The 54,858-nt window shown below is 68.1% G+C and carries 58 protein-coding genes and 1 pseudogene (1 of these 59 running past the window's edge); 28 read left to right on the top strand and 31 right to left on the bottom strand.

From position 1 onward, the window contains the following. Both ACYQOP_RS19370 and ACYQOP_RS19365 read left to right on the top strand, forming a co-directional pair. Positions 1-111, top strand: partial view of a hypothetical protein gene (locus ACYQOP_RS19370; RefSeq protein ID WP_461223510.1) — the 3' end only. 906 nt of this gene lie to the left of the window's left edge; only the last 111 of its 1,017 coding nucleotides appear in the window; the start codon falls outside the window, past its left edge; the stop codon is at positions 109-111. Between the two features lies 1 nt (position 112). After that, the gene (locus ACYQOP_RS19365; RefSeq protein WP_461223509.1) at positions 113-382 is read left to right on the top strand and encodes a hypothetical protein; all 270 of its coding nucleotides are present in this window, start codon (positions 113-115) and stop codon (positions 380-382) included. Between the two features lie 546 nt (positions 383-928). Here the strand turns inward: ACYQOP_RS19365 and ACYQOP_RS19360 are convergent. From ACYQOP_RS19360 to ACYQOP_RS19310, 11 genes and pseudogenes are all read right to left on the bottom strand, one after another. Next, entirely contained in the window at positions 929-1,210 is a 282-nt protein-coding gene (locus ACYQOP_RS19360; RefSeq protein WP_461223508.1) for a tyrosine-type recombinase/integrase, read from the bottom strand. Then, positions 1,155-1,339 (bottom strand): annotated as a pseudogene (locus ACYQOP_RS19355) (IS3 family transposase); the annotation flags it as partial. The gene ACYQOP_RS19360 and the pseudogene ACYQOP_RS19355, both read right to left, overlap by 56 nt. Before the next feature lie 77 nt (positions 1,340-1,416). Further along, positions 1,417-2,823, bottom strand: a complete 1,407-nt coding sequence (locus tag ACYQOP_RS19350; RefSeq protein ID WP_461223507.1) for an amidase — start codon at positions 2,821-2,823, stop codon at positions 1,417-1,419. A 114-nt stretch (positions 2,824-2,937) separates the two neighbouring features. Further along, positions 2,938-3,621: a type 1 glutamine amidotransferase domain-containing protein gene (locus ACYQOP_RS19345; protein ID WP_056425876.1), complete on the bottom strand. Its 684-nt coding sequence runs from the start codon at positions 3,619-3,621 to the stop codon at positions 2,938-2,940. A 102-nt stretch (positions 3,622-3,723) separates the two neighbouring features. Then, positions 3,724-3,954, bottom strand: coding sequence for a hypothetical protein (locus tag ACYQOP_RS19340; protein ID WP_461223506.1), 231 nt, complete (start codon positions 3,952-3,954; stop codon positions 3,724-3,726). Between the two features lie 132 nt (positions 3,955-4,086). Then, positions 4,087-4,689, bottom strand: a complete 603-nt coding sequence (locus ACYQOP_RS19335) for a TetR/AcrR family transcriptional regulator (RefSeq protein ID WP_461223505.1) — start codon at positions 4,687-4,689, stop codon at positions 4,087-4,089. A 307-nt stretch (positions 4,690-4,996) separates the two neighbouring features. Further along, a complete protein-coding gene (locus ACYQOP_RS19330; RefSeq protein WP_461223504.1) occupies positions 4,997-5,203 on the bottom strand; it encodes a hypothetical protein in 207 nt (68 codons plus the stop codon). Between the two features lie 29 nt (positions 5,204-5,232). After that, positions 5,233-5,781, bottom strand: coding sequence for a cytochrome b (locus ACYQOP_RS19325; RefSeq protein WP_461223503.1), 549 nt, complete (start codon positions 5,779-5,781; stop codon positions 5,233-5,235). Further along, positions 5,778-6,890 (bottom strand): catalase family peroxidase, encoded by a 1,113-nt coding sequence (locus tag ACYQOP_RS19320; RefSeq protein WP_461223502.1) that lies wholly within the window; start codon positions 6,888-6,890, stop codon positions 5,778-5,780. The genes ACYQOP_RS19325 and ACYQOP_RS19320 overlap by 4 nt, the downstream gene beginning before the upstream one ends. Positions 6,891-6,899: 9 nt before the next feature. Then, positions 6,900-7,691 (bottom strand): anti-sigma factor family protein, encoded by a 792-nt coding sequence (locus ACYQOP_RS19315; RefSeq protein ID WP_461223501.1) that lies wholly within the window; start codon positions 7,689-7,691, stop codon positions 6,900-6,902. Next, a complete protein-coding gene (locus ACYQOP_RS19310) occupies positions 7,688-8,218 on the bottom strand; it encodes a sigma-70 family RNA polymerase sigma factor (RefSeq protein ID WP_056425944.1) in 531 nt (176 codons plus the stop codon). The genes ACYQOP_RS19315 and ACYQOP_RS19310 overlap by 4 nt, the downstream gene beginning before the upstream one ends. Before the next feature lie 281 nt (positions 8,219-8,499). Here ACYQOP_RS19310 and ACYQOP_RS19305 point away from each other — a divergent pair, with 281 nt between their 5' ends. Continuing rightward, positions 8,500-8,769, top strand: coding sequence for a hypothetical protein (locus ACYQOP_RS19305; RefSeq protein WP_461223500.1), 270 nt, complete (start codon positions 8,500-8,502; stop codon positions 8,767-8,769). 139 nt (positions 8,770-8,908) lie between these two features. Here ACYQOP_RS19305 and ACYQOP_RS19300 read toward each other — a convergent pair whose 3' ends face one another. After that, the gene (locus ACYQOP_RS19300; RefSeq protein WP_461223499.1) at positions 8,909-9,838 is read right to left on the bottom strand and encodes a LysR substrate-binding domain-containing protein; all 930 of its coding nucleotides are present in this window, start codon (positions 9,836-9,838) and stop codon (positions 8,909-8,911) included. 107 nt (positions 9,839-9,945) lie between these two features. On the opposite strand from ACYQOP_RS19300, the gene ACYQOP_RS19295 reads away from it, so the two are divergent. The 4 genes from ACYQOP_RS19295 (at position 9,946) to ACYQOP_RS19280 (ending at position 12,829) form a co-directional block, all read left to right on the top strand. Then, on the top strand, positions 9,946-10,704 hold the full coding sequence (locus ACYQOP_RS19295; RefSeq protein ID WP_461223498.1) for an SDR family oxidoreductase: 759 nt from the start codon (positions 9,946-9,948) through the stop codon (positions 10,702-10,704). A gap of 37 nt (positions 10,705-10,741) precedes the next feature. Continuing rightward, on the top strand, positions 10,742-11,344 hold the full coding sequence (locus ACYQOP_RS19290) for an NADPH-dependent F420 reductase (RefSeq protein WP_461223497.1): 603 nt from the start codon (positions 10,742-10,744) through the stop codon (positions 11,342-11,344). A gap of 103 nt (positions 11,345-11,447) precedes the next feature. Next, positions 11,448-12,284: an alpha/beta fold hydrolase gene (locus ACYQOP_RS19285; RefSeq protein ID WP_461223496.1), complete on the top strand. Its 837-nt coding sequence runs from the start codon at positions 11,448-11,450 to the stop codon at positions 12,282-12,284. Positions 12,285-12,433: 149 nt separating this feature from the next. Next, positions 12,434-12,829 (top strand): limonene-1,2-epoxide hydrolase family protein, encoded by a 396-nt coding sequence (locus tag ACYQOP_RS19280; protein WP_461223495.1) that lies wholly within the window; start codon positions 12,434-12,436, stop codon positions 12,827-12,829. Positions 12,830-12,882: 53 nt separating this feature from the next. Here ACYQOP_RS19280 and ACYQOP_RS19275 read toward each other — a convergent pair whose 3' ends face one another. Further along, the gene (locus ACYQOP_RS19275; RefSeq protein WP_056452601.1) at positions 12,883-13,260 is read right to left on the bottom strand and encodes a DUF4440 domain-containing protein; all 378 of its coding nucleotides are present in this window, start codon (positions 13,258-13,260) and stop codon (positions 12,883-12,885) included. Positions 13,261-13,581: 321 nt separating this feature from the next. On the opposite strand from ACYQOP_RS19275, the gene ACYQOP_RS19270 reads away from it, so the two are divergent. After that, on the top strand, positions 13,582-13,902 hold the full coding sequence (locus ACYQOP_RS19270) for a DMT family transporter (protein ID WP_207411260.1): 321 nt from the start codon (positions 13,582-13,584) through the stop codon (positions 13,900-13,902). Between the two features lie 158 nt (positions 13,903-14,060). Here ACYQOP_RS19270 and ACYQOP_RS19265 read toward each other — a convergent pair whose 3' ends face one another. The 4 genes from ACYQOP_RS19265 to ACYQOP_RS19250 all read right to left on the bottom strand — a co-directional run bounded on the left by ACYQOP_RS19265 (position 14,061) and on the right by ACYQOP_RS19250 (position 15,713). Next, complete coding sequence (locus ACYQOP_RS19265) at positions 14,061-14,270, bottom strand: hypothetical protein (protein WP_461223494.1); 210 nt, start codon at positions 14,268-14,270, stop codon at positions 14,061-14,063. 88 nt (positions 14,271-14,358) lie between these two features. Beyond that, positions 14,359-15,135: a hypothetical protein gene (locus ACYQOP_RS19260; RefSeq protein ID WP_461223493.1), complete on the bottom strand. Its 777-nt coding sequence runs from the start codon at positions 15,133-15,135 to the stop codon at positions 14,359-14,361. Further along, the gene (locus tag ACYQOP_RS19255) at positions 15,132-15,356 is read right to left on the bottom strand and encodes a hypothetical protein (RefSeq protein ID WP_461223492.1); all 225 of its coding nucleotides are present in this window, start codon (positions 15,354-15,356) and stop codon (positions 15,132-15,134) included. The genes ACYQOP_RS19260 and ACYQOP_RS19255 overlap by 4 nt, the downstream gene beginning before the upstream one ends. A 114-nt stretch (positions 15,357-15,470) precedes the next feature. Then, complete coding sequence (locus tag ACYQOP_RS19250) at positions 15,471-15,713, bottom strand: hypothetical protein (RefSeq protein WP_461223491.1); 243 nt, start codon at positions 15,711-15,713, stop codon at positions 15,471-15,473. Between the two features lie 367 nt (positions 15,714-16,080). Here ACYQOP_RS19250 and ACYQOP_RS19245 point away from each other — a divergent pair, with 367 nt between their 5' ends. Further along, the gene (locus ACYQOP_RS19245) at positions 16,081-16,476 is read left to right on the top strand and encodes an MliC family protein (protein WP_461223490.1); all 396 of its coding nucleotides are present in this window, start codon (positions 16,081-16,083) and stop codon (positions 16,474-16,476) included. Between the two features lie 487 nt (positions 16,477-16,963). On the opposite strand, the gene ACYQOP_RS19240 is transcribed toward ACYQOP_RS19245, so the two are convergent. Then, positions 16,964-18,661 (bottom strand): flagellin N-terminal helical domain-containing protein, encoded by a 1,698-nt coding sequence (locus ACYQOP_RS19240; RefSeq protein WP_207411257.1) that lies wholly within the window; start codon positions 18,659-18,661, stop codon positions 16,964-16,966. Between the two features lie 242 nt (positions 18,662-18,903). On the opposite strand from ACYQOP_RS19240, the gene ACYQOP_RS19235 reads away from it, so the two are divergent. Next, complete coding sequence (locus ACYQOP_RS19235) at positions 18,904-19,317, top strand: flagellar biosynthesis repressor FlbT (RefSeq protein ID WP_207411256.1); 414 nt, start codon at positions 18,904-18,906, stop codon at positions 19,315-19,317. 167 nt (positions 19,318-19,484) lie between these two features. Here ACYQOP_RS19235 and ACYQOP_RS19230 read toward each other — a convergent pair whose 3' ends face one another. The 3 genes from ACYQOP_RS19230 to ACYQOP_RS19220 form a co-directional block, all read right to left on the bottom strand. Then, the gene (locus tag ACYQOP_RS19230) at positions 19,485-20,843 is read right to left on the bottom strand and encodes an IS4 family transposase (RefSeq protein ID WP_461222530.1); all 1,359 of its coding nucleotides are present in this window, start codon (positions 20,841-20,843) and stop codon (positions 19,485-19,487) included. A gap of 220 nt (positions 20,844-21,063) precedes the next feature. Then, entirely contained in the window at positions 21,064-23,214 is a 2,151-nt protein-coding gene (mdoH, locus tag ACYQOP_RS19225) for a glucans biosynthesis glucosyltransferase MdoH (protein WP_461223489.1), read from the bottom strand. After that, a complete protein-coding gene (locus ACYQOP_RS19220) occupies positions 23,202-24,812 on the bottom strand; it encodes an OpgD/OpgG family glucan biosynthesis protein (protein ID WP_461223488.1) in 1,611 nt (536 codons plus the stop codon). Before ACYQOP_RS19220 ends, mdoH begins: the two co-directional genes overlap by 13 nt. Before the next feature lie 256 nt (positions 24,813-25,068). Between ACYQOP_RS19220 and ACYQOP_RS19215 the strand changes: the two genes are divergently transcribed. The 9 genes from ACYQOP_RS19215 (at position 25,069) to ACYQOP_RS19175 (ending at position 33,152) form a co-directional block, all read left to right on the top strand. After that, complete coding sequence (locus ACYQOP_RS19215; RefSeq protein WP_207411253.1) at positions 25,069-25,305, top strand: hypothetical protein; 237 nt, start codon at positions 25,069-25,071, stop codon at positions 25,303-25,305. A gap of 151 nt (positions 25,306-25,456) precedes the next feature. Further along, positions 25,457-26,860 (top strand): bifunctional UDP-N-acetylglucosamine diphosphorylase/glucosamine-1-phosphate N-acetyltransferase GlmU, encoded by a 1,404-nt coding sequence (gene glmU / locus ACYQOP_RS19210; RefSeq protein WP_461223487.1) that lies wholly within the window; start codon positions 25,457-25,459, stop codon positions 26,858-26,860. 235 nt (positions 26,861-27,095) lie between these two features. Then, on the top strand, positions 27,096-28,922 hold the full coding sequence (gene glmS, locus ACYQOP_RS19205) for a glutamine--fructose-6-phosphate transaminase (isomerizing) (protein WP_461223486.1): 1,827 nt from the start codon (positions 27,096-27,098) through the stop codon (positions 28,920-28,922). 189 nt (positions 28,923-29,111) lie between these two features. Then, a complete protein-coding gene (locus ACYQOP_RS19200; RefSeq protein ID WP_461223485.1) occupies positions 29,112-30,158 on the top strand; it encodes an endonuclease/exonuclease/phosphatase family protein in 1,047 nt (348 codons plus the stop codon). A gap of 139 nt (positions 30,159-30,297) precedes the next feature. Next, positions 30,298-30,939, top strand: a complete 642-nt coding sequence (nthA, locus tag ACYQOP_RS19195) for a nitrile hydratase subunit alpha (RefSeq protein ID WP_461223484.1) — start codon at positions 30,298-30,300, stop codon at positions 30,937-30,939. Further along, positions 30,936-31,604, top strand: coding sequence for a nitrile hydratase subunit beta (gene nthB / locus ACYQOP_RS19190; protein ID WP_461223483.1), 669 nt, complete (start codon positions 30,936-30,938; stop codon positions 31,602-31,604). Before nthA ends, nthB begins: the two co-directional genes overlap by 4 nt. Further along, a complete protein-coding gene (locus tag ACYQOP_RS19185; RefSeq protein WP_461223482.1) occupies positions 31,601-31,936 on the top strand; it encodes a nitrile hydratase accessory protein in 336 nt (111 codons plus the stop codon). Before nthB ends, ACYQOP_RS19185 begins: the two co-directional genes overlap by 4 nt. A 96-nt stretch (positions 31,937-32,032) precedes the next feature. Continuing rightward, positions 32,033-32,230, top strand: coding sequence for a hypothetical protein (locus tag ACYQOP_RS19180; RefSeq protein ID WP_207411246.1), 198 nt, complete (start codon positions 32,033-32,035; stop codon positions 32,228-32,230). A 118-nt stretch (positions 32,231-32,348) separates the two neighbouring features. Continuing rightward, a complete protein-coding gene (locus ACYQOP_RS19175; protein WP_156467721.1) occupies positions 32,349-33,152 on the top strand; it encodes a DUF502 domain-containing protein in 804 nt (267 codons plus the stop codon). A 109-nt stretch (positions 33,153-33,261) separates the two neighbouring features. Here ACYQOP_RS19175 and ACYQOP_RS19170 read toward each other — a convergent pair whose 3' ends face one another. Together ACYQOP_RS19170 and recG are read right to left on the bottom strand one after the other, a co-directional pair. Then, positions 33,262-33,594: a hypothetical protein gene (locus ACYQOP_RS19170; protein ID WP_461223481.1), complete on the bottom strand. Its 333-nt coding sequence runs from the start codon at positions 33,592-33,594 to the stop codon at positions 33,262-33,264. A 300-nt stretch (positions 33,595-33,894) separates the two neighbouring features. Then, complete coding sequence (gene recG, locus ACYQOP_RS19165; protein ID WP_461223480.1) at positions 33,895-36,036, bottom strand: ATP-dependent DNA helicase RecG; 2,142 nt, start codon at positions 36,034-36,036, stop codon at positions 33,895-33,897. A 163-nt stretch (positions 36,037-36,199) separates the two neighbouring features. On the opposite strand from recG, the gene ACYQOP_RS19160 reads away from it, so the two are divergent. Continuing rightward, positions 36,200-36,493, top strand: a complete 294-nt coding sequence (locus ACYQOP_RS19160; protein ID WP_461223479.1) for an FAD assembly factor SdhE — start codon at positions 36,200-36,202, stop codon at positions 36,491-36,493. A gap of 177 nt (positions 36,494-36,670) precedes the next feature. Next, positions 36,671-40,258, top strand: coding sequence for a transcription-repair coupling factor (mfd, locus tag ACYQOP_RS19155; protein WP_461223478.1), 3,588 nt, complete (start codon positions 36,671-36,673; stop codon positions 40,256-40,258). 133 nt (positions 40,259-40,391) lie between these two features. Here mfd and ACYQOP_RS19150 read toward each other — a convergent pair whose 3' ends face one another. From ACYQOP_RS19150 to ACYQOP_RS19140, 3 genes are all read right to left on the bottom strand, one after another. Continuing rightward, positions 40,392-40,736: a hypothetical protein gene (locus tag ACYQOP_RS19150; protein WP_056453741.1), complete on the bottom strand. Its 345-nt coding sequence runs from the start codon at positions 40,734-40,736 to the stop codon at positions 40,392-40,394. A 303-nt stretch (positions 40,737-41,039) separates the two neighbouring features. Beyond that, positions 41,040-42,275: an AMP-binding protein gene (locus ACYQOP_RS19145; protein WP_348646088.1), complete on the bottom strand. Its 1,236-nt coding sequence runs from the start codon at positions 42,273-42,275 to the stop codon at positions 41,040-41,042. A gap of 321 nt (positions 42,276-42,596) precedes the next feature. After that, the gene (locus tag ACYQOP_RS19140) at positions 42,597-42,761 is read right to left on the bottom strand and encodes a hypothetical protein (protein WP_461223477.1); all 165 of its coding nucleotides are present in this window, start codon (positions 42,759-42,761) and stop codon (positions 42,597-42,599) included. Between the two features lie 13 nt (positions 42,762-42,774). Between ACYQOP_RS19140 and ACYQOP_RS19135 the strand changes: the two genes are divergently transcribed. Continuing rightward, entirely contained in the window at positions 42,775-43,548 is a 774-nt protein-coding gene (locus tag ACYQOP_RS19135) for an invasion associated locus B family protein (RefSeq protein WP_056425765.1), read from the top strand. Between the two features lie 114 nt (positions 43,549-43,662). Here the strand turns inward: ACYQOP_RS19135 and hspQ are convergent, their stop codons facing one another. Together hspQ and ACYQOP_RS19125 are read right to left on the bottom strand one after the other, a co-directional pair. Beyond that, on the bottom strand, positions 43,663-44,016 hold the full coding sequence (gene hspQ / locus ACYQOP_RS19130) for a heat shock protein HspQ (RefSeq protein WP_056453784.1): 354 nt from the start codon (positions 44,014-44,016) through the stop codon (positions 43,663-43,665). 298 nt (positions 44,017-44,314) lie between these two features. Continuing rightward, positions 44,315-45,367 (bottom strand): HpcH/HpaI aldolase/citrate lyase family protein, encoded by a 1,053-nt coding sequence (locus ACYQOP_RS19125; RefSeq protein WP_056425762.1) that lies wholly within the window; start codon positions 45,365-45,367, stop codon positions 44,315-44,317. A 326-nt stretch (positions 45,368-45,693) separates the two neighbouring features. On the opposite strand from ACYQOP_RS19125, the gene ACYQOP_RS19120 reads away from it, so the two are divergent. Beyond that, entirely contained in the window at positions 45,694-46,974 is a 1,281-nt protein-coding gene (locus ACYQOP_RS19120) for a patatin-like phospholipase family protein (protein WP_461223476.1), read from the top strand. A gap of 3 nt (positions 46,975-46,977) precedes the next feature. Here the strand turns inward: ACYQOP_RS19120 and ACYQOP_RS19115 are convergent, their stop codons facing one another. Continuing rightward, a complete protein-coding gene (locus ACYQOP_RS19115) occupies positions 46,978-48,180 on the bottom strand; it encodes an FAD-dependent monooxygenase (protein ID WP_461223475.1) in 1,203 nt (400 codons plus the stop codon). A 196-nt stretch (positions 48,181-48,376) separates the two neighbouring features. Here ACYQOP_RS19115 and ACYQOP_RS19110 point away from each other — a divergent pair, with 196 nt between their 5' ends. After that, positions 48,377-49,768, top strand: coding sequence for a GntP family permease (locus tag ACYQOP_RS19110; RefSeq protein ID WP_461223474.1), 1,392 nt, complete (start codon positions 48,377-48,379; stop codon positions 49,766-49,768). Between the two features lie 109 nt (positions 49,769-49,877). Then, entirely contained in the window at positions 49,878-50,642 is a 765-nt protein-coding gene (locus ACYQOP_RS19105; protein WP_461223473.1) for an alpha/beta fold hydrolase, read from the top strand. A 222-nt stretch (positions 50,643-50,864) separates the two neighbouring features. Here the strand turns inward: ACYQOP_RS19105 and ACYQOP_RS19100 are convergent, their stop codons facing one another. Next, positions 50,865-51,158, bottom strand: coding sequence for a hypothetical protein (locus tag ACYQOP_RS19100; protein ID WP_461223472.1), 294 nt, complete (start codon positions 51,156-51,158; stop codon positions 50,865-50,867). A 104-nt stretch (positions 51,159-51,262) separates the two neighbouring features. Between ACYQOP_RS19100 and ACYQOP_RS19095 the strand changes: the two genes are divergently transcribed. The 3 genes from ACYQOP_RS19095 to ACYQOP_RS19085 all read left to right on the top strand — a co-directional run bounded on the left by ACYQOP_RS19095 (position 51,263) and on the right by ACYQOP_RS19085 (position 53,278). After that, the gene (locus ACYQOP_RS19095; protein ID WP_461223471.1) at positions 51,263-52,237 is read left to right on the top strand and encodes a quinone oxidoreductase family protein; all 975 of its coding nucleotides are present in this window, start codon (positions 51,263-51,265) and stop codon (positions 52,235-52,237) included. 128 nt (positions 52,238-52,365) lie between these two features. Next, complete coding sequence (pncA, locus tag ACYQOP_RS19090) at positions 52,366-52,998, top strand: bifunctional nicotinamidase/pyrazinamidase (protein WP_461223470.1); 633 nt, start codon at positions 52,366-52,368, stop codon at positions 52,996-52,998. A 73-nt stretch (positions 52,999-53,071) separates the two neighbouring features. Then, positions 53,072-53,278, top strand: coding sequence for a hypothetical protein (locus ACYQOP_RS19085; protein WP_056425741.1), 207 nt, complete (start codon positions 53,072-53,074; stop codon positions 53,276-53,278). A gap of 90 nt (positions 53,279-53,368) precedes the next feature. On the opposite strand, the gene rimO is transcribed toward ACYQOP_RS19085, so the two are convergent. Beyond that, a complete protein-coding gene (rimO, locus tag ACYQOP_RS19080) occupies positions 53,369-54,712 on the bottom strand; it encodes a 30S ribosomal protein S12 methylthiotransferase RimO (protein ID WP_461223469.1) in 1,344 nt (447 codons plus the stop codon). Between the last annotated feature and the right edge of the window lie 146 nt (positions 54,713-54,858).

The following is a 54,858-nucleotide window of genomic DNA, read 5'->3' as shown; positions in this document are numbered from 1 at the left end:
AAAGACAAGCAGCGGCAGGACTACGCCACCAATGGCCGATTGGCGCTCGATATTCACGCCGCAGCGCAGAGATCGACCCAAGCGGGTAGCCTTCAAGAGTCGGTGGCCTGACATGTCCAACGTCGTTCGCTTCCCAGCCTCCCGCCGGATCCAGGCCACCACCATCCCACGAGAGGAGTTCGAGCGCTTGGCCGAGCTCGCCCTCGATATCGTCGACCGCATCGTGGCGCTCCTCGATGAAGCTGACGGCGATCCCGATCGGGAGACCGATGCTGACCCTGAGCCGGATGCAGATGGAGAGCCGTCGCTGGCGGCCCCTATCGGCGGAGCGTGCCAGGTCGTTTGGGCCAGGGGTGGCGATCGCGACCTCGAGCTACCGTGACGAGGCCTTTCGCTTCAATCGTCTCGCGACCGCAGGCCGAGAAGTAGCACCGTCATCGCGACCGATCCGGCAATGATCAGAGACAACACAATCTGATCCGTCGGATCGCTAGCGAAGGCGCGTGCAACCGCCGGTCCGACCAGGGCGCATCCAGCGCCGGCAAGGACCGCAACCGTTCGTGACGTCATCAGGTCACCTCGTTTGAGCCAATCGAGGCTCATGAAAGGCAACGGGTGGATGGATCACTGGTGCGCCCGAGGTGACTTCGTGCCTCACGCCAGGGCAGGGCGGTTGCTACCGCATTTGCTACCCAACTCATTGATACGGGCAGGGATAGAGAACGATGGGTGAACGCCGCAAACTCGAAATACCGAGCCCAGACAACACTTTAGCTAATTGCAGGGGATTGAACGGGATGGCCAGGAGCGAATTTCAAGACCGCTGCCTTAAACCACTCGGCCACCCTTCCAAGCCGTTGCGCAGGCTAGATCATTTGCCTTCGCCGACGCTTGATTCTTCGTCCGTCGCTGCCGGATTTATACCCAATCATCCGGCCGCCTTGTCTATGGCGGCGCGCATGGCAGCGTCAACCTTCGCGGCGGCATCCTCCTGCATTCCGGGCATCACGCGGGAGTACAGATCGAGGGTGATGCCGATGCTGGAATGGCCGAGGCGCTCCTGCGCGATCTTGGGGTGGATGCCGCTCGTCGACATCTGCGTCGCGTGGCTGTGCCGCAGGTCGTGGAAGCAGATGTGAGGGCAGGGCGGTTGGCAGGGTTTCGGGGCCGCCGCTCCGGTGGGCCGCGTACCGGCGGTAGAAGGTGGCACGCGAGATACCAGGTTTCTCCAGGGTGGCCCGTACCGGCAGGTGAAACGGCTCGACCAGCCGGATGATCTCAGCTTCTCGGGGACCGGATACCTCGTGCCCCGTCGCCCCCAGCCCCGCCCATGCCCTTTTCGAGCAGGCATTTCCGCCGTTCGACCTCCGGTCATGGGCGGGGACCCCGAAGCGCTCTCCGGCAGGTTCCCGCCCGTCAAAGGCTCGGGTGCAGGCCGCGGACTGTGCTGACGCTCTCCAGTACCGCGGCGGCGTGCAGGATCGTGGTCTCTGCCTGCCAGCGCCCCACCAACTGCACGTTGATGGGCAGACCCTCCCGGCTGGTCCCGAAGCGCATCGACAGCCCGGGCAAGCCCGTCACGTTCAGGGGCACCGTCGCGCCCTGCAGGTAGGTCAGGTCGACCGTCTCGCCGTTCACGACGAGTTCGGTGATGCCGTGTTCGTGCGCCGGCACCGGCAGCACCGGGGTGAGAAGGACGTCGTAATCTCGGAAGTAGGTCGCATAGCCGTCCCGGAGACGCTCCGCCGCCTGCTCGGCCGCGATGTAATCCTCCATCGAGGTGTCGGGCAGCGACAGCATGGTCTTGGCCATCGTGTACATCTGGTCCTCGTGCCCGGCGGTCGCCTCCCGGAAGGCCGGCTTCATCTCCATGACGTGGAGCTTGTTGAACACGTCGAGGGCGAAGTCGCGCTCCAGTGCCGGGATGTGGACCTCCTCGACGGGGTGCCCCTCGCCCTCGAGCGCCTCGGCCGCCGCCTTGACGGTCGCCACCACCTCCGTGTCGATGGGACCGAAGCCCGGCCCGACCATCCAGCCGACGCGAAGCTTGCGGTCCGGCGCGGCGCCGATACCGGCGTCGAACGGGACGGCGCCGGTCGCGAAGGCGTCCAGTCCATCGGGGCCGGCCAGTTGCGAGAAGGCGAGCGCGAGGTCGCGGATGCTGCGCGCCATCGGGCCGACATGCCAGAAGCGGCGGGGCGCCCGTGGCCAGATGCCGGTCATCGGCACACGCCCATGGGTCCCCTTCAGCGAGACGATGCCGGTCTGCGCCGCCGGTCCGCGTACCGAGATGGCGAGGTCGGTGCCGAGGCCCAGCGGCGACATGCCCGCCGCGATGGCCGCCGACTCGCCGCCGCTCGATCCGCCCGGTGTACGGGTGAGATCCCAAGGGTTGTTCGAGCGGCCGGAGAGCAGGTTGTCGCTCTCGATCCAGTAGGAGAACTCCGGCAGGTTGGTCTTGGCGAGCAGGATGCCGCCGGCCTTCTTCATGCGGGCGACGCTGGTCGCGTCGGTGTCGGGAGTGCGGCCCTTGAAGATGGGTGAGCCGCGCTGGGTCATCACGCCGGCGGTGTCGATGGAATCCTTGACGGTGAACGGCACGCCGTGCAGGGGGCCGAGCTCCCTGCCCGCCATGACCGCTGCCTCGGCCTCCTTCGCGACGGAAAGTGCATTCTCCGCGACGGTGACGATCGCGTTGACCTTGGAATCGACCGCCGCGATGCGGTCGAGATGGGCCTGCACCACCTCGACAGGCGAGACCTGCCGGGTGCGGATCAGCTCTGCGAGACGGGTCGCGTCCGAGAAGAGGATGTCGGTGGCCATGGGATGAGATCCTTCGAGACCGCCGGTGCGGCCGGATCGCGCTGGCTCGGCCAAGCGACGATCATGGTTCGAGCGGGTGGTCGGGTGCGGGCGCCACCTCGGGCGCCCGCATCCTCAGCGGTTCGCGAGGTGGGCGACGAGGCGCTCGGCGGCGGGGCCGGAGGAGGCCGGGTTCTGGCCGGTGACGAGCAGGCCGTCCGTGACGACGAAGGGTCCCCAATCGGCTCCCTTGGCGTAGAGACCTCCGTTCCGCTTGAGCTCGTCCTCGACCAGGAATGGAACCACCTGGGTGAGACCGACGGCCTCCTCCTCGGTGTTCGTGAAGCCGGTGACGTTCCGGCCTTCGACGAGGGGCTTCCCGCCTTCCGCCTTGGCATGGCGCAGGACGCCGGGGGCGTGACAGACCAGGGCTACGGGCTTGCCCGCGCCGAGCGTCGTTTCGATGAGCCTGATCGAGGCCGGGTCCTCTGCGAGGTCCCAGAGGGGCCCGTGACCGCCGGGATAGAAGACGGCGTCGAAGCCCTCGTGGCCGACGGCGTCGAGCCTGCCCGTTTCGGCGAGCACCGCCATGGCCGCCGCGTCGGCTTCGAAGCGGCGCGTCGTGTCGGTCTGGAAGCTCGGCTCGGCGCTCTTCGGATCGAGCGGTGGGCGGCCGCCCTCGGGCGACACCAGGACCACCTCCGCGCCCGCATCCTTGAACACGTAGTAGGGGGCCGCGAGTTCCTCCAGCCAGAAGCCGGTCTTCCGGCCGGTATCGCCGAGGCGGTCGTGCGAGGTCAGCACCATGAGGATCTTCATCGTTGTTCTCCGGATCTTTCGCTTGGGGTGAGCAGGACGTCTTGGGTTATCGGGCCTTTCGCCGGGTCCGCACGGTGGCGGCTCGGGGAAGGTGGACCGGCGCTATCGCGCCTTTGCGGTGCGTCCCGTGGCCGGATCTCGCACCGGCGCCGCTTGGGAGGGGCGGAGCTCCGGGTTCGCGCCACGGACCTCCTCGAACCGCGCCATGCGGACGGCGCCGATCGTCTCGAGGGTGATCCGTTCCTGCGCAGTTGCTTCCGGCATGGTCAGGAACGCCATCAGCCCGGTAAAGGGGAGGGTCGCGGCGACAGATGTCTTCGTGTGGTGGGGCATGGGTTTTCTCCGTCTGGGTTCTGTTCGCCGGCCGGCCCGAGGAAGGTGATCGTCTGCCGGTAAAAAATAGACCGGTCGTCTCGTTTTTGGGCCTGTAAAAGGTGGTTCTCGGCAACGTCGGAATGAGGTGGGTCAATGCGAGCTGAGGCCGAGGATGCGCCGGGTCGTCCCCATGGCAGCCTCGAACGGTGCGTCGGTCCGGACGATCTTGGCCATCAGGCTCGCACCCAGCCAGACGTGGTAGAGCATCTCGGCGATCGTCCGCGGCTCGCCCTCGACTGTGAGCGAGCCCTCCGCCACGCCCGCCGCGATCGCTCCCGACAGGCGTTCGATGATCCCGGCGGTCCCGCTCTTGAGGGCAAGGCGCATGGCCTCGGACAGGTCCGAGACCTCCGCCGCGAGCTTCACCGCGAGGCACTTGCGCTGGTCGTCAATGCTTCCCTGCGTTGCCTGCCATTTCCGCCAGTAGTTCATCAGTCGCTCGGCATGGCTCAAGCCGGGCTCAGCGAGGGTTGTGTCGAGATCGGCAAGGTAGCTTTCGAAGTAGTCCGCCAGAAGAGCCTCGCCGAAGGCCTCCTTCGAGCCGAAATAGTGGTAGAACGACCCCTTGGGCACGCCGGCCGTGGCCAGAATCTCATTGAGACCCACCCCTGAGAAACCCTTCGCGCCCACGAGGCCGTAGGCGGTATCGAGGATGCCCTGTCGGGTGTCGGTATGTGCGGTGACGCGTGCCATGACCCTTAACTAGTCTGAATTAGACCGGTCGTCTAGAGGGGTGCGCTCCATTTTTTGCTGGAAGCACTTTTATGTGCCGCCGGGCCAACGAACCGATCCTGCCGCGGTTCTCATGGGCCGGACCGGCCTGCGCGGCACCAAGGCCGAGAACCTCGACCGCGAAGAGGCCGAGCAATCGCCGCAGCCAGGCTCAGGCCGAGACCGGCGTGCGGAGCGGCGAGTAAGTCGCGCGGTAGCTGCGCGGGCCGATCACGGGAAGCAGGAGGTTTCCGGCCCGGCATCCGCGCAGAGCGGGACAGGCGATCGGTCATGGCCTGGACATGGGCCACGCGGGGCCGGCGCAGCGCTTCGTAGCGCGGACCGACCGTGCCCCACTCCGCCCGCTGCGCGAGCGGAGCGCGTCTTCCAGGCCGAGTTGGCCGAGAGCCTGGACCGCGTTGCCCGGCAGGTTGATGGCCAGGCCCGCGATGCCGCCGCCGGCGATGAGCACCCTGCCTATTGCGCGATCGTTCACTGTGTTTCGCCTTGCAGCCTGCCTCGACGTTACTGGGACCGGGACGCCGTCGGGCGCGCGACCATGCTGGAGAAGACGCCATCCCGGCGGATCAAACCGTGCATCAGGGCCGCCCCCAGATGGGCGAGGACGAGACCGAACAGGGTGTAGGCCAGGAGTGTGTGAAGCGGACGGAGCCACGCATAGAGACTTGGATCGCGCGGCAGGATCGGCGGCAGGACGAGGGAGCCAACGAGCCCGATCGGATAGCCGGCCGCCGACAGCATCGCCCAGCCGACCAGCGGCAGAGCGAGCATCAGCCCATAGAGCAAGACGTGCGAGACATGAGCCGCCCGCCGCTGCCAGCCCGGAAGGTCCGACGGCAGGCCGGGCGGAGGATGGCGCCAGCGGTTGAGCAGGCGCAGCAGCGCGAGGACCAGGATGCCGATCCCGAGTGGGCGGTGCAGCGCGACCAGGGTGTGGTAATGCGCCAGCGAGGTCACCATCGCCACGCCGATGAACAGCATGGCGAGGATCAGGGCCGCCATGGTCCAGTGCAGCAGCCGGGCCGGCAGGTTGAAGCGCGCGGTGTGGCTCACAATCCGGCTCCCGATGCAGGCGTGTTCTGGACGGCGCTCGGCATTTTCGGTTCGCCGGCGCGGCGCGTGAAGGATTGCGAATAGGCCGCCGAACGGGCGCTGAGCAGCGGATCGTCCGATCCCATGATGCCTGTGGGCAGGACGAGAGGATCGAAATTGACGTCGCGGCAATTGCCGTCCGCTTCCGGCTGCGTGTCCGTGACGATCACGGTCCCGACGTCCAGGCTCTGCCTCTCAACCGGCCAGGGAAGCGTCGCATCGGCCGTGGGGTCGCCGGGCTGCCCCAGGGTGACGACGAGATGCCACCGCACGGGCGCCCGGCGGACGGCAGAGTCGAAGTCGTCGAACAGAACGTTCTTGTCCGCGCGAGCCCTTTGGGCCGGGCTCTCCGCCGTCGCGGCCTGTTCCGGCACGAACGCCCAGCGCACCGGCGTCCGGGTCCCGTCCGCGGCGATGAACCGGAAGGCGTTCAGGCTCCGGAAGGTGTCGTCGGCAAAGCCTGAGGTGATGGTTCGCGCCTTGATCAGGGAAGCCGCTTTCGCGCTCTCGGGATGCGCGGCGAAGAACGCCTTGAGCGCCTCCGGATCGGGCTTGCCCGTGGCCGGATCGGGCTTGGCGGCGAGAAGCTGCGCGTAGAACCCCTCCGGGCTGCGGACCGGGAAGACCGGGATGTCGTTGTTGCCGGTGCGCCATTCCTCACCGTCGGGAAGGTGGAAACGCAGCGCGAGGCTGCGCACCGTCGTGGCCGCGTCCGCCGCATAGGGCTGGCCGCCCGCCAGCGCGATGCGGCCGGTGATGGGCGTGACCCGTCCCGCAGTGAAGAGCGATGCCGTCGACAAACGCGCGCCCCGGCCGCTGCTCTCGAAGCGCCCGGCGAGGCAGAGCCCTTTGGCGTGGTTGCGCCGAAAGCCCGGATGGGGGCCATTCACCTGCTCGAAGCGGTCGACGATCCGCGCCTGGGTCAGGTCCCCCGGAGAGAGCCAGCCGCCCGCATAGGCGAAGGCCCCCGTCGTGCCGACGACGAGCGCCCCGATGGCGGCGAGGCGGAGACAAGCGGCACGCGGGCTCAAGGCCGGATCGGCCCCGGTGAGGTCGTTCAGGAGGGACATATCGGGCCTTCAGATGGCTTTCGCGGTGGCGCGGCGGATCTCGTTGGCGAGCGGGTGCAGGATCGTGGGGTCGGCCGCACCCACGAGGCTGTAGCCGAGCCCGTCCTGGGCCCAGGCGTAGCCGTTCGACGTCTCCGTCGTGTGGGCGCGCATCGGCGCGTCGCCGGGTACGCTCATGGGCCGCATCAACATGACGAAGCGCGCGCCGTGCCCATCGTCGTACATCAGCAGCCCGGCGGGCCCCTGCTGCGTGGCGACGAGACGCCCGCCCATGAGGCGGTAGCCGGAGCCGCTCAGGTCCGGCACGGCGACCGGCCGCTTCATCCGGGCGGAAAACCAGCCGGCGAGTTCGTCCCGGTCGGCGGCGGCGAGCTCGACGGGGCGGGTGTGGTCGGGCGCATAGACCGCGTAGTTCATGCTCGCGGACTGGGCCAGCGCCTCGATGCCGGTCGGCACGGGCGAGACCACCTCGCGCAGGCCCCAGCCACCGGCGCCTCCGACGAGGAGCAGCAGCCCCGCCGCCATCGCCTGCCAGATTGGAAGGGCCTGCAAAGCCGACCGGGCCGGCCGGCGGCGCGCCTCGACGATGCGCGCCAGGTTCAACCGGGCCGGAACCGGCTCGGCGGCGATGGGCGCGAAGGCGGCCCGCATGTCCTCACGCAGGGCGACCATGCGCTCGACCCGGATCCGCGCCTCGGGATGGGAGTCGAGATAGGCCTCGACCTCGCGCTTCCGCGCCGTATCGAGCCGCTCGTCCACGAGGCCCTGGAGATCGTCGTCACCGATCGGACGCATGCTCATTTCACCCTCCGCAGGAGCGGGCGCTTGGCGGGGACGGAGGCTTCGGTGCCGTCCATCGACTGGATCATCCGGTCCCGGGCCCGGGACAGGCGGGACATCACGGTCCCGGTCGGAATCGCGAGGATGTCGGCGGTCTCGGCGTAGGACAGGCCCTCCACCGTCACCAGCAGGAGCACGCTGCGCTGCTCTTCCGGCAGCGCGTCGAGCGCCGTCATCAGGTCCCGGTGGCGCAGGCCGCTCTCCTGTGTCGGCGCCACCGCGAGGTTCGCCTCCGCCGTGTCCTCGATCGGCATGTGGGCGCCGCGGCGGGCGCGCTGGCGCATCTGCGTCACGGCGAGATTGTGGAGGATGGCGAAGAGCCAGGTCCGCGCGTCGCCGTCGGCCTGGCGCTGGTGCCAGCGGGTGACGGCCCGCTCGAGGCAATCCTGCACCAGATCGTCGGCATCGGTCGGGTTGCGCAGGAGGGCGTGCGCGTAGCGGCGCAGGGCCGGGATCAGCGGCTCGATGAGGCGCATCATGTCCATCATCTCCTGTCTCCTGGCATGGGCGGGGCTCCAGTCGGCACGCTGGCCGGACCGAACGGATTTCGGGGCCGGCGACAGGGGCATGGACGCCGCGAAATCCTGTTTATTCCACGTCTGCACGAAAAACTTCGCACCCGGCACCGAGTATTCGTTCACGGGATATGGTCCCAATCATAGCGTTGGAATTTTTCGATAGGGTCATGGAATAAGCAGACGAAGACGTCGTCTGTCCGGCATCACTGCTCGACGAGATCGGATCGAGCAGGAATCACCGGAGACCTGACATGACGATGATCAAGACCTTTTCGGCCGTCGTTTTCGCGTCCGCCTGCACGCTCGCCGCCCTGACCGGGGCCTCTGAGGCCCGGCCCACCCCGCATCGGATGGAGAGCCCGACGATCACCGGCTCGATCCCGGCGCCGGCGCAATCCGCGTATTGGCTCGGCGGGCCGGACACCGACAGCGGAAACGCCAAGAACCCGGCTCTGCCGGGCTATGCCCAGGCCCGTGGCCAGGAGACGGGCGGCCCGGCCCGCGAGCTGATCCCGAACTAGAGCGCTCACCGCCGAAATGGCTGCCGGTTCGGCGAAAAAGAGCGCGGCAAAACAAAGGCCTAGAGCCGCACCCGACCCAAGGTGGCCGGGCGCAGCTCTAGGGCCATGCCACGTCGGACGTCGGCGCCGAAACACGAACCTAGAGACGGTGCCCCGCGAAGCGCTCGGCAAGACGCCGATTCCTGAACGCCTCGGTGACCCAGTCGACGAATGCGCGGGTCTTGGCAGGCAGCAGGGTTCGGCTGGCATAATAGAGCGAGATCGCTCCCGCATCGGCATACCAACCCGGCAGCAGCTGGATCAGGCGGCCAGCCTCCAATGCCGGCAGGACGTCGGGCACCGCCAGCATGGTGACGCCCAGCCCGAGAAGAGCCGCTTCCTGCATCGCCGCCGGGTCGTTGACGACCATGGTCGCAGACAGGTGCGCTGGCATGTCCTCGCCTGCGGGATTGCGCATGGTCCATTGCTGGAGGCGGCCGGTCCGGAGCGAACGCTGGACGATGCCTTGGAGCGGTTGAAGCCCGGTCGGATCGTCGGGACGTGGGCGGCCTTCCATGTAGGCCGGCGAGGCGACCGCGATGACGTGCGCGGGGGCCAGAGCATGAGCGATGAGACCGGGCGCCAGGTCGAACCCGGCACCGATCGCGGCGTCGTAGCCCTCCGTGACGAGATCGACCCGACGGTTCTCGAAGTGCCATTCCGGGCGGATCAGAGGATAGCGTTCGAGGAACGGCGGCAAGAGCGGCAGGATGTGCATCGTGCCGAATGTCAGGGCCATGCTGACTTTCAGGGTACCGGCCGGTTCGCCGCCGGCGGTGGCGATCCCGGCGATGGCCGCCTGGATGCCTTCCAGATTGTCCGCGACCGCGAGGCGGAAGGTTTCGCCCGCTTCCGTCAGACTCAGCTTCCGCGTCGAACGATGAAACAGCCGCACACCGAGGTTCCGCTCCAGCACGGCGACGTTCCGGCTGACGGCGGCCGGAGTCAGCGACAAGCGCCGGGCGGCCTCGGAGAAGCTGCCGTGCTCCGCGCTGCGGATGAAGGATTCCAGGTTCGCCAGGGTTTCCACGATGCCACCTTCAAGGGATGATTGAAGGTGTAGCAACCCAATCCCGGCTAAACCAAGCGCAATACCTCGGCCATATTCGCTCCACCCAAGAGGACAGGAGCAGCATCATGGGCCAGGACCCGCAACCGCTCGCCGGCAAGGTGGCCCTTGTCACCGGCGGATCGCGTGGCATCGGCGCCGCCATCGTTCGTCGTCTCGCGCGTGACGGCGCCGATCTGGCCTTCAGCTATTCCGCATCGCGGGAGCGGGCCGACCGGATCGTCGCCGAATTGACGGCATCGGGATGCCGCGCCATCGCCATCAGGGCCGACCAGGCTGACGCATCCGAGTTCGCCGGCCTGGTCCGCCAGACGCATGCCACGTTCGGTCGGCTCGACATCCTGGTCAATTCGGCCGGCGTCTTCGTCACCGGCATGGTGGACGATCCGGAAGCCGACCGTGCCGCGTTCGATCGGCAACTCGATATCAACGTGAAGGGCGTCGCCGCCGCGGTCCGCGCTGCCGTTCCGCTGATGACGCATGGGGGACGCATCGTCTCGATCGGCACGACAGGGGCCGTGCATGTCCCCTTCGCGGGTGCGGCGGACTACGTCGCCACGAAGGCGGCCGTGGCGGCTTACACGCGGGGCTGGGCACGGGATCTCGGTTCCCGCGACATCACCGTCAACCTCGTCCAGCCGGGTGCGATCGACACCGAGATGAACCCCGAGGACGGCCCCTTCGCCACGACACTGAAGGGCCTCGCGGCCCTCGGCCGCTACGGCCGTCCGGAGGATATCGCCGGAGCGGTCGCGTTCCTCGTCGGTCCCGACGCCGGGTACGTCACGGGCGCCACACTGAATGTCGACGGTGGCCAATCCGCCTGACGCCTCCTCTCGATCTCCCTCGCAAGGACACCTCTCCATGCCCTCCATCGGCATCATCGGCGCCGGCCAGATCGGCCGTGCCATTGCCAGCGCCCTCGCTCGGCACGGGATTCCGGCGATCCTCGCGAACAGTCGCGGTCCAGACAGCCTCGCCGAGGCCATTGCTTCGTTAGGCCCGACGATCACGCCCGGCACGCGCGAGGACGCCGCCGCCCGGGACATGATCATCGTCGCGGTCAATTGGTCGAAGCTGCCGGCTGCGCTGGGCGGCCTGCCGGATTTCGGCGGCCGGATCGTGGTGGACGCCAACAATCCGATCGAGGCACCGTCGTTCGAGCCGGTGGATCTCGGGGGCGTTTCGTCCTCCGAGATCGTCGCCACCCTCGTCCCCGGCGCCCGGGTGGTGAAGGCGTTCAACCATCTCCGGCCACCGCTCCTGGCAGGCGATCCGGCCAGCGAAGGCGGTCAGCGCGTCCTCTTCTATTCAGGCGACGATGCCGAGGCGAAAGCGACGGTTCGTACGCTCATCGACCGGCTCGGCTTCTTCGGCATCGACCTCGGTTCTCTCGCGGATGGCGGCCGTCTTGCACAGTTCCCAGGGGGGCCGTTGCCGGCCCTCAACCTCGTCAGGTTCGCCTGAGGGCAATGCGGCCAAGCACAACAGCCTTGTCACACCCCTGAAACGACCCCCGCTCTACGCTCCATCGATCCGTACTGCTTCGGCAAACAGCAGGAACACGACCATGCCCTACGTCTCTACATCCGACGGCGTCGACATCTTCTTCAAGGATTGGGGGCCGAGAGATGCGCCAGCCATCGTCTTCCACCATGGCTGGCCGCTCTCCTCCGACGATTGGGACACGCAGATGCTCTTCTTCCTCGCGAAGGGTTTCCGGGTGGTCGCACATGACAGGCGCGGTCACGGTCGCTCGGCGCAGGTCTCGGATGGGCACACGATGGACGCTTACGCCGCGGATGCTGCCGCCGTCGTCCGGCACCTCGACCTGCGCGACGCCGTCCATGTCGGCCATTCCACCGGGGGCGGTGAGGTCGCCCGCTATGTCGCCCGGCACGGTCAACCGGACGGCCGGGTCGCCAAGGTCGTGCTCGTCAGCGCCGTGACGCCGCTCATGCTCAAGACCGCCGGCAGTCCGGGCGGCCTGCCGGTCGAGGTCTTCGACGGTTTCCGTCAGGCGCTCGCCGCCAACCGGGCGCAATTCTTCATCGACGTGCCGACAGGGCCCTTCTACGGCTTCAATCGCGATGGCGCGACGGTGCAGCCCGGCGTGATCACGAATTGGTGGCGCCAAGGCATGATGGGCAGTGCCAAGGCACATTACGACGGCATTGCGGCCTTCTCGGAAACCGACCAGCGCGACGACCTGACGTCGATCACCGTCCCGACCCTCGTTCTGCACGGCGAGGACGACCAGATCGTGCCGATCGGGGCGGCGGCGCGGGAATCGATCAAGCTCCTCCGGAACGGGACCCTGAAGACCTATCCCGGCTTCAGCCACGGTATGCTGACCGTCAATGCCGACACGCTCAACGCCGACATTCTCGCCTTCGTGAGGGGGTAGGTTCTCCCCTGCACGAGGGCTGCGGTGACGTGGTCCGCCGACCGTGAGGATCGTCCGGCAGCGTCGATCGGCTGCCGGCATCATGCGCGGTCTCGTTCGAAGTTCGGTCGACGACCGGCGACGCCGATTGAGGGACAACGAGGCACGCAATGATCGAAGACACCCCCGAGATCGCCCTGGTGCGTCTGTTTTTCGAACGCATCAACGCAGATCGCTTCGATGACGCGATCGATCTCCTGGCCGAGGACGTCGTCTACCACAACATCCCGCTGCCGGAGATCCGTGGCCGGGAGAACGCACGAAGCTTCCATAAGACCTTCGGCGCCGGCAGTCGCATTCGTGTCGACTGGCAGCTCCTGCACATCGCAAACGATGGTGATACGGTTCTGACCGAGAGGCTCGATCTCTTCACCGACCGGAACGGCGGCCGCATCACCCTTCCCACCATGGGCAGCATGCGCGTTGGCAACGGCGCGATCACGGAATGGCGGGATTATTTCGACCTCGCCAGTTTCGAGCGACAGGCCGCTGCGCTGGAAGCCTGACTCGCCGCTCTCGGGGGCCGAGCGCAGGGTCCGGATGTCGAGGATGGCCGTATCTATCCAGCGGCCTTCTCGGCCGTGGAGCCGACCAGCGGCGGCGTCTGCTGGTGCTGAACCACGCGCCAGACCTCGTGTGACAGCCGGCGATAGGTCGAGGTGCAATGCGCCTGATAGGTCTCGCCGTCCCGTGAGGCCTTCGCATGATAGGCGATGACGATCAGCCCTTCCTGCGGACGGGAGATCTGTCCCCCGGAAAGCTCGACCTCCGACCAGCGGGGCGTGTCCGCGACGGCCTCGATGGCCTGCGAGCCGCTCAGCACGAAGGGGGGCTGCGGCAGTACCATCAGGCATTCGTCGTCGACCAGTTCACGGTAATGGTCCGCCCCACCGGTCCAGAGACTCTTCTCGAAGGACCAGACGCGATCGTCGTCCATTGTGCTCTCCCACGGGCTGCTGTCTTTCAGAGAAGATCGCGGAGCGCGGTTCGTTCCTGGCGCGGTGGCCTACGCGGATGCGGTCGGGAAAATGACGATGCGCGAGCGAGGGGCCTCCATCGTCCAGTCGAAAGGATGGAACAGGCGTGTTCCTGCGCGGCGGCATCTCAGGGGCCGCCATTCCCGTTTGGGGATGACCGGCACTTTTCCGCCTTGAAAATAAGCATTCTGCTCGCTAATTAGGCACTCGCGAGGCCACGTCCTCCCCCTCCTGCAGGGTCGAAGTCCGGGACGGCCCGGCCCTTGAAGCAGAGGGCCGATATGGCTTGGGTCTATCTCGGAATTGCCGGTGTTCTCGAGATCGTCTGGGCATCCATGATGAAGCAGTCGGACGGCTTCACCCGCCTCTGGCCGACGGTCATCACCTTGGTGGCGATGGTCGGAAGCTTCGGGCTATTGGCCATGGCCATGCGAACGCTGCCGCTGGGGACTGCCTACACGATCTGGACGGGTATCGGCGCGATCGGCGCTTTCGTGGTCGGCGTGACGGTCCTCGGAGAAGAAGCCAGCCTCACCCGCATGATCGCGGCTGTCCTCATCGTCTCAGGACTCGTGACCATGAAACTCGCGAGCGCTCACTAACTATCCCCGGTCCCTCGTGCATCGGCTCCATGTGGCCGCCGGGGAGGGCGGCTTCGATGGCCCCCCGGTCTCAAACCAGATGCGCTGCGATCGGCCCGCACCGCTCGGCCTAGGATTCCGCAGCCGACAGCTTTGGTCAGTGCCCTGAAGCCCACTCGCTACGAGCGCTTCGTGGGAGGCTTCTCTGCAGCGGCATCCGCGGCATCGCGCTCGAGCCGCTGGGCCTTCAGCCGAACGATCTGGTCGTCACGCGCTGTCTCACGGACTTTGACTTCTTCCCAGACCTGACCAGCCGTATCGGCACGTTCGGCGGCCTTGGCAGCCCTCGTATCCTTACGGTCCTGCCGGCCGACTTTGTCATCCGTCATTCGATCGTCTCCAATTCCGGAAGCGGTAGCGTGATGACCCATCGCGCGCGGGAAGCAGGTCCGAGGAAAGGCTTCGACGGCGAGTGGTTCACGCCGATGTCGAGAAAAGCATCATGGCGTCAGCCTCCGTATCGAGAGGATTGTCCGAGACGAAAGACCGCCGCTGGAGCGCTCGCTCGCTTGCCTCCGCACCGCATTTCTCCACGTGGACAACGCGGTTCACGACCTGAAGGTTCGGAGCGCCCCAATAGGCCAGCAATGTCGGCCAAGCAGCGTCGCGGTCTTCGCGCCAGACGCGATAGAGCGGCGTGCGATGGTCGACCTCGGCCGTCTTCAGCAGGCGCTTCCCGGAGGCGGCGCAGCGATGGCGCTGATGCGCCTTCAAAACCTTCACCTGGTCGCTCGGCGCCACCCAGAACTTCCAGGCCGTGACGCAGGCCGAATGCCAGCGGGCGTTCTTGTTCGGCGTGCCGGTGCCCCACAGATCCTTGTGCCAGCCGAAGCGGAAGACCGGCTGCCCGCAGATGCAGCAATGGCCGGGCCCTCGCGCGTGCGCAGGCTCGCGATAGGGCGAAGGGGGCATCCGGAAGGTCGCGGCGAGGCCCGACCCCTTCTCCGAACCGAGACACCACTTCCATCCCTCCGGCTGGCCTGAGCGTGCGGCCAGTGCCCGCGCCAGGCGATCGGCCCGGAGGACGTGGTTGCGCCAATAGCTCTCGACGGCGAGGCGCGGCGTGGGCGGCGTCAGCGGACGTGACAGCGCATGCTGCAGGACCGGCACCGGGAAGAGGGCGGGAAGCGAGCGTTCAAGCCGGGCGCGGGAGCGTCCATTGCGCTCCGCGCGCCACTCCGATGCAGCGGTCACGCCGGATCGAGGACGCGAGCGGGGGAAACCGCCGGTGCCGGGGCCGGAGCCGGAGCCGGTACGCCGGCGATGGCGTCGGCGAGGAAATTCAAGCGTAGCGCGAGGTCGCTCACCTCGTTCAAGGCGATGGCTTTATCGCCGCTCTTCACCGCCCGGGTGATGTCGCTGATCTGCATCTTCGCCATGCGCGACAATTCGGCGGAAAGCTGGTCCCTGGTCATCGGTATCCATCTCGGTTCGGCGGTTTCGTGCCTAACGAGGCCTAAAGCCGGAGGGTTACCGGGCGGTTTCAGCCGGCGAACCGAGACGGCGTGCGGATGTCCGTGCCGCCAGCCTCACTGCCGAGGTGCGGGCGTGGGGGTCGGCTGCGTCGGCGCTTGCTGGTTGGGGGCCTGCGGCGCGGGGGCCGGCTGCTGAGGCGCCGTGCCGGGGGCAGCCTGGTCGTCCGACAGCGTCTGGTTCGCCTTGGTCTGCAGCTGATCCGCCGTCTGCTGGTTGATGAGTCCATAGGACACGGCAGCCGCGAGAGCGACGGCGATGACAGCCCCGATGATCGTCTTCGTGAGCTTGCTCTGCATGGACATGCCTCCTGCGGTCGCCCTCACCTGAGGCGTCCTCGACGGAACAACGGTGATGGCTCGCAGGCTGGTTCCACTCCGGTCTTTCGCCCCCTCGAACGGGCGGGCCAGCCATGCTGGAGCGCTCTCAGCCGAAGTGGATACCGACCGGGAGACCGATACTGACGTTGAACCGGACGCGGATGGAGGGCCCTCCTGGCGGCCCGTGTCGGATCGTCATGGGCGAGGAGCGGCGATCGGGATCTCGCGGAGCCCCTGAGTTCCGGTCCATCATCATGATCCCGAGCGGTCGTATCCTTGACGGGACCTCCGGTCGGGCGCGTCCTCAGCCCTCCGGCCGATCAGGCTGAACTCGGAGATGCTCTCGATGATGCGCCTTCACACGGTGTCGCCGTTTCTCGTTGCCGCCGTCATGGTCGGCATGTCGATCCACGCTCACGCAGAGGCCCCCGACAAGACGCTGTCCCGGGCGACCGCCAGCGAGGGGGCAACGACGAAGCGGGTGATCTTCTCGTGCCCGAAGGATGTCTTGCTCACGGTCGAGTTCGTCACCTCCGACCCGGCACAGCCTGCGATCGTCCGGCCTCCCGAAGGGCCGGAGATCACTCTGCCGGCGCAGCCTTCGGGCTCAGGGTTTCGCTACGGCGACGACACCCACGAGCTGCGCGGCAAGGGCCAGGAGGTCACGTGGACCGACCAGTCCAAGCACCCCATCGTCTGCACGGAGCAGAAGCCACCCGCGGGTGGGACAGAGCCGAACTGAGCTCCGCTCCGGCGGCCGTTCGGCGGCGGGCCAAAGGCCGGACGAGTGCTACCGCCTTTGGTCCACCCAACGCCTCGATACGGACAGGGGCAGAGAACGACGAGCGAACGCCTTCGGATCGAAAGACCGAGCCCGGGCAATACTGTCGCTGATCTCGAGGGACTGCGCGGAATGGCCGGAAGCGAATCTGAAGTCCGCTTCCTCGAACCACTCGGCCATCCTTCCAAGCCGTTGCGAAGGCGCGATGGCGTGCCTTCGCCGACGCCTGGGCTGTCGTCCGTCGCTGAACGGGCTCGATCCCGTCATCCGGCGGCCTTGTCCCCGGCAGCGTGAGGGGCAGCGAGACCGAACCGCCCTTATCTGTCGGATCGTGGTGGCTCGCCCGGTCGTCTCGCGAGAATCCCCATCCGGCCGGGGCCGGGACGTGGCGCGAACGAAAACGGCCGGGGTTTCCCCCGGCCGCTTAGTGTCGTGACGGCTGATCCGCTTAGCGGAGAAGCTGCAGGATGCCCTGCTGCGCCGTGTTGGCGAGCGAGAGGGCCGAGATGCCGATCGACTGGCGGGTCGACAGGGCCTGGGAGTTGGCGGCTTCCTCGTTGAGGTCCGCGTTCGTCAGGTTGGCCGAGCCGGTGTCGAGGATGTTGATCAAGTTCTTCGAGAAATCCTGACGGTTCTGCACCACCGAAAGGTTGGAGCCGAAGGTCGAGGACTGGGCACGAAGCTGGCTGGTGGCGGCGGTGATGGCCGTCAGGGCCTTGTTAATCTCGTCGTCGGACTGGAACCCACCGGTGACCGAGCTCAGGCCAAGGCCATCGGAGTCGAGCTTGGCACCCTCGATGTTCAGGTTGGACGAACCCGTCTCGTTGAAAGTGACCTTCAGCGAGTTCTCGGCCTTGTCCGTGCCCGAACGGTACAGAAGATTGATGCCGTTGTAGCTCGAATCCTTCGCTTGCTGGGTGATCTGATCCAGCAGCGTGTTGAACTGCTTGGCGAGGGAGGTGCGGGTCGCGTTGGTGCCGCTGGCAGATCCAGCACCGCTCGCCACGACCGGCTTTGCGGTGGCACCGGCACCAAAACCGATATCCGTGTCGGTCGTCGCGGAAGACGCATCGATCGTGATCTTCTGATCTGAACCCGTCGCCGTCGAAGTAAAGGTCACCTTACCCGTCGTATCATCACCAACGGCCGTGACCTTACCCTTGAAACCGGTATCGGCATTCAGTTGCTTGTTGATCGCGGTGGCAAGGTCCGTCGCCTTTGCATCCGTCAGAGCGCCGAGCGTGGCATCCGCAGCCGTGTTCAGCTCGATCTTTTTGGCCGGGCCATCGCCGAGCTTGATCGTGAACGACGCATCGGCTGCGCCCGTGAAGTCAGGGCCGGTACCACCAGTGGCCAAACCAGCAACTGCTGCACCTTCTGCAGCTGCAGCTGTGGCGCCGTTCTTAGCATCAGCACCCTTGGCTGTCTGTGCAGCTGTGGCAGTACCAAATCCAAGATCGACTTCGTTGCCGGTCGCGTTAGTGACCGTTGCCGTTGCGTCCTTACCGGTCGCAGTCGACGTGAAAACAATCCGACCATCTGTCGTCTTGGAGGCAGAGACCGCAGCAGGATTTGTCGTGTCGTTGGCCAGCTGGTTATTGATTGCCTTGACCACGTCATCAGCGGTCGCCTTGCCGACGTTGCTCGTCACGCCGCTCAGCGTGGAAGCATCGAGGGTGATCACAGTATTATTGGTGCCGTCATTCACGGTGAAAACGGCGTTGCGGGTGCCGGAGAAGTCCTGCGTGCCGTCGGTGGCCGCCGTGGACGTACCTTGGAAGGACGTCGCTGCCGAGAGGATTGCGGACGTTGCCGGCGTGCCGCTCGTTACAGCGCTCTTGTCGGCTAGCGCCTGGTTGGCGGTGGACTTGGCCGAGTCGACCAGCTTCTGGATCGAGGTGATGCCCTGGTTGGCGGCCTGGATCGTCTGGACGCCGTTTGAGATGCCGTTGAGGAGCGAGCCGAGATCGCCCGAGCGGCCGGACAGGGACTGCGAGGTGAAGAAGCTCGTCGGATCGTCGAGGGCCGAGTTGACCTTCTTGCCGGTCGACAGACGGTTCTGGGTCTGGGTCAGGAGGTCGGCGGTACCCTGCAGCGAGAGCAGGTTCTGGCGCGTTGCCGCGGTGAGCGTGATGCCTGAAGACATGTGGTCCGATCCATTCTGATCTGGAAGCACCCCTTTTTTGGATGCAGCGTCACCAAACCACGAGGACGTTGCGAAGGTCTTAAGGCGAACGGTTAACGAAACATGTGGGGGATCCGCTGCATTCTCCGTATTTTCGCGGCCTTCGGGGCGATGCCGGATTCCGCGAAGCAACCCTCGCCAATGCGGTGACGTCTTGTTAACCGTCCGGACCGATGATCCCGCCCGAGCCCGAAGGACCGGTCATGCCCCTGAAGATCGAACTCAAGCCGTTCGAGCGGTTGCTGATCGGCGGGGCCGCGATCCGCAACGGGTCCCGGCGGTCGAGTTTCGTCATCGAGACGATGACGAAGTTCCTGCGCGAATCCGACATCATCACGGAGAGCGAGGCCGATACGGCCTGCAAGCGCCTCTACCTGACTCTCACGGTGCTCTATCTCTCCGACGACGTGTCGGAGATCGAGAACCTGTTCGTGGCCCAGGCGAGCGAATTGCTCGAGGCGGTACCGACCACGGCTCCCTATGTCCGGGACATCAACGCCCACGTGGCGGCGCGGGACTTCTACCGGGCGATGAAGCGGGGCAAGGACCTCATCCAGTACGAGGCCTCCCTGGCGGACCGTCTCGCCAAGGCACCCGATTCGGGAAACGCCGACTGACCTTCCGGATCGGCGGCCGAGCGGGCAGGGGGCCGGCATCGGCCGCCCGGATCCGCGGGCTCTCGTGGAAACGAGCTCCGGGCACGGTCGATCCCCCCGTCTCACGCGGGCTACCGGATTCACACATCTGCCCTCGTTGGCAGACCGCGTCCCTCTCCCCCTTGTGGCTACAGGCTACACAGGTTTTGCTCTGTGTGATCGATGAGGGCTCCGGTCAGGGCGGCGGTGAAGCTTGCCCAGCCGCGTGCCATGATCTTGGGTCCTGGCGGCTTGCCGTAGCAGTTCCAGCCTCCGAAGCGGGCCACGATCCAACTCAGCCAGGCCAGGGACCCGGCCCGGTGAGGGTTGCGCTGGCGCGCCGTCGCCCGCTCCCGGCTCTGTCCCAGGGCCGCCACTACCGGGCGCGTGCTCGCGTCGAGCACGTCGCTCATCGGCCGCATTCCGCCATCGCGGGCGTCCACCAGCTGCAGGATCCGCACCGCCGCCCCCAGCGCCAGCACACTGAGCCGGAACAGTTTCGAGGGCACCCGCATCTGCGTCGCCTCCAGTTGCAGGCCGTCGTTCTTGAGGGCGCGGAACACCTCTTCGATGCGCCAGCGCAGACGGTAGAGGCGCACCACCTCCGCGGCCTGCGCCACCGTCTCCACCGGCAGCGTCGTCAGCAGATGCCAGCACAGTCCGCCCGCGGCGGGCCCCCCGACCTCGTCCACCCGCACCAGCCCCAACGTCAGAGCGGCCGGCGTTCCGGGCCCGGCACTGCCGGGGCGCGGCAGGCCCACCCGGCCCGCGCGCAGCGTCACCTGCGCCGTGCGCGCCGCCCGGCCGGGCGTGGCCGGGATGGGCACGGCCTCCCGCGCCAGCACCGGCCAGTCCTGCGACACCGCCAGCATCCGTCCACCCTCGACCAGCACCCGGTCGTGGCGCGCCCGAACCAGCAGGGCGCTGCCCGGCACCGCGCGCCCGGAGTGATCGGCAAAGTGCTCGTAGAGGTCCGCCTCCTGATCGGCCACCGAGACCACCTGCTCGGCCACCCCCGCCAGCGCCGTGTCCGCCGCCTGCGTCCCGACCAGCCAGCGCCGGCTCTCCTTCTCGCTCACGCCCCGGTTCCAGCGCAGCGCCACCGGCGCCGCCCCGCGCGTCCAGACCTGCGCATCGACGAGGCCGAGCACGGCCTCGTCCTGCGCGTCCACCGCCACCACCGGATGCATGAAGAAGCCCGGATGCCGGCCATCGCCGCCCGGCCCCAGACCATGCCGCCCGCCTGCCTCGCCAAAGCTCACCGCCGTCGTGTCCTGCACCGCCACCACACGCCGTCCCCGGCATGCCGCCACCGCCCGCTCGCGCAGGGCGGACAGGACCGTGGGAACGCTGCTCTGAGGCGAGGCCAGGTAGCGGTGTGCCGCGGCCGTGCCGGCGTGATCGCCCCCCACCACGCTCAGCACCACGCTCCCGGTCTCCACGATCCGCTCGAACAACCACGACCCCCGCGCCTGCGTCAGCGCGTTCCCGCCTCCGAAACCCGACATGCGCTCCTCCTCATCCAGGGGAAAAAGCGACAACGCTCAAAAGGACGCTCAGGCAAAACCTGTGTAGCCCGTAGCCCTTGTGGGGAGAGGTTAGGAGTGGGGGTGGCTCCGCCAGCCTCCGCAGCTTGAGGGTCGCCCGACCACCCCCACCTCCAACTCCTCCCCACAAGGGGGAGGAGGGCTCGTCAGCGCATCCCGCGACAGGCGTGACGATCGTAGCTCACGCCGGCGCGAGGCGGGTGAGGCGGTCGAGGAGGGCGCGGTCGTGGAGGAGGGCCATGCGCTCCTTCGGGCTGAGCCACTCGGCGGCCTCCGCGATGGTCTCGGCCTCCACCACCTTGGCCTGGGCGAGGGCGCGGTCCGTGTCGATCACGCCGCGGGGACGTTTGGGCATCTCGGGCAGCATCAGGGCATGGGCTTCGGCGAAGCCCGCATCGGCGTGGAGGGCGCGGATCGCATCCGAGTCGTCGAGGCCAGCCTCGGCGTTGCGGGCCGCGAGCGTCCCGGCGGTGACGGCGATGGCGGGCGGGTCGCGCTCCTCCGGGGTCATCAGCAGGCCGAGGCGCTTGAGGGCGAGGCCCCAGGAGAGCTGGCCGCTCGCCCAGGAGATCGGGATCGCCAGGACGAGGCCGAGGATGGTGGGCGACATCCAGAGGAACAGCGAGGTGGCGATGGCGAAGGCGGCGATGCCGGTCACCAGTCCCAGCACCATGTGCCAGCGGTGGCGGCGGACGATGTCGCGCAAAGGTATCGACCCGTCGTCGCGCCGCTGCGGGTTCCAGCCGGTATCGCGCCCGACCAAGATCTCGAACACCGAGCCGGATTGGATCAGCATGGCGATGGGGGCGATGAGCGCGGAGAGGATCGTCTCGATGAGGCTCGACAGGACGAGGCGGATGGCGCCGCCAGAGGCCCGGCGCACCGGCCCGTCGATGAGGGCGAGGATCAGCCCTAGCAGCTTCGGCGCCAGCAGGATGCCCATGGTGAGCCCGAACAGCTGGAGCGCGCGCACGGGGTCGAAGCGCGGCCAGACCGGGTAGAGCCCGAATTCGGAGGTGAAATATTCCGGCCGCACATAGGCGGTCTGGAGCACCAGGGCGATACCGACCACGAGCTGGCCGAGCCAGAGCGGGGAGGCGACGTAGCCGGCGATGCCGGTGGCGAAATGCTGGCGCGAGGCCAGCGTCAGCCCCGCCGCCCCGATGACGCGGCTGTGCTGGAGGTTGCCTTGCGCCCAGCGCCGGTCGCGCACCGCGACGTCGATGAGGGAGGGCGGGCTCTCCTCGTAGGAGCCGGGCAGGGCGGGCAGCATGGTCACGCTCCAGCCGGCCCGCCGGATCAGCGCCGCCTCGACGAAATCGTGACTGAGGATGTGGCCGCCGAAGGGCGGTTTGCCCTTGAGATCGGGCAGACCGCAGGCCTCCGCGAAGGCGCGGGTGCGGATGATGGCGTTGTGGCCCCAGTAATTGCCGTCGCGGCCCGACCAGACCGAGAGGCCCGTGGCGATGACCGGGCCGTAGATGCGGGCGGCGAATTGCTGGACGCGGGCGAACAGGGTGTTGCGGTTGATGATGAGCGGCAGCGACTGGATGATGCCGGAATCCGGGTCCGCCTCCATGGCGGCGGCGAGATGGACCACGCAGGGTCCGGTCATCAGGCTGTCGGCGTCGAGCACCAGCATGTGGTCGTAGGCCCCGCCCCAGCGCGAGACGAAGTCGCCGATATTGCCGGCCTTGCGGTGATGGTTCTTCGCACGGTGCCGGTAATAGAGCCGCGCATCCTCGCCCCAGCGCTCGCGCAGATCGAGGAAGGCGCGCTCCTCGGCGATCCAGGCATCGCCCACCGTCGAGTCCGACAGGACGAAATAGTCGAAGGCCTCGCCGAGGCCCGTGGCGTCGATCTCCGCCCGCATGGCTTCCACGGCCGCGAAGGTGCGGGCGGTGGCCTCGTTATAGACCGGCATGACGATGGCGGTCTTCGTGGCGAGCCGGGTCGGCGGAAGCGGCGCCTTCGGCCGGCGCAGGAGCGTGGCGAAGCCCAGGATCGCGCTCATGAAGGAGAGGGCGATCCAGGAGAAGTTCAGGGTGAAGAGCACGAGCAGCACGTATTGCAGCGCCGTCGTCCCGCCCGAGACGGCCACGACCTCGTACATCTCCAGGGCGCCGTAGGCGGTGAGCAGCGCCGCCCCGCCGAAGACGAAGGCGCGGGCGGCCCAGGGCCGTCGCGCGGGCTTGGCCGGACGGTGCCCAGATGCGGGGTCCCAGCGGTCGAGCGCCTGCACCGGCATGGGCAGCGGGGCTTCGGGCGGCATCGCGGGCCGGAAGGAAGCCGGGGCGGTGGGGGGAAGCGCGTGCGTGTTCAGGGTGTCCACCGGTAGAGCCAGGTTTCGGTGACGGAGGCCTCCCCGCGCTTGAGCACGAGGCGCAGTTCGCAGGACTTCCCGCCGCCCGTGTCGAGCTCGAAGGAGACCCGCACCGTCTTACGGTCGGGATAGCGATAGAGGGTCGGGGCCGCCACCGTGCCGGGCGACGTCAGCAGCGTCGGCTGCAGGTCCGGATCGGCGAACAGGATGTCGCCGGTGAAATCCACCAGGAAGAGGCGGCGGTTGCTCCCCGGCGCCTTGCCGCTGCGGGTGCCGGAGACGAGCGCCACGGGCGGCGCCTCCGGCGGCTGCCAGCACCAGTGCTGGCGATAGCTGAACGCATGCTCGGTGCCCGCCGCCAGCGTCGCCTTCGGCCGCCAATAGGCCAGGATGTTCTCGTTGAACTCGGAATCGCTCGGGATTTCGAGGAGCGTCACCGCGCCCGGCCCCCAATTGCCGAACGGTTCGAGCCAGAGCGACGGGCGCCACTCCCAATGCTGCACGTCGTCCTCGAAATCGGCGTAGCTGCGCGCCCGCTGCATCAGGCCGAACCCTTTGGGGTTCTCGTCGACGAAGGACGAGACCTGCAGCGTCTCCGGGTTGCGCGCGGGACGCCAGATCGCCTCATTGGCACCGGTGCGGATCTGCAGGCCGGTGGAGGCATAGGCGCCGGCGCGGGCATCGTCGGCACCGCGCCGGTCGTAGGGGCCGAAGAGGTAGCTCGTGGTCATGCCGCCGAGACCGAGATGGTCGATGGCCGCGCGCGCGAACACCGTGCCCTCGACATCGCACAGCGAATCGCCGCCGGGCCTCAGGCTCATCCGCAGGGACGCGGTGGCCGAGGGGGAATCGACGAGGCAATGCAGCACCAGCGGGCCGCCGGGGCCCGGCCGCTCGACCCAGATGGCGCGGAGTTCGGGGAACTCCTCGCCGCGTGAATCGGCGGGGCGCAGGGTGAGGGCGCGCGCGGTGACGCCGAACCCCTGGCCGGTGGCGACGAGACGGAAGAACGACGCCCCCTGGAAGGTGGCGAAATTGGTGAGTTCGCCGCCATCGAACCGGGCGCGGATGCGCAGGCCCGAGTAGCCGGGATCGTCCTTGAACTCGGGCAGGGCGATGCCCTCCGCCTCGAACCGGGCGCGGTCGTAGGCCAGCGGCCGCACCGTGCCGTCCTCCACCAGGGCCAGGGCCACGCGGCCGGTGAAGACCGAGCCGCGATGCAGGGGCTCGAGGGTGAAGCCGAAGGCCTCGTTCGCCCAGATCGCGCTGCCCGGCACGGTCCGGATGGCGTTGTACTGCTCTCGGTTGAGCCCGGTCAGGGCACCGGGCAGGTCGTCGGTGCGGGGGGCGGCATAGGGGCGTTTGGCAAGCTCGCGGGCGAGGTCGGGCACCGTATGGCCGAGGAACGGCGCGCCCTCGGCGGGGAGGGCGGGGGCATCGTCCGCCCAGGCGGTCGAGGCGGTGCCGGGGAGGGAGAGAGCCAGCGCGGCGGCGCTCGCCTGCAAGAAAAGCTCCCGGCGGCTCCGGTCCTGCGGTCCCGTCACCATGGGATCATCGGAGGAGGGTTCTGTCACGGCGCGGCGAAGTCCCGGAATCGTCGGCGTCATTGGACCTGTAATGTCGGCGCGGGAAGGCGCGGGGTGCGATGCAGTATGTCCCGGCTTTACCACGGCACGGCCCGAACCCAACCTTAAGCCGGAAGGAACCGAAACCGTTCAACGGAACGCGGATTTTCCCGGCAGGCAAGCAGTTCGGCCGGGAACGGCGGCGAGGGGCGGCGAGGGGCGATAAGGGTCCCGGACTGGCCGAATAGCCGCGCTTGTGACAGATTCCACGGGTCGTTCACCTCTTACGAGGCACCTCATGGCGCTCATCCCATGCCCTGCCTGCTCGCGACAGGTCTCCGCGCAAGCCGTGGCCTGTCCGGGATGCGGCCACCCCGGTGACGCCGCCTCCCCGGCGGGAGGCGGTGTGACGCGCATGCTGGGAACCGTCGCCGGCACCTATATCTCCTCCACCACCCTGGCGAGCCTGGTCCTGGGGGTCGTCATGTTCGTGTGCCTGGCCGCGGTGCTGATCACCCTGATCCTCAAGAGCTGATGCAAGAGCTGATGACTCGGACGGTTCGGACCGGATCTCCGTCCGCGCCCCCGGCTCGCCGGCCGCGCAGGCTTGCTACCCGACAAGCCACGCAGTAGCGCAGCCGGATAGGACGCGAGCCGGCCCCCGGCCCGACAGCGGCGGAGCGACGATGACGGCGCAGACCCCCCATTCGACCGAGCCCGCCAGGACGGGCGGACGCAGCCTCACGGCCATCGTTCTCGCCGCAGGCAAGGGCACGCGGATGCGTTCCGACCTGCCCAAGGTGCTGCATGCGGTGGCCGGGCGGACCATGCTCGGCCATGTTCTCGCCGCCGCAAGCGAGGCCGGGGCGACCCGCATCGCCGTGGTGGTGGAGCCGGGGCAGGAGGCGGTGGCCGTCGAAATCGCGCGGGCCGCACCCGGAGCCTCGGTCCATCCGCAGGTGGAGCGCCTCGGCACGGCCCATGCGGTTCTGGCCGCCCGCGAGGCCCTGGAGGCGGGCTCCGACGACGTGGTGATCGCATTCGGCGACACCCCCCTCGTCACGGGGGCCACCCTCACCCGCCTGCGCGCGCCCCTGGCCGACGGGGCGACGGTGGCGGTGCTGGCTTTCACGGCGGAGAATCCCACCGGCTACGGACGGGTGCTGACGGAGGGCGGGCGGGTGCTCGCCATCCGCGAGGAGAAGGATGCGAGCGCGGAGGAACGCGCCGTCACCCTGTGCAATGCCGGCCTGATGGCGCTCTCCGGCCCCCATGCCCTCGCCCTGCTCACGCGGATCGGCAACGCCAACGCGGCGGGCGAGTACTACCTGCCGGACGCGGTCGCCCTTGCCGTGGACGACGGGCTCGCCGTGGCGGTGGTGCCCGTGGACGAGGCCGAGGCGCAGGGCGTCAACGACCGGGTTCAGTTGAGCGTCGCCGAGGCGACGATCCAGGCGCGCCTGCGCCGCGCGGCCCAGATCGGAGGGGCCACGCTGGTGGCGCCGGAAACGGTTTTCTTCAGCGTCGACACGGCTTTGGGCCGGGACGTTCTCGTGGAACCTCATGTGGTGTTCGGCCCCCACGTGACGGTCGGCGACCGTTGCGTGATCCATGCCTTCTCGCATCTCGAAGGCGCGACCCTGGCACAGGGCGTCAGCGTCGGCCCCTATGCGAGGCTTCGCCCCGGCGCGGTGCTGGAGACGGGCTCCCGCATCGGCAATTTCGTCGAGATGAAGAACGCCCGCCTCGGCGAGGGCGCCAAGGCCAACCACCTCACCTATCTCGGCGATGCCGAGATCGGGCCGGGCGCGAATGTCGGGGCCGGCACCATCACCTGCAATTACGACGGGGTGAACAAGCACCGGACCGAGATCGGGGCCGGCGCCTTCATCGGCTCGAACACCGCCCTTGTGGCGCCCGTGAGCGTCGGGGCCGGCGCGATCATTGGCGCGGGCTCGGTCATTACGCATTCGGTGCCGGCCGATGCCCTCGCCATCGCCCGCAGCCGCCAGCGCATCATCGAGGGCATGGCCAGCGGGATGCGGGCGGCATTGCAGGCGATGAAGGCCGCCCGTTCCAAGAAAGACTAGCTCCGTCAGTATCGTATCGTCGGACGTGAACGTATCCGTTGAGCCGAATTCAGCCTCGGAGACCGTGAAAGAGCAGGAACCCTGGCCGGATCGTGTTCCGATCCGGTACAAGGCCCTCCCAGAAGGCTTGGGCCGCTCCTTGCGTGGGCCACCGCCAAGATCCCGGTCGGAGACGTCGGAGGCCAGTCCTGCTTCCGCTCCCCGGCCAAGCCCACTCGTATGAGAAGTAGCGACCATGTGTGGAATCGTTGGCATCGTCGGGCATGAGGCGGTGGCGGGACAGGTGGTCGAAGCCCTGCGCCGCCTCGAATATCGCGGCTACGATTCGGCTGGGGTCGCCACGCTGGCCAATGGCCGGCTGGATCGCCGCCGCGCCGAGGGCAAGCTCTCCAACCTCGAACTCAGGCTGCGCGACGAGCCGCTGCCCGGCGCCATCGGCATCGGTCATACCCGCTGGGCCACCCATGGCCGCCCCAACGAGACCAATGCCCACCCCCATGCCACGGCGCGGCTGGCCGTCGTCCATAACGGCATCATCGAGAATTTCCGCGAGCTGAAGGCCGAGTTGCAGGCCGGCGGCGTGCGCTTCGAGAGCGAGACCGACACGGAGGTCGTGGCCCAGCTCGTCAGCGCCGAGATGGACAGGGGGCTGGGCCCGGTGGAGGCGGTGGCCGCCGCCCTGCCGCGCCTGCGCGGTGCCTTCGCCCTGGCCTTCATCTTCGCCGGCCACGACGATCTCCTCATCGGCGCCCGCCACGGTGCGCCCCTGGCCATCGGCTTCGGCGATGGCGAGACCTATCTGGGCTCGGACGCCCTCGCCCTCGCCCCCTTCACCGAGGAGATCACCTATCTGGAGGAGGGCGACTGGGCGGTGCTGACCCGCGAGGGCGCCGCGATCCGCGACATCGACGGCAATCCGGTCTCGCGCCAGCGCCAGCGCATCGTCGCCCAGGCCTACCGGGTCGAGAAAGGCAACCACCGCCACTTCATGGCCAAGGAAATCCACGAGCAGCCCGAGGTGGTGGGCCGCACGCTGGCCCATTACGTCGACCTCGCCAATGGCCGGGTCGCCCTGCCCGAGGCGCTGCCGTTCGATTTCAAGGATCTCTCGCGGCTCTCGATCACCGCCTGCGGCACCGCCTATTATGCCGGGCTGGTGGCGAAATACTGGTTCGAATCCCTGGCGCGGCTACCCGTGGAGATCGACGTCGCCTCCGAGGCGCGCTACCGCGAGCCGCCCCTCGACACGGCCGGCCTGACCCTCGTCATCTCGCAATCGGGCGAGACCGCCGACACCCTGGCCTCCCTGCGCTACGCCAAGAGCCAAGGGCAGCACACCCTGGCGGTGGTCAACGTGCCGACCTCCACCATCGCCCGCGAGGCCTCGGCCGTGGTGCCGACGCTCGCCGGCCCCGAGATCGGCGTGGCCTCCACCAAGGCCTTCTCCTGCCAGCTCACGGTGCTCTTGTGCCTCGCCATCGCGGCGGGCCGGGCGCGGGGTACCCTGAGCGCCGAGCGCGAGCGCGAACTCGTCGACGCGCTCATCACCGTGCCGGGCCTGATGGCGGACGCGACCAAGCTGGAAGGCGAGATCGAGCTCCTCGCCCGCGAGGTCTCGAAGGCCCGCGACGTGCTCTATCTCGGCCGCGGCACCAGCTACCCGATGGCGCTGGAAGGCGCGCTGAAGCTCAAGGAGATCAGCTACATCCACGCCGAGGGCTATGCCGCCGGCGAGCTCAAGCACGGCCCCATCGCCCTCATCGACGAGAGCGTGCCCGTCATCGTCATCGCGCCGCACGACGCGATCTTCGAGAAGACGGTGTCGAACATGCAGGAGGTCGCCGCGCGCGGCGGCCGCATCATCCTCATCGGCGACGCCAAGGGCGCGGCGGCGGCCGGCCTCGACACCATGGCGACGGTGACCATGCCCGACCTCGACCCGGTCGTGTCTCCCATCGTCTACGCCGTGCCGATCCAGCTCATCGCCTACCACACGGCCGTGTTCATGGGGAAAGACGTGGACCAGCCGCGCAACCTCGCCAAATCCGTGACGGTGGAATAGGCCGGAACCACCACCGGAATCCGTCGATTGTCAGGCGCCCCTCGAAACCGGGTCGCGTGGCGGTCGAAGCGGGGGTCGCATGGCGGTCATACGGGGCCGCGTGGCGGTCGCGCGAGACGACGCGGCATGGCCCATTGAATGGCCCGGTTGGGCGGCTCCCTGACGGGCGCACGGCGGCGGAGACCAGGTTTGACGTATCTCACGCTCGCCCTGCAGGGCATCGCCGGTCTGCTGGTGGCAGCCACGGTGCTGCCCCTGATCGAGACCAATATCGGCTTCGTCCGCAGCCTGGACTTCCCCCGGCTCCAGATCGCGGTGGCGCTGGCGGCCTGCCTCGCCGGCCTTCTTCTGGTCTCCAGGGACACGACCTCCCTCATCCTCGCCATCGCCATGGCAGCGGCTTTGGTCATGCAGGTCCGCTACATCCTGCCCTTCACGCCGCTCGCCGCCACCCAGGCGAAGGCGGCCACGGCCTGCGAGCCGGGAGACCGGCTCAGCCTCGTGGTGCTCAACGTCCTGCAGACGAACAGGAATTACGGCGCGGCCCTCGATCTCGTCACGCGTCGCTCGCCCGATCTCGTCCTGCTGCTGGAGACCGATTCTGCCTGGCAGGAGGCCATGTCCCCATTGCGTGCGCTCTACCCGAACCGGGTCGAGCAGCCGCAGGACAACACCTACGGCCTATTGTTCTATTCGCGCCTTCCCCTGCGCGGCCCCGAAATCCGCTTCCTGCTCCAAGACGACGTGCCGTCGCTGCGCACGCAGGTGGTGCTGCCGGACGGCGAGGCGGTGAGGCTTTATGGCCTGCATCCGCGCCCCCCGCATCCCGGCCATAGCAGCGCGCCGCGCGACGCCGAACTGGTGATCGTCGCCCGTGAAGTGGCCGAAGCGCCGGGTCCGACCATCGTCGCCGGCGATCTCAACGACGTGGCCTGGTCCCGCACGACCCAATTGTTCCAGAGTATCAGCGGCTTGCTCGATCCGCGCCGGGGCCGCGGCCTGTTCGCGACTTTCCACGCTAAATGGCCTGTGATGCGCTGGCCCCTCGACCATGTCTTCTTCAGCGAGCACTTCCTGCTCAGCCACATGGAACGGCTGCCCGGCGTCGGCTCGGATCATTTCCCGATCACGGTCAGCCTCTGCGCGGCGCCGCAGGCCCCCGCCCGGCAGGAGAAGCCCGAGGCCACCGCGGAGGATCACCGCGATGCCCAGGAGGCCATCGAAGCCGTGCGTTGACGAACTGCGAAGTGGTGTCGACACGGTGCCTCTCCGGTATCAGACTGGGCCTCGCACAATGCCCGGCGCGCCCCGTGCTTGCCCGCCTCCGGGCCGGACAACCGACTTGGAAGCCGTTCCGGGCACAGGACGAGACGCCATGGCGCACGATCACGACCATCACCATGACCATCCGGACCACGCGCATGGCAGCAGCCTCACCCCCATCGAGGCGCGGGTGAGGGCGCTGGAATCGCTGCTTCTCGAGAAAGGCTACGTGGAGGCGGACGCACTCGATGCGCTCGTCGAAATGTACGAGACCCGCATCGGCCCCCATAACGGCGCCCGGGTCGTCGCCCGCGCCTGGACCGATCCGGCCTATCGCGAACGGCTCCTCACCGACGGAACGCCGGCCATCGCGGAACTCGGCATCGGGGGACGCGGCGGCGAGCACATGGTGGTGGTCGAGAACACGCCCGACAACCACAACCTCGTCGTCTGCACCCTGTGCTCCTGCTATCCCTGGCCGGTGCTCGGGCTGCCGCCGGTCTGGTACAAGGCGCCGCCCTACCGCGCCCGCGCCGTCCTCGACCCGCGCGGGGTCCTCGCCGAGTTCGGCCTCACCCTTCCCGAGGCGACCCGCATCACCGTGTGGGATTCCACCGCCGAGACCCGTTTCATGGTCCTGCCCCTGCGGCCCGCCGGCACCGAATCCCTGAGCGAGGCCGAGCTCGCCGCCCTGGTCACGCGCGATTCCATGATCGGCACCGGGCTGCCGCTCGCCCCGGAGGCCGGCCGATGAACGGGGCGCAGGATCTCGGCGGCGCCCACGGATTCGGCACCGTCATGCCGGAGGCGAACGAGCCGGTTTTTCATGCGGAATGGGAACGGCGCGTCTTCGCCCTGGCTCTGGCGGTGGGCTATACCGGTACATGGACCCTGGACGGCAGCCGCGCCGCACGGGAATCGCTGCCCCCGGCGGAGTACCTGTCGTCGAGCTATTACGAGATCTGGCTCGCCGCCCTCGAAGCGCAGATCGCCGCCCATGGCCTTGCTACGCAAGAGGAAATCGCTGCGGGCGCCAGCGCCGGGCCGGCGAGCCCGGTGAAACGGGTGCTGCGTGCCGAGGAGATCCCGCCCCGCTTCTCCGCGGGATTTCCCAGCGACCGGCCGCCGGATGCGCCGGCCTTATATGCGGTACGCGACCCCGTCTTGACCCGCAACGACCACCCCATTGGCCACACCCGCCTACCGCGTTACGTCCGGGGTCGGCGTGGCGTCATCGAGCGGGTCCATGGTGCCTTCGTCCTGCCCGATGCCAGCGCGGAGGGCCGGGAGGCCCCGCCGCAATGGCTCTACACGGTGGGGTTCGAGGCCGCCGAACTATGGGGGACGAGCGCCGACCCGGGAGGGCGCGTCACCGTGGCCGCCTTCGAGGGGTATCTCCTGCCGGGGGCGGCGTCATGAGCGCCGGTTGCCGGGCCGACGATCCGCGGCCGTTCGCGGAACCGTGGGAAGCGCAGGTCTTCGCCCTGGTGGTCTCCCTGCAGGAGCGGGGCCTGTTCACGCAGGAGGAGTGGGCGAGCGCCCTCGGGCGCACCATCCGGCCGGAGGGGAAGCCGGAAGCGGCGGCCGATTACGGACGCTGGCTCGCGACCCTGGAGACACTTCTCGCCGAACGCAGCGTGACCGATTCCGCAAGCGTTCAGGCCCGCAGCGACGCCTTCCTGCGCGCCGCCGCCGCAACCCCGCATGGTGAGGCGATCGTCCTGGCAAACGACCCGCTTTCGTCGACCTGAGGTAACGCCGCCCTGGGAACGGTGCCTCGGCTCTGGCGAACCGAGCGCCGGCGAGGCATCCTGCAACTTCCCTCCCCGACGAGAACGGACACGACCATGGCAACGCCGCGCGACCTCAAGGTCCAGATGGCCGGCGAGACCCGCGCCCGCGAACGAGCCCAAGCCCTGGCTTCGGCCAGCGCCACCCGGGCACAGCGCGCCGAACTCGCCCTCAAGGAGGCGCTCGCGGAACGGGATGCGTGGAAGGAGAGGGCGCTCACGGCAGAGGCGGCGCTCGGCGAAACCAAGCCGTGATCCTCGGCCTCGGATCATCCGGGGCAGGGGGCGCTTCCTCGCGCTTGAGGTGACACGCCCGACCCGCTAACCCTTGTCATGCAGGCTGAAGACCAGCCTCCCACGAGACAGGCCGCCCGTGCGCGAAACGCTCACCCCGTTGCCGGAACCAGACCCCGCGGTCGCACGGCCGCCGCCTCGGGTGAGCAAGAAGAGCCGCCTGCGGACCTACTTCCTCACCGGCATCATCGTCGCCGGGCCGTTGGCGATCACCATCTACATCACGTGGTGGTTCATCAGCCTCATCGACGGCTGGGTGAAGCCCCTGGTGCCGGCGAGCTATCTGCCGGACCATTATCTGCCCTTCTCGCTTCCGGGCATCGGCCTCGTCATCGCCTTCGTCGCGGTGACGCTGCTCGGCTTCCTCACCGCCAACCTCGTCGGCCGCAGCGTGGTCGAGTTCGGGGAGGTGCTGCTCGCACGCACCCCGGTGATCTCGGGCCTCTACAAGGGCCTGCGGCAGATCTTCGAGACGTTGTTTTCGGCCAACGGCACGTCGTTCCGCACCGTCGGCCTGGTCGAATTCCCTGTGAAGGGAACATGGTCGGTGGTGTTCGTCTCGGCGCCGGCCGGACCGGACGTCCAGACGGCTTTGGGGGAGGAAAACGACCATGTGGGCGTGTTCCTGCCCTGCGCGCCCAATCCCACGACGGGCTTCTTCTTCTACCTGCCACGGGCCGATATCATCGAAGTGCCCATGAGCATCGACGACGCGGCCAAGCTGGTGATGTCGGCGGGGGTCATCCAGCCGGAAGATCCGCAGGTCAGGCTACAGGCCATGGCGGCGTCGATCCGCGCGGCTCAGAATGGCCAGGCGGCCGGGCCGGAGGCGGTGCTCGAAGCCTCGTCCCGTCGCCAGGAGAAGCTCATCAGCACGGAGTGAAAAGCTCGCCCTCGCAGGGCTGCCGGTCCAAGTCTCCGGGCCGGTACATGACCCGACGCACACCTCCCGAAAAGCGAACCCGCCTTTCGGGAGCCTCGCTGGAACGCGCCTAGTTGTGAACCGTCATCGAGGCCTTCTCGATGGGCAGCGTCGGCGGCGAGGCATCGGCGACATGGCTGTTGGCGTGCGGGGCAATTGTGGAACCACCCCAGCCCATGGCGATCTGGGCGGTGACGGCCACCAAAAGCAGGACCATCAGCGCATTCGCCGCGATCTGGAAGGGGCGGGCGGATTGACGAACCGCGAGGAGGACATCGTCCGTCGTCTTCAGCGCGGGCTGCTTGCCATCCGAGATCGGAAGCAGCCACGGCTCGCTCGGAAGGGCGTGGACGCTCCCCATTTCGTGGGCACCCGGTAGGTTTTGGAACAGTCCGGCAGACATATCCATCCTCCTGAATTCGTTGTGGCAGCCCAGTCTGGCGGGCTGTTCGTTCATGTTCAGTTAAGGGGAGAATACGTTCATTTCAAGTTCAGGAAGTCCGTGCGGCACCGCACAACGGCTCGGGAAACGAGATCCAGAAATCAGCTTAGTCTTTGAAAATCAAGCTCTTTCCGGCGACGTGTGGCTGCGGTGCCATGGTTCTCGAAGCTGAACTGCGCAGACGTCATCGGTGGTCGATTCGTCGCTTTTGTGGCGATGCGTTCAGGTTTGGCGTGGGCTCCTGACGGCCGGCGAATCGGCTCAACCGGCTCCGAGCAACCGAATCGCAGCGTCCCTTTCGAACAGGTAGAGCAGCACCCGGAGTGCCCTGCCACGCTCGGATCTGAGGCCGGGATCGCGCTCGACGATGAGCCGCGCATCATCGCGGGCGACCTCCAGCAGGTTGGCGTCGCTCTCGAGGCTCGCGAGGCGGAAGGCGGCCGCGCCCGATTGGCGGGTGCCCAGCACCTCGCCCTCGCCGCGCAGGCGCAGATCCTCCTCGGCGATGCGGAAGCCGTCCTCGGTCTCGCGCATCATTTCGAGGCGGGCGCGGGAGACCTGTCCCAGCGGCCCGCGATAGAGCAGCAGGCAGGTGGAGGCCTTGGCCCCGCGCCCGACCCGTCCGCGCAGCTGGTGCAGCTGCGCGAGGCCGAACCGCTCGGCATGCTCGATCACCATGATGGTCGCCTCGGGCACGTCGACGCCCACCTCCACCACCGTTGTAGAGACCAGGATCTTCGTCTCGCCGGCGGCGAACCGCTCCATGGCGGCATCCTTGTCCGGCCCCGGCATCTTGCCGTGGATCAGCCCGACGGCGTCGCCGAATTCCTGCCGCAGGTCGGCGAAGCGATCCTCGGCGGCGGCGAGGTCGACATATTCGGATTCCGCCACCAGCGGGCAGATCCAGTAGACCCTATCCCCGGAGGCAAGCGCCCGGCCGAGCCCCATCACCACCTCGTCGAGCCGGTCGATGGAGACGAGGCGGGTGGCGATGGCCTGGCGGCCGGCCGGCTTCTCGTCGAGGACCGAGACGTCCATGTCGCCGAAACAGGTCAGCGCCAGGGTGCGGGGGATCGGCGTCGCGGTCATCACCAGGATGTCCACCGCCGCCCCCTTGGCGCCTAGCGCGAGGCGCTGATGGACGCCGAACCGATGCTGCTCGTCCACCACGGCGACGCCGAGATCCTTGAAGATCACACTATCCTGGAACAGGGCGTGGGTGCCGACCACGATATCGATATGGCCGTCGGCGAGGTCGGCCAGGGTGGCGCGGCGCTCCGAGACCTTGTCGCGCCCGGTGAGGAGGCGCAGGCGCAGCGAACCGACGAGCTCCGTCAGGCGCTCGAAATGCTGGCGCGCCAGGATCTCGGTGGGCGCCATCAGAGCCGCCTGCCGGCCGACCTCCACCGCCGAGGCCATGGCCAGCAGCGCCACCGCCGTCTTGCCCGAGCCGACATCGCCCTGGAGCAGGCGCAGCATGCGCCGGTCGGAGGCGAGATCGGCGCGGATCTCCTCGACGGCCCGGGCCTGGGCGCCGGTGAGCGCGAAGGGCAGGGCGGCCTCGATCCGGTCCTTGAGATGGCCGTCGCCGGCATTGGCGCGGCCGGGCGCCCTACGGTTGCGGGCCCGCATCAGGGCCAGCGCCAGCTGCGAGGCGAGGAGTTCGTCATAGGCGAGCCGCCGGCGCGCCGGGGTGCGGGGCGTGATGCCGTCGCTTGCCGGTGCCGGCGGCGCGTTCTCGGGCCGGTGCTCGGCCCTGAGCGCATCGGCGAAACCCGGCAGCCCTTCCCGCGCGAGCCAGGCCGGGTCCTGCCATTCGGGCAGGATCGGCAGCCGGTCGAGGGCGGAATGCGCCAGTTTCGAGATCGCCCGCGAGGTCAGCCCCTCGGTGGCGCCGTAGACGAGCTCGACGGCGGGGAGGGCGGCGAGCCCCGCCTCGTCCACGATCCGCGACGGATGCACCATCTGCCGGTGCCCGTCCCACAGGTCGATGCGGCCGGAAATGTAGCGATGGGCGCCCAGCGGCAGCATCTTCTCCACGCGGGCCTGCGGCATGCCGAAGAACACCAGGGTGATGTCGCCGGTGCCGTCCTCCACCAGGACCCGGAAGGGACGCCGCCCCGCCCCGGGCTGCGGCGGGCGATAGCCGGTCACGGTGACACCCAACGTCACGGGCTCGCCCGGCGGCGCCTCGGCGATGGAGCCCATCATCGTGCGCGCCACCCCGCCCTGGGGCAGGTGGAACAGAAGATCGACGATCCGCGCTGGCTGTTCGGGCGTGCCGAGGAGCCGCTCGATCAGCGGCGCCATCTTCGGCCCGACGCCGGGGAGGGTCCGGGCCTGGGCGAAGAGCGGATCGAGGATGCTGGGGCGCAGGTTCGTCGGGCGGGGTTCGTCTGTCATGCAAAGCCGGTTGAGCCGCGCGAACGGAGATGGTGATGCCGCCGCGCGGGTCTATATAGACGACGGCAGGGTCCTACGCCGCTATCGCGGCACCGGGCCGCGCACAGTTTCCCCTGTCCCGGGATCACCGGATCCCAGGATCGCAGCATGACAGGCTGACCCCATGTCCGGAACCACCCGCACCAGCGCGGATCTCGATCCGCGCCGCCGCCGCACCCTCTTCCGCGCCTGGCATCGCGGTATGCGCGAGATGGACCTGATCATGGGCCGTTTCGCCGATGCGGAGGTCGGTACGCTGAGCGATGAGGAATTGACGACCTTCGAGGCCCTGATCGAGCTGCCCGACCGCGACCTGTTCCGCTGGCTCACCGGCGAGGACGAGACGCCGCAGAATTACGACACGCCGGTATACCGCCGCCTCCAGGCGTTCCATAAGCACGACGCACCGATTCATTAGCGGTCTAGGCGATGCGAGGCTCTCCTCCCCCTGTGGGGAGGAGTTGGAGGTGGGGGTAGCGCCGCTCGCCTCCGCAGTGGGAGGGTCGCCCAACCACCCCCACCCTCGGTCCCTCCCCACAGGGGGAGGGAGGCGCGTCGCGTCTCACTTTCCCATGAGTTCGAAAACCCCGACCCGATGGCCAAACCCCAGCCCAAAGCTCCCGCCCCGAAGCCCCAGACGGCGCGGTTCGCCCTGCCGAAATCCGGTGCGCTCGCCCGTGCGCTGGAGGCGCTGAAGCGCGGCGACAGCCCGACGCTCGCCAACGTGCCCGAAGGGTTCGATGCGGTGGTGGTGGCCGATCTCGCCCGCGCCCTGTCGCGGAGTTTCGAGGGACCGGCGGTTCTGGTGCATGTGGCCCGCGATTCCGGGCGCTCGAACGCGTTCCAGACCGGGCTGAAATTCGTCGCCCCCGAGATCGAGGTGATGAGCGTTCCGGCCTGGGATTGCCAGCCCTACGACCGGGTCTCTCCGAACGCCGCCATCGCCGCCCAGCGGATGACCGCGCTGTCGCGGCTCTCGCGCTCGCGTTCGTCAGAGGAACAGCCGCGCATCCTCTGCACCACCGTCAACGCCTTGATCCAGAGAGTGCCTCCCCGAGAGAAGATCGCGGTGGAGACCTTCTCGGCGGCGATCGGCAACGTGGTGCCGATGGATACCGTTACCGCCTGGGTCGAGGCCAACGGCTTCCTGCGCACGGGGACGGTGCGCGAGACGGGGGAATACGCCGTGCGCGGCGGCATCCTCGACCTGTCGCCGCCGGGCCTGCCGAACCCGATCCGCCTCGACTTCTTCGGCGATACCCTGGAATCCATCCGCGCCTTCGACCCGGAGACCCAGCGCACGGTGGGCTCGCTCCGCTCCCTCGATCTCGTTCCGATGAGCGAGGTGCAATTGACCACGGAGACGATCCGGCGCTTCCGCCAGGGCTACATCTCCACCTTCGGCGCGGCGACCCGCGACGATCGGCTCTACGAGACCATCAGCGAGGGACGGCGCTATGCCGGCCTCGAGCACTGGATGCCGCTGTTCTACGACCATCTCGACACCCTGTTCGACTACGTGCCGGGCGTGCCGCTGGTCTTCGACGCGCAGGCGGAGGAGGCGGTCGCCGAGCGCCTCACCCTGATCCGCGATTATTACGACGCCCGCGCCGAGGCGATGAAGACGCCGTCCACCGGCGTCGCGCCCTACAAGCCGCTGAGGCCGTCCTCCCTCTACCTGACGCAGAACGACTGGAAGGAGCGGGTCGCCGCCGCCTCCGTCGCGCGGCTCTCGCCCTTCGCAATGCCCGAGAGCCCGGACCGCCTCACCATCGATTGCGAGGGCAAGGCGGGCCGCAGCTTCGCCGCCGAGCGGGCGGACGAGACGGCCAGCGTGTTCGACGCCGCCGTCGCCCATGTGAAGGAACTCCAGGGATCGGGTCATCATGTGATCCTCGCATCCTGGTCCGACGGCTCGCGTGACCGGCTGTGTGGCGTGCTCACCGATCACGGCCTGAAGAAGCCGGTCTCCATCAACACCCTCACGGCGGTGAATGCCCTGAAGCGCGGCACCGACATGGCGGTGGCGGTGTGGGGGCTCGATTCCGGCTTCGTCGTCGACAAGCTCGCGGTCATCTCGGAAGGCGACATCCTCGGCGACCGGCTGGTGCGCCAGAAGCGCAAGTCTAAACGCCCACAGGACATCATCCTGGAGGTGCAGGCGCTGCAGCCCGGCGATCTCGTGGTCCATGCCGATCACGGCATCGGCCGGTTCGTCGGCCTCAAGACGGTGACGGCGGCCGGCGCGCCGCACGATTGCCTGGAGATCCAGTATGCCGGCGGACTGCTACTGCTGCCGGTAGAGAATATCGAGCTTCTGACCCGCTACGGCTCGGAAGATGCGGAGGTCGCTCTCGATCGTCTCGGCGGCGGTGCCTGGCAGGCCCGCAAGGCCAAGATGAAGAAGCGCATCCTGGAGATGGCCGGCCAGCTCATCAAGATCGCGGCCGAGCGGTTCGTGCGCCAGGCGCCCCGCCTCCAGGCTCCGGACGGCCTCTACGGCGAGTTCGCCGCCCGCTTCGCCTTCGAGGAGACAGAGGACCAAGCCACCGCCATCGACGCCGTCCTGTCCGATCTCAATGCCGGCCGTCCCATGGACCGCCTCGTCTGCGGCGATGTCGGCTTCGGCAAGACCGAGGTGGCGTTGCGCGCCGCCTTCGCGGGGGCCATGGGCGGCAAGCAGGTGGCGGTGGTGGTGCCCACCACCCTGCTGGCGCGCCAGCATTACCGGACCTTCGCCGAGCGCTTCAAAGGGCTGCCGGTGCAGGTGGCGCAGCTCTCGCGCTTCGTCTCCGCCGCCGAGATGAAGCAGAACCGCGCGGGCCTCGCCGCCGGGACCGTCGACATCGTGGTCGGCACCCATGCGCTGCTCGCCAAGAACGTGGCCTTCAAGGATCTCGGCCTCATCATCGTCGACGAGGAGCAGCATTTCGGCGTGGCCCACAAAGAGCGCCTCAAGGCGCTCCAGGCCGATGTCCACGTGCTGACCCTCTCGGCGACCCCGATCCCGCGCACGCTCCAGCTCGCCATGACCGGGGTCCGCGAACTCTCGATCATCGCGACGCCACCGGTGGACCGCCTCGCGGTGCGCACCTTCGTGATCCCGTTCGATGCGCTGATGATCCGCGAGGCCCTGCTGCGCGAGCGCTATCGCGGCGGCCAGTCCTTCTACGTGGTGCCGCGGATCGAGGACCTGGCGGAGGTGAAGCGCTTCCTCGATACCGAGATGCCCGAGACCAAGGTGGCGGTGGCCCATGGCCAGATGGCGGCGGGCCAGCTCGAGGACGTGATGACCGCGTTCTACGAGGGCAAGTTCGACGTGCTGCTCTCCACCACCATCGTCGAATCCGGCCTCGACATCCCCACTGCCAACACCCTCATCGTGCACCGGGCCGACATGTTCGGCCTCGCCCAACTCTACCAGCTGCGCGGCCGCGTCGGGCGCGCCAAGGCCCGCGCCTACGCCCTGTTCACGACCCCGGCGAACAAGCAGCTCACCGTGCAGGCGGAGAAGCGCCTCCAGGTGCTCCAGACCCTCGACACGCTGGGCGCTGGCTTCCAGCTCGCCTCCCACGACCTCGACATCCGCGGCGCCGGCAACCTGCTGGGTGACGCCCAGTCCGGCCATATCAAGGAGGTCGGCTACGAGCTCTACCAGCAGATGCTGGAGGATGCCGTCACCGCCCTCAAGGCCGGCATCGAGGAGCCGGTGGAGGAGGCGTGGTCGCCCACCATCGCGCTGGGAGCACCGGTCACGATCCCGGAGGATTACGTCGAGGATCTCACCGTCCGCCTCGGCCTCTATCGCCGGCTCTCCACCCTGGAGAACGACGCCGAGATGGAGAGCTTCGGGGCCGAGCTGATCGACCGGTTCGGGCCGCTGCCGCCGGAGGTGGAGCAGCTCCTCAAGATCGTCACGATCAAGATCCTGTGCCGCGACACCAACGTGGAGAAGGTCGAGGCCGGGCCGAAGGGCGTCGTCGTCCATTTCCGCGACAAGTCCTTCGCCAATCCGCAGGGGCTGGTGGCCTTCGTCGGCGGTCAGGCCTCCTTCGCCAAGGTGCGCCCGGACATGAGCATCGTGTTCATCCGCGAGCTCGATTCCATCCCCGAGCGCCTGAAGATCACGACCTCGATCCTGCGCGAATTGTCCAAGATCGCCCGCGCCAAGAAGGCGGCGTGAGGGACATCACGCCGGGTCGATCACCCCGGCGTATTCGGCGAAGAACTCATGAAAAAGGCGGGCTCACCGGCCCGCCTCCATCGAAAAATCTTTTCTCAAACAAGCACCTGCGGTGCTGTCCTCATAGGCAGGATTAGAGGTCCGGTTCGTTCAGGACGTAAGGACCGATGCGGCTCTGCAGATCGACCGAGGCACCGCTACCGCGTCCCGTCCGGCCATCGATGACGATGACGGGAATGCCCGCATGCTGCATCTGCTCACGCAGGCGCTCGGAAAGCATGGCATAGGCCGGGTCGAGCCGGGTCGAGGTCTGAAGCAGGATGGCCGCGGGGCGGGCGATGACGGCGAGAACGTCATCGGCGGCCTCGAGGGATGCGGTAACGCTCGCATAACCCAGCTCGGCAAGCTCGGCGGCGAGGGAGTGATCGATGGCGCGGTGACCATCATCGACGACCAACACTTGTTGCAGCGCACTCATGACTGTCAGGGTTAGCTCATCCATCGCCCCTTGGGAAGGGACCCGTGCGATAACACACGTGAACCCAGTTGGTTCGCCGGCTGCAGGGTGAAAATCCTCTTGCTATCCGGCGAAGAGCCCGCTCGCGACCCGTAGCGCCCTAGCCTCACGCTGCATCGCGCAAGACATCCGGAACTCACTCCAGACCGCTGTTCCGAAATAGGAAATTCGTTTCATAAAACAGCTGAATCACCGACTTCGGCACGGCCGCCGTGCCATGCGTCGAAAGCGGTGAATTTCGGGCACGACGACGCCGCCGGATGGTCAGCAGCGAAGGATCTCGGTTGCTCGTCCGGCAAATATTTTTGCCGCGAATGGGACGGCCCTCCACAGATCGGCGGCTTTTTCCGGCGGGATGCCGCGTTGCAGGGGGCTGGCTTTGGAGGCGCGGCCCCGGAAAGCGAATCGCCCGTCCTCGTCACGGGCGATATCCAGAAGAGCCGGGAACGGTGCCAACGGATGGGCATCCGCTAAAAAATGGGCGACGTCCCCATCGGCCCGCGAGGCGGTGAGGAGGGCCGCCTCGTCGAAGGCGAGGACATCGATCACCCTTCGCGGACCATGCACAGCGCCCGGCGCCAGCAGCCGTGTGGTCAGGCGGGTCGGCAACCGGTGAGCAAGGGTGACGGATTCGAGGCTGCGAGGGCAACGGCTCGCCGCGAGATTGCGCTCCAGGGCAGCGGGCACGACAAGATGCGTCGGTCCCGGTCGAGCCAGTGCCTCGGCGAGGTGGGCGGCGTCGAACGGCCCACATGTTTCGAGCCCGGCCCCCGCCACGAGGGCGGCGCCGAGGCCGGTGACGAGGCCCCTCAGGTCGGCTGGCGCGAGAAGGGTCAGGATTCGGTCGCGTGGTGCGATCCGGATCGTGGCGAGATGGACCGCGATCGAGGCGATCAGCGCGTCCGCCGGGCGATAGACCGGCTGCGTGGGATCGGCAGCGGCGAAAGTCACGAGCCCGGCGCTCGACGGCGCGAACGGGCCGCCATGTCCATCGAGGACCATGCCGTCGAGACTGATGACCCCGTCGGGCACCTCCGGCCCGAAGGCCGCGAGGTAGCGCAGGCCGAAATAGCGCAGGGCGACACGGCGCAGGCCTTCGGCCGGCAGCATTCCGGCGATACGGGATTGGGTGAGCACGGCCTGGATACCGGCGGCCTGGATGCCGGCCACGAGGGCGTCTTCGTCCCATGTCAGGGGTAGGAGGCAGGGAATGTGGCCCGCGGCCTCGATGGCCAGGTAGGAGAGCACGGTCTCCGACCCGGCGGCGGCGATCAGGCCCACACGGCTCGCCGGGGCCAGCCGCCACTGCCTCATCCCGCTGGCGAGGCGCGCGACGATCTCGGCAGCGGACCCATAGGTCCAGGTGATGGGGCTGCGCCCGGACCACCCGACCTTGTCCTTGGGATCGATGAAGGCGACACGGCCCGGATCGGCATGGGCGGTCGCCGCCAGCAACGTGCAGAGGCCGGGCCTGACCACATCCGAATGCGGGCTCGGCACGACGGGCCTGTCCGCCGGAAGGGCGACGGGAGGAGCGTCGCCAAAGGGTATGATCGCTGGCTGCGCCGACACCTCCGCCTCAACTCCCCGCGTGCATCGACTTTCCGTGCCCTGCGGTGATGAACGGTTAGGGTTAAACTTTGCTTAAAAACGCCTTTTGGAAAGGGCAACCGACAGGTCGTCCGCGATCTGGCGGACAGCGCAGGTGTCATGTCTTCGCCGCATTCCGCAGGGAAGCAGGCGGCCCGGTCGTTCGAGCGGGTTCGAGGCGTTGAACGCCCCGTTCGGCACCCTGGCGGGCCCCTATTGGCCATCCAGGGTTCAGGAGCGGGTGATTTGCGCGCGCCGAGGGCTTGACCGCGCGAACCAGGGCGGCGAGGGCTCGGCCGAACGCCGTCCGCGGGTTTCGATCCGCATCATCGAGTTCAGGAAACGTCCTGCTGGGTTCAGGCGCCGCAGCATGTCTTCGTCATTCGCGATATCCAAGGGGTCAGAGCTGATGTTCTTTGCCAACCGTCCCGCGCGCCCGATGCGCGCCGCCGCGATTCTCGCCCTGGCCGGCATGATGGGCAATGCGGGCTTGGCGGCACCGGCCTTCGCCCAGGCTCCGAAGGGCAAGGCCCCCGCTCCGACCGCACCGGCCCCGGCAGCGCCGGCCACCCAGACCCCGGCCGCCCAGCAGCCGGCCGGCCCGCAGATCGTCAACGTAAAGTCCGAGCCGTCCCAGGCCGATTGGACCAAGGTCTGCGGCAAGGACCAGAACACCAGCACCGACGTCTGCTACACCACCCGCGACTTCGTCTCCGACCAGGGCCAGCCGGTCCTTGCCGTGGCGGTCTACGACATGAAGAACGCCCAGCAGAGCGTGCGCGTGGTGCGCTACCTGCTGCCGCTCGGCCTGCTCCTCGGCCCCGGCATCCGCTTCACCGTCGATGGCCAGCAGGCGACACCGGGTAAGTTCGCCGTGTGCTTCCCCAACGGCTGCTTCGCCGAGGCCGGCAATGTCGGTAACGACCTCGTGAACGCGCTCAAGAAGGGCACCACCCTCAACATCAGCGTCCAGAACCAGGCCCAGCGCGAGGTGACCTTCGCCGTGCCGCTGACCGGCTTCGGCAAGGCCTTCGACGGCCCGGCCGTCGATCCGAAGGTGCTGGAAGAGCAGCAGAAGAAGCTCCAGGCCGAGCTCGAGAAGCGCAGCGAAGACATGCGGAAGAACCTCGAGAAGCAGAATGCCGCCGGCGCTGCCGCCGTGGGTACCGCTCCGAAGCCCTGAGACCGGGCCTCGAACCCGCTTCATGACAATAAGAAAAGGCCGGGCGGCGAGCCCGGCCTTTTTCATTCGCACCGCCGATGAGAGAGCTCCGCGATGTGGGGTCCCGTCCGGGACTCAGTTCGCGTGCGCGCCCCGAAGGCGGTAGGCGCCGTCCGAATCCCGCTCGAACACCTCCGGAATCCCGGCATGGCGCAGGGCCTCGCCGGACGTGTCGGGAATGAGGTTCTGTTCGGAGACATAGGCCACGTACTCGCTCTCCGCGTTCTCGGCGAGAAGGTGGTAGAACGGCTGATCCTTGCGCGGCCGTACCTCTTCGGGAATCGCCAGCCACCATTCCTCGGTGTTGTCGAAGATCGGGTCCACGTCGAAGACGACGCCGCGAAACGGGTAGATCCGGTGGCGCACCACGGCGCCGAGGCCGAACTTGGCGGTGCGCGTCTGGATTCCGGTGGGAGAGAAATCGGTCATGACGCCAAAATAGGATGCGTCGGACAGGTTGTCATCGTCGGCGTTGCCACGCCGCATCGCAAGGAGCCGTCTCGGTCTGCAGATCTCGGACGGCATCCGGCCGATCGCTTCGGGATCCGTGGCTGCGGGAAGCGGAGGCGAAGCCGGAGCGGCGGTGAGGGGGGTCGAACGAACGAGGCTGTGCCTGAGCCGCCCCCTCACCTTCGGCTGCCGCCTCGCTTCATGCCCCGACGAGGAGGCATGAAGCCCTCTCCCCGCGTGCGGGGAGAGGGAAGGCCATCTCAGTTCGGGCCAGAGGTCACTTCAGGCCGTAGGTCTTGGCGAGCTCCGGGTCCTTCTCGGCCACCAGCCGGGCCAGATCGACGATGACCTTGGCCTGTTTCCAGGTGGCGTCGTCCTGCATCTTGCCGTCGAGCATCACCGCGCCGGTCCCGTCCGGCATCGCCTCGACGATCCGCACCGCGAAGGCGACTTCCGCCGGATCGGGGGCGAAGACGCGCTTGGCGATGGCGACCTGGTTCGGATGCAGGGTCCAGGCGCCGGCGCAGCCCATTAGGAAGGCGTTGCGGAACTGAGCCTCGCAGGCATCCCCGTCCGAAAAGTCGCCGAATGGGCCGTAGAAGGCCTTGAGGCCGTTGGCCATGCAGGCATCGACCATCTTCGCGATGGTGTAGTGCCAGAGGTCCTGCTGGGCGCTAGCCCGGGCGGCGCCGTCGCTCGTCGGGTCGGCGATGACCCGGTAATCCGGGTGGCCGCCGCCGACGCGGGTGGTCTTCATGCCGCGTGAGGCCGCGAGATCGGCGGGGCCGAGGCTCATGCCGTGCATGCGCGGGGAGGCGGAAGCGATGGCGTCGACATTGGCGACGCCTTCGGCGGTCTCCAGGATGGCGTGGACGAGGATCGGCTTCGAGACGCCGTGCTTCGCCTCGAGCTGGGCCAAGAGCTGGTCGATATAGTGGATGTCCCATGGCCCCTCGACCTTGGGCACCATCACCACGTCGAGCTTGTCCCCGACCTGGGACACGATCTCGAACAGGTCGTCGAGAATCCAGGGGCTGTTGAGGGCGTTGATGCGGGTCCACAATCCGGTGCCGGAGGCGGCGAAATCGGTGGCCTGCGCCATGGCGACGAAGCCCTTGCGCGCGGCTTCCTTCTGATCGACCGGCACGGCGTCCTCGAGATTGCCGAGCACCACGTCCACGGTGGCGGCGAGTTCCGGCACCCGGGAACGGACCTTGTCGTTGTGCGGCGGCACGAAATGGATCATCCGCTCGAGCTTCACCGGCAGGTCACGGAACGGGGCCGGCGCGCCTGTGGCGAGCGGCTGGAAGAAGCGGCGCGGTAGTTTCATCGGGACTCGGGCTCCGGCTATGGATAGTCGTTGGACCAGGTCGACGACCTGCATATCGTATTCAGGTCGTCGACCTAGGGTGTTGGCACCGCATCATCTTTACCGAAAACCAGATCTGACTTTCCGGATGATGCTCTAGCCTCGAAGCGGTTAGTCAAGGTTACCCCCCGCGTAAAGGCGGGTTTTGGGAGAAGACCGCTTTCCCAACGACGTGCGCTGGCGCATGTTCGACGCAAGGGGAGGGTCCACGGACCGGAACCGGCCGGTCGACGCCGGGTTCTCGCAGCAGAGGCGGGCGTTTCGAGACTTACCAAGGACACTCTCTCATGTCCGGATCATCCAGCCGACACGGTCTCTTCTATGCGGCCAGCATGGTGGCCATGCTCGGCATCGCCGGACCGGTCGAGGCCGCTCCGGCCCATGCGGGCGCACCGGCGAGATCCGCTCCTCTCAAAGAATCGTCGAAGTCATCGCCAGCGAGATCATCCGAACGGGTCGCGTTCACGGCCGGTGATGCGGCCGATGCCAGGCCCGACGGCCTGAAGAGTCATCTCCGGATACCAGCCGACGACACCAAGGCCTTCCAGAATCTCATCGACGGCGCGGGTGCCGCGTCCGATCCGTGGCTGGTCCTGTCCGGCGGCGGCGAGAACGGGGCCTTCGCCGCCGGTCTCCTCAACGGCTGGTCGAAGGCCGGCAACCGGCCCGCTTTCGGAATCATCACCGGGGTCAGTACGGGGGCGATGATCGCGCCCTTCGCCTTCCTCGGATCCAGCGCCGATGCGACACTGGCGCACGCCTATACGGAGATCTCGGCCGCCGACGTCTTCGAATTCGGCGGTACCAACGAAGCCCTGACCGATACCTGGCCGCTCAAGCGCCGGATCGAGCGGATGGTGACGGGCAAGCTCCTCGCCGACATCGCTGCCGAGCACGCCAAGGGACGTCGCCTGTTGGTGGCGACCACGGCAGTGGACAGCGAACGCCCCGTCCTGTGGGACATGGGCGCCATTGCCTCCGAGGGCGGCCCGAAGGCGCTCGACCTGTTCCGCGCGATCATCCTCGCCTCCTCGGCGGTGCCGGGCGTATTCCCGCCGGTGATGATCGACGTGGTCGGTACGGACGGGAAGCGCTTCCAGGAGATGCATGCGGATGGCGGCACCACTGCGCCGTTCTACCTGGCGCCGGAAGCCGCGATCCTCGGCAAGGCCAAGGTGAGGCTTCCCACGAGCACGGTCTATCTCGTCGTCAACAACACGGTGACGCCGGACTTCCAGATGGCCACACGCACGACCCTGAGCGTGCTCGGCCGCGCAATGTCGGCCGCGATCAAGGCGCAGACCCGTGCGGCCCTCGCCCTGACGGAGAGCTTCGCCGAACGTAACGGCCTCGATCTCGACGTGGCCCAGATCGACAACCGGTTCACGCGCACCACCTCGGCGCCGTTCGACCAGGATTACATGAAGGCCCTGTTCGCCCATGGCGAGCGCCTCGGGCGGGACGGCACCGCCTTCAGCCGCGGAACGCCCGCGGCCTCGATCCCCACCGGATCGACCGGCGACCGTTTCGGTGCGGCGGATGCGCCGACGAGCCTCGCCCGACGCTGACCGTCACCGCATCAGGGCGGGGGCGCCGAGGCGCGGCAGCACACCCTCCCGCATGACGACGCGGCGCAGCGGCCCGATCGTGGTCATGGCCAGCAGGCCGAGCCCGCGCAGGGCATCGACGGGGATCAGAGAGCTGAGCAGGCTGCGGTTGAGCGTATCCACCGCAGCCGTGCGCAGGCGGGCATCCAGCGCCCGCGAACGGGCGAACCCGGACAAAGCCTCGCGCGAGCCCGGATCGCGTCCGTCCGAGGTCGCGGCCAGGACGCTGTCGCGTAGCGCCGCGGCATCGCGCAAGCCGAGATTGAGCCCCTGCGCTCCGATGGGCGGAAAGGCGTGGGCCGCCTCGCCGATGAGCGCGATGCGAGGCCCGACCGGGGAGGCGACGGAGAGGCCGCGCATCGGCACGAGCCCGCGCGGCCCGTCGATGCGCATGGCACCGAGCATGGCTTGGGCCTGGTCCTCGATGGCGCGCGCGAGGTCGGCATCCTCCAGTTCGGAGAGGCGACGCGCCGGTCCCGCGCCGGTGACCCAGACGAGGCTGGAACGATGCCCGCCGGGGAGGGGGACCAGGGTGAACGGCCCCTGCCGGGTATGGAACTCGGTGGAGACGTCCCGGTGGGGACGCTCATGGGCGAGCAGCGTGGTGATGGCGGCCTGCGGGTAGGACCAGTCCTTGGTGGCGATGCCGGCCTGCTCCCGCATGAGCGAGCGGGCTCCGTCCGCACCGACGACGAGGCGCGCGGCGACGGCTGGGCCTTCCTCCAGACCGATCCGGGCTTCGTCGGCATCCCGCTCCAGCCCCACCGCGTCGCTCTCGAACAGGGTCAGGCCGGGAGCCGACCGGGCCTGCGCTCGCAACGATTCCACGAGGCGGGCGCTCTCCACGTTCCAGCCGAAGGCGTCGAGGCCGATTTCGGTGGAGACGAACCGGGCCGGCGGCGGACGGAACAGGCTACCGGTATCGTCGACGATGTGGAGTTCGGCCAGGGGTGCTGCGTGTGGCGCCACCTCCGCCCAGGCCCCCAGCGCGCGGAGGAAACGCACCGAGCCGTCGAGAAGAGCGACCGTGCGTCCGTCGGCGACGGGGGCGTGGCGGCCGACGAGGGCCGTGGCGATGCCCTCGCGCGCCAGGGCTAGGGCCAGACCGAGCCCGGCCGCACCTGCGCCGACGACGGCCACGTCGAAACGGGGAGAGGACGGCTTCATGTCATCGCTCCTCGGCGAGGGGCACCCTCACCAGACCAGTCGAAGCGGCACCGACCGGACCGCTGCCGTTTCAAATAGGTGCCGTCCGTCTCGGGTCACCTCGCTGTGGCATTGCCACGCTGCGGCTTCTAGCATCAGCTGTGCGTCTCGACAGGGGCAGAGTGCCCGGAGGTTGCCCCATCATGAGAGCGTCGTCATGAGCCTCGCCATCGCGCTGCTGGCGCTCGGCTTCCTGATGCTCGTCGCCTATCGCGGCTTCAGCGTCATCCTGTTCGCCCCGGTGGCGGCACTGCTTGCCGTGCTCCTCACCGACCCGTCCGCCGTGCTGCCGGTCTTCTCCGGCCTGTTCATGGAGAAGATGGTCGGCTTCGTGAAGCTTTACCTGCCGGTCTTCCTCCTCGGCGCGGTGTTCGGCAAGGTCATCGAACTGTCGGGTTTTTCGCGCTCCATCGTCACGGCAGTGATCGATCTCGTCGGCCCGCGCCGGGCGGTGCTCTCCATCGTGCTGGTCTGCAATCTGCTCACCTATGGCGGCGTCTCGCTCTTCGTCGTGGTGTTCGCGGTCTATCCGTTCGCGGCGGAAGCCTTCCGGCTGAGCGAGATCCCGAAGCGCCTCATCCCCGGCACCATCGCGCTCGGCGCCTTCTCCTACACGATGGACGCGCTGCCCGGCACGCCGCAGATCCAGAACATCATTCCCACCACCTTCTTCGGCACCAACACCTGGGCGGCCCCCTGGCTCGGGCTGATCGGCGCCGCCTTCATCCTCGTCGCGGGCGTCGCCTATCTCGACCGGCGCATCGCCTCGGCCAAGGCCAGGGGAGAGGGCTACGGCAGCGGCCACAGCAATGAGCCGACGCCCGTCTCCGACGAAGCCCTGGCGCATCCCCTGGTGGCGCTTCTGCCGCTCGTCGTGGTCGGCCTCTCGAACCTCGCCTTCACCGCGCTCATCCCGCGCCTCTACGGGGCGAAGACCGAGACCATGCTGGCGGGGCTCGACAAGCCGATCGTCACGACCCTGTCCTCCGTCACGGCGATCTGGGCGGTGGAACTGGCGCTGCTGGCCGGCATCCTCACGGTCTTCGTCTTCGCCTGGAGGCCGGTCTCGAAGAGCTTCGCCGAGGGCAGCCGCGCGGCGGTGGCGGGCTCGCTGCTCGCCGCCATGAACACCGCCTCCGAATACGGGTTCGGCGCGGTCATCGCGGCGCTGCCGGGCTTCATCGTCATCCGCGAGGCACTCTCCGCGATCCCCAATCCGCTGGTGAACGAGGCGGTGACGGTGACGGCTCTGGCCGGCATCACCGGCTCGGCCTCCGGAGGGCTCAGCATCGCGCTCGCCGCCATGTCCTCCACCTTCATCGCGGCGGCCCAGGCCACCGGCATCCCCATGGAGGTGCTGCACCGGGTCGCCGCCATGGCGAGCGGCGGCATGGACACGCTGCCCCATAACGGCGCGGTCATCACCCTGCTCGCGGTGACGGGGCTGACCCACCGGCAGGCCTATGCCGACATCTTCGCGATCACGCTGCTGAAGACGAGCGCGGTCTTCCTGGTCATCGGGGTCTATTACCTGACCGGGCTGGTCTGAGGCGGGCCGGAGGGCGATCATCCCGGCGGGCAGGGTTTCGAGCCGCGCCTGGACTTTCCCCGCGAAGGCGCGGTCAATACCGAATCTGTCGCCGTCAGAGGAGCCCCCGATGGATCGCCGCTCTTTCCTGAGGCTGTCCGTCGCCGCGTCAGTCGTCCCGCTTCTGCACGGCCCAGCTCCGGCCGCACCGGTCCCGCGGGCGCGCAACGTGGTCCTCGTCCACGGCCTGTTCGCCGACGGGTCGTGCTGGTCGGAGGTGATCGGGCGGCTGCAGGCGGCGGGGCTCGATGTCACCTCGGTGCAGAACCCGCTGACCACCCTCGACGAGGCGGTGGCCTCGGTGCGGCGGGTGCTGGAGCGGCAGGACGGGCCGACCGTGCTCGTCGGGCATTCCTTCGCCGGGATGATCATCACGGAAGCCGGCATCGCCCCCAACGTGTCGGCCCTCGTCTACGTGGCGGCACGCGCCCCCGATGCGGGAGAGGATTACGCCGCCCTGGCCAGGACGTTTCCGACACCGCCCGCCACGGCCGGCATCGTCTTCGACGGCGAGTACGGACGTCTCGGCGAAGCGGCCTTCCTGCGGGATTTCGCCGGCGACCTTCCCGAGGCGAAGGCGAAGGTGCTCTACGCGGTGCAGCAGCCCTTCGCCAAAGCGCTGCTGGCGGGCAGGACCACCCAGGCGGCCTGGCGATCGAAGCCGAGCTTCTACGCGGTCTCGACGGAGGACCGGACGATCGACCCCGATCTTCAACGCTTCATGGCGAAGAGGATGGGCGCGACCACGATCGAGGTGACGGCGAGCCACCTGTCCCTGATCTCCCAGCCCGACACGATCGCGAAGCTGATCCTGGACGCCGCCGGCCGGCCCTGACCATCGTCCGGGGGCAGGGCGGATCGAGACCCGCGCCCTGCCGTTTGCCGACCGCCGGGACCTGTCCTATCGTCCGATGCGGCGATGCCGGATCATCGCCGGGACAGGAGAGGTCACATGGCATTCTTCATCGGGATCGCAGGTCCCTGGCTGGTTCTCGCCGTCCTCGACCTCCTGGCGATCCGCCGCGACTTGGAACTGTCGCGGATCCCGTGAAAGACTTCAGCCTTCCGGCTCCTCGACGATCTTCAAGGTGAGTTGCGTGAACGGCCTGATTTCCCAGGCGATCCCGGCCTTGAACATCATCACCACCCGGCAGCGGTCCATGACCTCGAAGGCGGGAAGGCCCGGCTCCGGCTGGAACACGAGCCCCGCGACGACGGCGGGATCGTAATCGGCGGGCCTGATCCAGACGATCTCTTCCATGGAACGCTGCCACCCTCCGTCGCGGTTGCCGGGGAACGCCGCCGCCCGGCCTCTACTCACACGAGGCGGGCGATGTTTCGCAATGGCCATGCCGCCCGCGCCTCCGGCCGGGCACCTCAATCGGCAGCGCCGGACTTGCCCCTTAATACCGGCAGCTTATGTCGCGTCCATCGGACAGACGAGGAGTGACGACGATGCCCAAGGCGATCCGGGTCTACGAGTATGGCGAACCCGAAGTGATGCGCTACGAGGAGGTGGCGGTCGGCGAGCCCGGCCCCGGCCAGATCCGCGTCCGCCAGACGGCCATCGGCGTCAACTTCATCGACATCTACTTTCGCTCGGGCGCCTACAAGGCGGCGCAGCTGCCCTTCACCCCCGGCAAGGAGGGGGCGGGCGTCGTCACCGCCATCGGCGAGGGCGTTACCGGGTTCCGGGTGGGTGAGCGCGTGGCCTACGGTTCGGCCGAGGGCACCTATGCGGAGGAGGTGGTGATCAATGCCAGCGCCGCCGTGCATCTCGCCGACGGGGTCGACGACGACACCGCCGCGGCCATGATGCTGAAGGGCCTCACCGCCGAGTATCTCCTGCACCGCACCTGCCCGGTGAAGCCCGGCGACACGATCCTGTTCCACGCCGCCGCCGGCGGCGTCGGCCTCATCGCCTGCCAATGGGCCAAGCATATCGGCGCCACCGTCATCGGCACGGTGGGCTCGGCCGGGAAGGCGGAACTGGCGCGGGCCAATGGCTGCGATCACGTCATCCTCTACCGCGACGAGGATTTCGCCGCGCGGGTCAGGGAGATCACCGGCGGCAAGGGCGTGCGCGTCGTCTATGACGGCGTCGGCAAGGACACGTTCCCGGCCTCCCTCGACTGCATCGCCCCGCTGGGGATGTTCGTGAGCTTCGGCTCCGCCTCGGGCCCGGTGGAGAACTTCAACCTGGCGGTGCTGGGCCAGAAGGGCTCGCTCTTCGCGACGCGTCCCTCCCTGTTCGCCCATGCGGGGACGCGGTCCACCCTCGATTCCATGGCCGAGAACCTGTTCGGCGTGGTGGCGAGCGGCGCGGTGAAGATCCCCGTCCATGCACGGGCGAAACTCGCCGACGCGGTGCAGGTGCACAAGGATCTGGCCGGACGCCAGACCACCGGCGCCACGATCATGACCCCGTGATCCAAGAATCTCCGGATCCAAGAATCTCCGGATCCGAGCATCCCCTGATTCAGGCATCTCGTGATCCGAGTATCCCGTGATTCAAGGATACCGCGATCCTGGGATCACCCGACAACAGGACGAAGCGAATGATGACCCCAGGTGAGCGCGACCTTCTCCTGGTGGTCGACGTCCAGAACGACTTCCTGCCCGGCGGAGCCCTCGCGGTGCCGGACGGCCATGCGGTGATCGCGCCGATCAACCGCCTCGCCGCCCTGTTCCCGCATGTGGTCCTGACTCAGGACTGGCATCCGGCCGGGCATGTCTCCTTCGCGTCCAGCCATGCCGGGCGACACCCGTTCGAGACCATGGATCTGCCCTACGGCCCACAGATCCTGTGGCCGGACCATTGCATCCAGGGCTCGCCCGGCGCGCGGCTCTCCGACGAGCTGCATGCCGACCAGGCCGAGCTGGTGATCCGCAAGGGCTACCATGCGCATACGGATAGCTACTCGGCCTTCCTCGAAGCCGATGGCGTCACGCCCACGGGGCTCACGGGATACCTGCGCGAACGCGGCGTCACCCGCCTGTTCCTCTGTGGCCTCGCCACGGATTTCTGCGTCGCCTGGAGCGCCCTCCACGGACGGCGCGCGGGGTTCGACATCGTCGTGGTGGAGGACGCCGTGAGGGCGATCGACCAGAGCGGCTCGCTCGCCCGCGCCTGGGACGAGATGGACCGCGCCGGGATCACCCGGATCGACAGCGCGTCCATCGATTCCTGATGCGGCACGATACCCGGTAACTTGGCCGGTGGGTGCCGCGTTGACGGGTCATCGCAGCTGTGATGGAGCGCTCATGTCCAACAAGCACATGAAAACCGACGTCCCGACCGATGCGGACCTCAAGGGCAATCCCGGAATCGGCACCTCGAAGGGGATGACGATGTCGGGGGGCGACCCCCGTGATCTCGAAGGCGAGTCGACTTTCGAAGGCGATGTCGACAACGAGACCACGCCGGAAGGCGGCATCGATCCGAACCACCGCCCGCGCAAGAATTCCTGACGAGCAAGAACTCCTGACGGGTCAGGAACACCCCGGCTAACGAGGAAGGCCCCGCCGGTCGCGGCCGGTGGGGCTCATTGGTGGGCGGTGTCAGACCGCGCTGCCGTAGAGGTCGTAGGCGTCGGCCCGCTCGATCTTCACGGTGACGATGTCGCCGACCCGCAGCGGCCGGCGCGAGGTGACGTGGACGTTGCCGTCGATCTCTGGCGCGTCGTATTTCGAGCGGCCCTTGGCGATACCGCCCTCGACGGCATCGATGATGACCGGCAGGCGCTTGCCCACGCGCGCCTTCTGCAGGCGGGCCGAGACGCCCTGCTGCGCCTCCATGAAGCGGCGCTTGCGCTCGGCCTTGAGTTCCGGCGGGACGAGATCGCCGAGCCCGTTGGCCACCGCGCCGCCCACGGGCTCGTATTCGAAACAGCCGACGCGCTCGAGCTTGGCTTCCCGGATCCAGGTCAGCAATTCCTCGAACTCGGCCTCGGTCTCGCCGGGGAAGCCGACGATGAAGGTCGAGCGGATGGCGAGGTCCGGGCAGATCTCGCGCCAGCGCCGAATGCGCTCGAGCTGTTTCTCCTGGTTGCCCGGCCGGCGCATGCGCTTGAGCACGGACGGGCTGGCGTGCTGGAGCGGCATGTCGAGATAGGGCAGGATCTTGCCCTCGGCCATCAGCGGGATGACGTCGTCCACGTGCGGGTAGGGATAGACGTAGTGCATCCGCACCCAGGCGCCGAGTTCGCCGAGTTCGGCGGAGAGATCGTAGAATTTCGCCCGCACCTCGCGGTCGCGCCAGGGGCTCGTGGCGTAGCGGATATCGACGCCGTAGGCGCTAGTGTCCTGCGAGACCACCAGCAATTCCTTGACGCCGGCCTTCACCAGCTTCTCGGCCTCGCGCAGCACGTCGCCGGCCGGCCGGCTGACGAGGTCGCCGCGCAAGGACGGGATGATGCAGAAGGTGCAGCGGTTGTTGCAGCCCTCGGAGATCTTCAGATAGGCGTAATGACGCGGGGTGAGCTTCACCCCCTGCGGCGGCACCAGATCGAGGAACGGGTCATGGGCCGGGGGCACCGCCTCGTGCACGGCAGCGACCACCGATTCGTAGGCCTGGGGCCCGGTCACCGCGAGGAGGTTCGGATATTTCTCGCGAATTTCCTCGGGCTGCGCGCCCATGCAACCGGTGACGATGACGCGGCCGTTCTCGGCCATGGCCTCGCCGATGGCCGAGAGCGATTCGGCCTTGGCCGAATCGAGGAAGCCGCAGGTGTTGACGATGACGACGTCAGCCCCGTCATGTCGGCGTGCGAGCTCATAGCCTTCCGCCCGCAGATGCGTGAGGATGCGCTCGGAATCCACCAGCGCCTTGGGGCAGCCGAGGGAGACGAAGGAGATCTTGGGCGCGGCTTTCGCCGGGGTCGGAACGGTGACGGATACGGTCATGGTCGCTCGTCGGTCGCGGCCGAGGAAAACTCGACCGGCCGTGATTCTCGGGGCGGAGGGTGCCAGGTTGCAGCCTTCCTATACGCCCATCCTCGCGCGGTTGCGAGGGCGGCGGTTCCGGGCACCATGCCGACAGCCTGCACGGC

This window comes from Methylobacterium sp. CM6247 (assembly GCF_054817925.1).
Note: the sequence above shows the minus strand (reverse complement) of the source record. Positions and strands in the feature narration are given on the sequence as shown.

Bases quoted from the DNA above. Each gene is read 5' to 3' on its own strand.
- ACYQOP_RS19365 (WP_461223509.1), top strand. From the start codon at position 113: ATGTCCAACGTCGTTCGCTTCCCAGCCTCCCGCCGGATCCAGGCCACC.
- ACYQOP_RS19350 (WP_461223507.1), bottom strand. From the start codon at position 2,823: ATGGCCACCGACATCCTCTTCTCGGACGCGACCCGTCTCGCAGAGCTG.
- ACYQOP_RS19345 (WP_056425876.1), bottom strand. From the start codon at position 3,621: ATGAAGATCCTCATGGTGCTGACCTCGCACGACCGCCTCGGCGATACC.
- ACYQOP_RS19340 (WP_461223506.1), bottom strand. From the start codon at position 3,954: ATGCCCCACCACACGAAGACATCTGTCGCCGCGACCCTCCCCTTTACC.
- ACYQOP_RS19335 (WP_461223505.1), bottom strand. From the start codon at position 4,689: ATGGCACGCGTCACCGCACATACCGACACCCGACAGGGCATCCTCGAT.
- ACYQOP_RS19320 (WP_461223502.1), bottom strand. From the start codon at position 6,890: ATGTCCCTCCTGAACGACCTCACCGGGGCCGATCCGGCCTTGAGCCCG.
- ACYQOP_RS19315 (WP_461223501.1), bottom strand. From the start codon at position 7,691: ATGAGCATGCGTCCGATCGGTGACGACGATCTCCAGGGCCTCGTGGAC.
- ACYQOP_RS19310 (WP_056425944.1), bottom strand. From the start codon at position 8,218: ATGATGGACATGATGCGCCTCATCGAGCCGCTGATCCCGGCCCTGCGC.
- ACYQOP_RS19305 (WP_461223500.1), top strand. From the start codon at position 8,500: ATGACGATGATCAAGACCTTTTCGGCCGTCGTTTTCGCGTCCGCCTGC.
- ACYQOP_RS19295 (WP_461223498.1), top strand. From the start codon at position 9,946: ATGGGCCAGGACCCGCAACCGCTCGCCGGCAAGGTGGCCCTTGTCACC.
- ACYQOP_RS19290 (WP_461223497.1), top strand. From the start codon at position 10,742: ATGCCCTCCATCGGCATCATCGGCGCCGGCCAGATCGGCCGTGCCATT.
- ACYQOP_RS19285 (WP_461223496.1), top strand. From the start codon at position 11,448: ATGCCCTACGTCTCTACATCCGACGGCGTCGACATCTTCTTCAAGGAT.
- ACYQOP_RS19280 (WP_461223495.1), top strand. From the start codon at position 12,434: ATGATCGAAGACACCCCCGAGATCGCCCTGGTGCGTCTGTTTTTCGAA.
- ACYQOP_RS19275 (WP_056452601.1), bottom strand. From the start codon at position 13,260: ATGGACGACGATCGCGTCTGGTCCTTCGAGAAGAGTCTCTGGACCGGT.
- ACYQOP_RS19270 (WP_207411260.1), top strand. From the start codon at position 13,582: ATGGCTTGGGTCTATCTCGGAATTGCCGGTGTTCTCGAGATCGTCTGG.
- ACYQOP_RS19265 (WP_461223494.1), bottom strand. From the start codon at position 14,270: ATGACGGATGACAAAGTCGGCCGGCAGGACCGTAAGGATACGAGGGCT.
- ACYQOP_RS19255 (WP_461223492.1), bottom strand. From the start codon at position 15,356: ATGACCAGGGACCAGCTTTCCGCCGAATTGTCGCGCATGGCGAAGATG.
- ACYQOP_RS19250 (WP_461223491.1), bottom strand. From the start codon at position 15,713: ATGCAGAGCAAGCTCACGAAGACGATCATCGGGGCTGTCATCGCCGTC.
- ACYQOP_RS19245 (WP_461223490.1), top strand. From the start codon at position 16,081: ATGATGCGCCTTCACACGGTGTCGCCGTTTCTCGTTGCCGCCGTCATG.
- ACYQOP_RS19240 (WP_207411257.1), bottom strand. From the start codon at position 18,661: ATGTCTTCAGGCATCACGCTCACCGCGGCAACGCGCCAGAACCTGCTC.
- ACYQOP_RS19235 (WP_207411256.1), top strand. From the start codon at position 18,904: ATGCCCCTGAAGATCGAACTCAAGCCGTTCGAGCGGTTGCTGATCGGC.
- ACYQOP_RS19230 (WP_461222530.1), bottom strand. From the start codon at position 20,843: ATGTCGGGTTTCGGAGGCGGGAACGCGCTGACGCAGGCGCGGGGGTCG.
- ACYQOP_RS19220 (WP_461223488.1), bottom strand. From the start codon at position 24,812: ATGACGCCGACGATTCCGGGACTTCGCCGCGCCGTGACAGAACCCTCC.
- ACYQOP_RS19215 (WP_207411253.1), top strand. From the start codon at position 25,069: ATGGCGCTCATCCCATGCCCTGCCTGCTCGCGACAGGTCTCCGCGCAA.
- glmU (WP_461223487.1), top strand. From the start codon at position 25,457: ATGACGGCGCAGACCCCCCATTCGACCGAGCCCGCCAGGACGGGCGGA.
- glmS (WP_461223486.1), top strand. From the start codon at position 27,096: ATGTGTGGAATCGTTGGCATCGTCGGGCATGAGGCGGTGGCGGGACAG.
- nthA (WP_461223484.1), top strand. From the start codon at position 30,298: ATGGCGCACGATCACGACCATCACCATGACCATCCGGACCACGCGCAT.
- nthB (WP_461223483.1), top strand. From the start codon at position 30,936: ATGAACGGGGCGCAGGATCTCGGCGGCGCCCACGGATTCGGCACCGTC.
- ACYQOP_RS19185 (WP_461223482.1), top strand. From the start codon at position 31,601: ATGAGCGCCGGTTGCCGGGCCGACGATCCGCGGCCGTTCGCGGAACCG.
- ACYQOP_RS19180 (WP_207411246.1), top strand. From the start codon at position 32,033: ATGGCAACGCCGCGCGACCTCAAGGTCCAGATGGCCGGCGAGACCCGC.
- ACYQOP_RS19170 (WP_461223481.1), bottom strand. From the start codon at position 33,594: ATGTCTGCCGGACTGTTCCAAAACCTACCGGGTGCCCACGAAATGGGG.
- recG (WP_461223480.1), bottom strand. From the start codon at position 36,036: ATGACAGACGAACCCCGCCCGACGAACCTGCGCCCCAGCATCCTCGAT.
- ACYQOP_RS19160 (WP_461223479.1), top strand. From the start codon at position 36,200: ATGTCCGGAACCACCCGCACCAGCGCGGATCTCGATCCGCGCCGCCGC.
- mfd (WP_461223478.1), top strand. From the start codon at position 36,671: ATGGCCAAACCCCAGCCCAAAGCTCCCGCCCCGAAGCCCCAGACGGCG.
- ACYQOP_RS19150 (WP_056453741.1), bottom strand. From the start codon at position 40,736: ATGAGTGCGCTGCAACAAGTGTTGGTCGTCGATGATGGTCACCGCGCC.
- ACYQOP_RS19135 (WP_056425765.1), top strand. From the start codon at position 42,775: ATGTTCTTTGCCAACCGTCCCGCGCGCCCGATGCGCGCCGCCGCGATT.
- hspQ (WP_056453784.1), bottom strand. From the start codon at position 44,016: ATGACCGATTTCTCTCCCACCGGAATCCAGACGCGCACCGCCAAGTTC.
- ACYQOP_RS19125 (WP_056425762.1), bottom strand. From the start codon at position 45,367: ATGAAACTACCGCGCCGCTTCTTCCAGCCGCTCGCCACAGGCGCGCCG.
- ACYQOP_RS19120 (WP_461223476.1), top strand. From the start codon at position 45,694: ATGTCCGGATCATCCAGCCGACACGGTCTCTTCTATGCGGCCAGCATG.
- ACYQOP_RS19115 (WP_461223475.1), bottom strand. From the start codon at position 48,180: ATGAAGCCGTCCTCTCCCCGTTTCGACGTGGCCGTCGTCGGCGCAGGT.
- ACYQOP_RS19110 (WP_461223474.1), top strand. From the start codon at position 48,377: ATGAGCCTCGCCATCGCGCTGCTGGCGCTCGGCTTCCTGATGCTCGTC.
- ACYQOP_RS19105 (WP_461223473.1), top strand. From the start codon at position 49,878: ATGGATCGCCGCTCTTTCCTGAGGCTGTCCGTCGCCGCGTCAGTCGTC.
- ACYQOP_RS19100 (WP_461223472.1), bottom strand. From the start codon at position 51,158: ATGGCCATTGCGAAACATCGCCCGCCTCGTGTGAGTAGAGGCCGGGCG.
- ACYQOP_RS19095 (WP_461223471.1), top strand. From the start codon at position 51,263: ATGCCCAAGGCGATCCGGGTCTACGAGTATGGCGAACCCGAAGTGATG.
- pncA (WP_461223470.1), top strand. From the start codon at position 52,366: ATGATGACCCCAGGTGAGCGCGACCTTCTCCTGGTGGTCGACGTCCAG.
- ACYQOP_RS19085 (WP_056425741.1), top strand. From the start codon at position 53,072: ATGTCCAACAAGCACATGAAAACCGACGTCCCGACCGATGCGGACCTC.
- rimO (WP_461223469.1), bottom strand. From the start codon at position 54,712: ATGACCGTATCCGTCACCGTTCCGACCCCGGCGAAAGCCGCGCCCAAG.